Consider the following 56,330-nt stretch of genomic DNA (forward strand, 5'->3'; position numbering starts at 1 on the left):
TTTTCCAAATAAGCTGGCCCTTGGTGGGCTAGGACAGAGGGCGCCCAGCGATAATCTTTCCGCGCGGTCAACACCAACCGACTGCCAAGGTCTTCCTCACTAATCACGAAAGGCCCAGACCCAATGACTTTGGTGGCGCTGCCTGGAGCGAAGTCCGTGTCGCTTCCGTCGAGCGTGGAGTTTGCGACGAGGCCCGCATTGTAGCTACTGGTGGCCTGTGCAAACCCAGGTGCGGGTGCAGAGAAGTGAAACTTCACCGTTAAGGGGTCAATAACTTCGCCACCACGGTAGTTAGAGATCTGCTCTGAACTCGTTAAATGCCGTGACTTATCCCCTTTGGCATAGAGCTCAATATTGCGCAGAACATTCTCGGCATCAACGGGGGTACCGTCGGAATAACTTACTCCTGGACGCAACCGAAAAGTGTATTCAGTGGCATCCTCATTAACCTCCGGAAGTTCTTTGGCTATCCATGGATGCAGCTCTAAGGTGTCCGGGTCCTGGTAGAGCAGCCGGTCACAAATGTTGTTTATCACCGCACCATTGGGATAAAACCCAGCGCTTGGGGGATAGAGGGAGTTGAAGAACTGAGGTTCCAGGTAGGTTAGTTCCTGCTTATTTAGGTCCGACGCTGACTTCGCTGCTGGCTGTCCCAGGTGTCCCCCATAGCCACATCCTGTGAGAAGACATAAGACGCACAGCATCATCACCCCAGTTATGCGGCGCGATGATAGGGGTCTTAGCTTCTCACAGATGCGCAAACCAGCGTTCATCTTCTTCTCCTTTGGGTGCCTGGGATAGCTTCCCGATAGATTAACAGACAGCTTAGTTTAACTATAATAGACATACCGGTCTATTTAGCTTGTAGGTGGGGCGCTACACTGATACACCATGACCGAACAAATCCACAGCATCGCCCTCATCGGACTAGGCCCCCGCGGAGTTAGCCTGTGCGAACGATTAGCACAATTAAGCCAAGAAACTGCTGAACACAATCCCCCCGGTTCCCCATCGAAGCAGATTAAACTTCATCTCATTGATGATGCCCCTGCCGGGGCCGGAAGAATCTGGGATCCGGAGCAAACTCCGACGTTATGCATGAATACCCTCGCCCATGCAGTGACATTGTTCCCGGAAGAAAATAGCGGGATCAAGGGGGGAATTCTGCCTGGTCCCACGTTGCATGAATGGATTCGTTTAATCATTGCCCCAGATGACGGCGTCGATGATATTGCTAGTGAAAAACGAGAAACCTTCTTTTCTTTCCCTCCGGATAAGAATAAATATCAGCGATTCTGGTCGGAAATGGAGAACACTCAGCCAGAGTCCCATCCGTCGAGGGCACTCTATGGGGCCTATATTCGCTGGTGCCTCGATGTCGCACTCGCCCGGTTAGACAAGTCAGTCCACGTGATATTCCACCAAGCCCGTGCACAAGAAATCCAGCGTTGCGGTAGCCGCGATACGATTCATCTCGATAATGGCGTAAAGATTCAGGCCGATAGTACGGTGCTCGCCCCTGGATGGCTGCGCCCTGGACTAAACATCGCCGAACAAGAATTAGCTCAAGCCGTAAAAACCCACCCTTCATTGGTGTGGATTCGCCCAGATAATCCCGTCGAACAACCCTTAGATGCCGTACCTGATTCCGCCCCGGTGCTCGTCCGCGGTCTAGGGATGGGATTTTTCGATGTGATGGCACTATTAACTCTCGATCGCGGCGGAGAGTTCATTCCCGACGCCCATTCTCGCTCCGGATTGCGATATCTCCCCAGTTCTCGCGAGCCGCATTTTCTTATTAGCAGTCACCGCGGATACCCCTACTTACCCAAATCCGAGTACCACTCTCTTCCTCCACGAGCGGCGATTCCCCGGCTGAGGAAATTAGGCCGACGTCTTCGACCACAGTATCCCGGTCACGAGACCCCTACCCCGGCAAGCATAGATTTCCGTCGAACTATTTGGCCAGCAATTATTCGCGACAGCTACGAGGCTTATTATCAGACTCTAGCTCGGGTTAGACCTGAGGCGTTTAAGGGATCCGACCACACCAGTCTCATTCACGCTCTTGATCATGCTCCTGATGAAGATCTTCTGGAGCAAGCCGCTGAGCTTGCCCAAGAGTTCCTCGCTCAGCCTGAGGATCGGTTTGATCTGCGGGAATTCTTAGATCCTTTGCCCGGCACTTTTAGTAGCCCAGAAGCGTTGGGGGAGCACATCGCCCACCGCATGAGTTGCGATATTCACGAAGCGGTATTGGCCCGAGATTCTGCGCTGAAAGCTGGGCTGTGGTCTATTAGCGCCTCGCGAAAGCCAGCCAGTATCATCGGGGCCGAAGGTGCCTATACCCTGGATTCTCGGCCTACTCTTAGCGCTTTTATGTCCTTGGGACAAATGGTGGGATCCGGCCCCCCGTTATTTCGAACCCGTCAGCTTTTAGCTCTATATGATGCGGGTTTTGTCACCTTCTTGGGAGCTGAGCCACAACTAAGCGTGGTTGATGATGATCGCGAACCTCGCTGGCGGATAAAAACCAGATCCCTTCCCCATGATCACGCCGAGGCCACCACGCTTATTGACGCCTGGATGCATCAACCCACTATTGCGCGTCCCCATGACCAGGACCCGTTATTGCCGAGCCTGGAACACCAAGGGCGGCTTCGCCCTTTTCACTACCACACCGCCGCGGGAGAACACCTGACTACCGGGTCTCCGGAAGTAGACCGCTATACCCGACGGCTGATTCATCCCGATGGGAATATTGATCCCAGCGTCCACCTGGTTGGGATACCCACCTACGCCCAAATGCCTGACACCACTATCTCCCCTATCCCGAATTCCCGGTCCCTCATGCTCCAAGAAACCTCCGCCGCAGCATGGAGTGTGTGGCAACAGATCCACCCCTAGGCTTGTTGCTTAGGCATCGGGTTCCCCAGTAGCGTGGAACGTTCCTCCTTGGGAACCGGGGTGATTCTCCCGTCCCGAACCCCCTCCCGATAATTCTTAATTTCTGCGCGAATAGCGGGTCCCAACAGGTAAAGACCTACCAAGTTGGGGACAGCGACAAGGAAGAATAAGGCGTCGGAAAACCGAGTGACGGTTTCCAAGGACACCGCCGCGCCGACTACCACCATGATGAGGTAAAACGCATCATAAATGTGTTCGGCTACTCGGTTATTGCCGAACACAAATCCAGCGGCTTTCTTGCCATAGTAGGAATAAGACAGCACCGTGGAGAATCCGAATAACAAAATACAGATGGACAACACAATGGGGAACAAGGAGTGAACGGTAGCGAAGGCTTCAGTGGTGAGAGTGATTCCATCGCTATCAGAGTTGCGGTAGGTTCCGGTCACGATGATGGCCAAGGCAGTAAGAGTACACACCACCACCGAGTCGATAAAAGGCTCCCACGCCGCCACTAACCCCTCTTCTGCTGGTTTGTGGTTTTTTGTGGTGGAGTGGGCAAAACCTGCGGTACCGACCCCGGCGACGTTAGAAAACACCGCTCGTTGAATACCGATGATGGCTACCCCGATGACCCCGCCGGTGACTCCTTTGCCGGTAAAGGCGCTGGTGAAGATGGTCGAGAAAGCAGCAGGTAATTCCGTGACATGGATAACGAGGATCACTAGAACGGCGACGGCGTAGAGCACCGACATCACTGGAACAAGACGCGACGTCCAGTTAGCGATGGACTGTAAACCACCCAGCACGACGACGGCGGTAACTGCCGCCAATACCAAGCCGATGAGCCAACCGTTGTGTCCTAGCCAGCCATTTTTGGTGCCGGTGACGTCAATAATGTGCATGGCAATTTGGTTGGATTGGAAGATGTTTCCGGCGCCCATCGCCGCGAACATGAAGCAGAAGCCGTAGAAAAACCCGAGGAATTTTCCGGTCTTTGGTTTTCCGATGAATGCTAAACCATCGGTGAGGTAATACATGGGCCCGCCAGAGATACTGTTGTCGCTGTTGACTCGACGAAACATCTGGGAGGCAGTAGCTTCTACCAGCTTGAGACTCATTCCTAGAATGCCGGCGATGATAATCCACATGGAGGCGCCGGGACCACCGATGCTGATGGCTACTGCTACGCCGGCGATGTTACCGAGACCGATGGTTCCGGCGAGTTCGGTGGCCATTGCTTGGAAACTGGTGACTTCTCCGGCATCGTGGTGCCGGCTCATATGTCCGCGGACAATGCGGACTGTTTGCATTGCGTCGCGGATGGGGCGAACTTTCATCCACAGCGTCATGATTATGCCCGCTAAAAAGAGCCAGAGCACCACGACGGGAAGTTGTGCGTTTCCGATGGGGATTGAGAAGAACACCACCTTTTCGAGGACGTCAACGAAGGGTCCAAAAACTCCTTGGATTGCTTTGTCGACTGCTCCGGATTGGGCAGCAAGTATGTAGGTATCTGACATAGGATTCTCCTAACGGTGTGTGAGAATTCACAAAAGAAGCCACGCTCACACATCTAGCAGTGATCTACAACACATATTACGTTATCGATTACTGACAAGTGGGCTTTTTGAAGAAAATTTTCCAAGTCAGAGCACAGCAGTTAGAATAGAGTGTGGAAAATGTGGCAACTACCGGGGAAAACACAAAAGTGTATCGGTAATACATAGGCCTAGAATCATGAAAGTAGTTGAGGACGTCACGGTGGAACCGAGGAAATGGGCAACACCCATTAGTATTAACCCCTCTCGTCGTCCCTCCCTCAAGGAGGACAGCGAACAGCTTATTAGGCGACTGCTCGTCAGCGGGGATATGCGTCCGGGACAACTCTATTCCGCCAATAGTCTTGCTTCTCAACTGGGAATTTCCAATAGCCCAGTACGCGAGGCCATGCTGTCACTCAGCGCCGAGGGACTATTAGAACCGGTGCGCAATCGTGGGTTCCGGGTAGTGGAAATGACCCCTAAAGATCGTCAGGAAGTCTACGATTTGCGTCGCCTCATTGAGGTAGAGGCGGTGCGACGTGCAGCATCTCGCCACCTCACCAAAGATGAGGCCAACACCCTCACCGAGTTGGCGCATCATGCTCTTGATCTTCTCCCCGATACCCCTGGGGGTGATTTAATCCCCTACCTTGATGCAGATAATGATTTCCACTGTTATCTGGTTGGTCTCATCGGAAATACGCGCTGGTCAGATATGGTTCGTATCCTTCGAGACCAGTCTCGGATTAACGGCGCCTACCGACATTTAGGACACCAAGAACGAGACCGGGCGAGCGCTGAGGAGCATATTGACATTGCCCACGCTGTCATTCGGGGCGATGCAGTTTTGGCTGCAGATTTGATGGTCCGGCACCTAGATTATGCTCGCCCGCAAAGTTAAATATTCCTTCTCCCACAAAAAACTTGGCTTTTTTAGTGACACGGAACACTTTTCTGTTTAGAGTAATCGATAACTGATAACTCGTTATGGGAAAGGAGCCGGTCGTGTTTGAACTTCCTCCTACCTGTGGCACCACAGTAAGTCTGGACATGAGCACCGCTGACCATCTTCCTCAGTCAGCTGAGGTGGTCATCATCGGCGGTGGTGTCATGGGGTTAAGCGTGGCCCACTACCTTGCAGAACGCGGCGTTGGCCAAGACCATCAAGGAAACTACAGCGGCATTGTCCTGCTCGAAAGAGACACCTTGGGCAGCGGTTCTTCCGCTAAACCACTGGGCGGAGTGAGAGCTAATTTCTCTGACCCAGCCAACATTATCTTGGGGCAGCGGTCACTCAAGGTTTATGAAAACTTTCACCGTGATTTTGGCGTCGATATCCACCTGAACAAAGTAGGTTATCTCTTCTTGGCTCGTACCGAGGAAGAGCGACAGGCGCTAGATCAATCTGCTGAATCCCAGCGCCTATTAGGAATTGATGCTCGATCTCTGGACCCGCATGAGGCTCAAAAAGTTAACCCCTTTCTCAAGGCGGAGGCTTTAACTGGAGCGTGCTATACCCCCAATGATGGACATGCGGCTCCAGCAGCAGTTGTGGAGGGTTTACGTCGAGCACTCGATGAGCGCGGCGTGTGTATGTGTGACCGCACCGAAGTTCTCGATATTGAACGCACCGCTCAAGGGATAACGTCAGTAACAACTAGCCGCGGGGAGATTCGCACCGAAACAGTCGTGTGCGCCGCGGGGGCGTGGAGTAAAAGAATTGGAGAGATGGCTGGAGTAGATCTCCCCGTCGAACCTACCCGACGCATGATCGGGTTGACTCCTCAACAATCCACACCTCCGCCGCGGATTCCTTTTACCTTGGATCTCTCCACCACCTTCTATTTCCACAACTATGGCCGGGGCTTGCTATTGGGAATTTCTCACGCCGCTGAACCTGGCTTTTGCCGGGAATACTCCAATGAGTGGCTCAAAGAATTCAATGCGGCAGCCTCAATCATCGCACCTGAGCTGGAAAATCCCTCTCTCGCAGGTGGCTGGGCCGGATTCTATGAAAACACCCCGGATCACAACGCTCTCATTGGTGCATCATTAACAGTTCCTGGGTTCTTCTACATCACCGGTTTTTCTGGACATGGTTTCCTCCAAGCTCCAGCCGCTGGTGAATTGCTTGCTGACATCATCACCAACCGCACTCCTTTTATGGATCCCACTCCCTTTTCTGCCACTCGATTTTCCGGGCTTGGCAGCCCCTGGAATGAACTCAACATTATCTAAGAGGTCCTCATCATGACGAGTACACAACGCCTTGCCCGCTGGGAACTGCGCGCCGCCTTTGCTCAGCGACTATCCCAGATGTATGGGGAAGAAGTCCCGGCTTATACCACCTTGGTAGAAGTCTCTGAGGCGGTCAACCGGGATTACCAACAAACCCACCCAGAACTAGCGGAACACCTTGGCAGCATCTCTCGTGTCACGGCGGAACGCCACGGAGCTATCCGCGTAGGAACACCCCAGGAGCTCACTGACGTTGCACGAGTTTTTGCTGCTTTCGGTATGTATCCAGTCGGATTTTATGATTTACGGGACGCGGCAGCCAGCTCAGTCCCGGTGGTTTCGACGGCATTTCGCCCCATCGACGCCGAGGAGCTAGCCCGAAATCCATTCCGAGTCTTTACTTCCATGCTCACCGTAGATGATCCTCGGTTCTTCTCCCCGGATCTCCAGCAAAGGCTAGAGGCGTTCTTAGCCCAACGGACACTCTTCCCCGAAGAACTCCTTCTTCTCGCCGATAAGGCTGACCGAGAAGATGGTCTGGGAGAACCTGAGGCTAGCCGTCTCCTTGAGTTAGCTACGGCCTCCTTTAAGCTCTCAGATGATCCGGTAGATGAATCCTGGTATCGAGAGCTGGAACAGATCTCTGCGGTAGCTGCCGATATTGGAGGTGTTACCACCACCCATATCAACCACCTCACCCCACGCGTCCTTGACATTGATGACCTCTACGCACGGATGGAACAACGTGGGATCACCATGATTGATGAAGTCCAGGGGCCACCCGGCTGGGACGGCCCAGATATTTTACTTCGGCAAACATCCTTCCGCGCCCTGGATGAACAACGAGTCTTCCGCTTTCCTGATGGTAGTACCGGCCCAGGTACGCTGCGGGTTCGGTTCGGCGAGGTAGAGCAACGCGGGATAGCTCTCACCCCGGCAGGTCGTGATATCTATGACCGGATGGTTGCTGAAACTGATCAGCTGCTTCATGAAGAACCCGGTGCACCAAGGGCTGAGATTGCCCGGCGCGTTTGGCAAAAACACATTCCGACAACGGAGAAAGAGCTCGACGAACAGGGGTTGGGATATTTCACCTATGAGCTCGCTGCTAGTCCGGAGGACATCCGGCACCAGCTAAGCGGCGGTCCGGAAGGCGTCGAACTTCAAGAGTTGATTGACCGCGGATTGCTGCGGGCAACCCCTATTGTTTATGAGGACTTTCTGCCTCGATCCGCGGCCGGGATTTTCCAATCAAACCTCACCGGGGAAGGAACTAGGGATAACAGCCATGAAGCGGCACGGTACGACGCTGCCGCTTTGTCCACCATGATCGGTCGTGAACTTGCTGAACCAACCGAACTCTATGCAGCGCAGCGAGCCCAGTCTTTAGCTGACTGCGCCGAGGCGCTGGGCCAACCCATTATTGATTACCCCTCACACTTGAAAGGATAAGACTGTGACTACTTCTCTTCGCGATTCTGTGCTATCTGCTCTCCAGGCTTGCGGCGTGGATACCACAATCCTGGATCACGGTGATCTGCGCACGCGCACCCCGATTACCGGTGAAGAACTCTTCACCCTGCCGGCAGATTCCACAGAGAGCGTGGATCAGGCTATTAGCAAGGCTCACGAGGCATTTCTTCACTGGCGAGAGGTTCCGGCGCCGGAGCGCGGCAACGTGGTGCGCCGCTGGGGAGAGTTACTCCGTGAACACAAACGCGATTTAGCCATTTTAGTGCAGTCCGATGCTGCAAAAACCCTGTCCGAAGCCGAGGGTGAAGTCCAAGAGATGGTGGACATTTGCGAATTCGCGGTAGGGCAATCACGGATGTTGTACGGCAAGACCATGCCTTCCGAACGGCCCGGACACCGGCTCATGGAAACCTGGCACCCGCTCGGCGTGATCGGGGTAATCTCCGCCTTCAATTTCCCGGTAGCAGTGTTTTCCTGGAATACCGCCCTGGCTCTTGTCTGCGGCAACACCGTGGTGTGGAAACCGTCCGAGCTGAGTTTACTTTCCGCTCTTGGCGCCCATGCTCTTCTTGCCCAGGCGGTAACTGATTGCGGACAGCCAGCAGATATTCACCACATTGTCCTTGGCGAACGAGCAGTAGGTGAACAAATCGTCGATGACCCACGGGTGGCTCTCATTTCAGCTACTGGCTCTACCCGGATGGGACACGAAGTAGCTCCTCGAGTCGCTGCCCGTTTTGGCCGCTACCTCTTAGAACTAGGGGGGAATAACGCTGCCATCGTAAGCCCCAGCGCAGATCAAGATTTAGCGTTGCGCGGGGTTGTTTTTGCCGCTGCTGGTACTGCTGGTCAGCGCTGTACTACGATGCGTCGGCTCATCATCCATGAATCCATTGCCGAGGAGTTCACCGAGAAGCTAGTCAAGGCCTACCGCACATTGACGATCGGTGACCCGCGAGACGAGGGTGTCTTGGTGGGACCTCTCGTCCACCACACCGCGTTTGAGAATATGCAAGAAGCACTCCGCCAAGCTGAAGCCGAAGGTGGTGAGATTCTATGCGGGGGTAAGCGAGTGATGGCAGAAGAGATGCCCGAGGCCTTCTATGTTGAACCTGCCATTGTGCGGATGCCGAGCCAAAGCGCCACGGTGCACCAAGAAACATTTGCCCCGATCCTCTACATCCTCACCTACCGAGATTTCGGGGATGCTCTCGACCTTCATAATGACGTTCCTCAAGGACTATCTTCTGCTATTTTCACTGCTGATCAAACAGAAGCAGAGATTTTCCTCTCCGCTCGCGGTTCTGACTGCGGAATTGCCAATGTCAATATCGGTACCTCCGGCGCAGAGATTGGTGGAGCTTTTGGTGGAGAAAAGGAAACTGGTGGGGGCCGGGAGTCAGGATCTGACGCCTGGAAGGCTTATATGCGTCGGGCTACCAACACCGTGAACTACTCTGGTGAGCTGCCGCTAGCGCAAGGAGTCAAGTTCCTTTAAGCCGTTGAGGGATGAGGCAGTCCGGCTAGCGCGTGGACAAGGTCTGCTCGAAGGTCTTCCTCATCCTCAAGACCGATAGAAAGACGCACCAAGTCCGCTGGAATCTCCAAAGGAGAACCCGAGGCTGACTGGTGCGTCATTGTCGCTGGGTGTTCTACGAGAGACTCCACTCCCCCCAGGGATTCCGCAAGAGAAATCAGTTGGGTCCGGGTGCAGAACTCCTCAGCTGCTGTGGAGGAGTAAAACCGCACCGATATGACCGCACCAAAGGCCCGCATTTGACGTCGCGCAATCTCATGGCCCGGATGCTGCGCTAGACCGGGGTAGAGGACCTCTTTAACCTGTGGTTGATGAGACAGAAATTCAGCAAGGGCATGGGCGTTGTGACAGTGTTGCCGCATCCGAACAGCGAGAGTTTTAATTCCTCGATAAGCCAAATAGGCATCAAAAGGACCGGGCACTGCTCCCACCCCGCCTTGGAGAAATAGCAACTCGTTGTCAATATCTTTATCATTGGTCACCACCACTCCGCCCACGACATCGGAATGGCCTCCTAAGTATTTTGTGGTGGAATGAACAACGACATCAGCGCCTAGGTTAAGCGGCTGTTGAAGGTAAGGGCTGGCAAAGGTATTGTCCACAATGAGTTTGGCCGGATGGTTTTTAATTAGTTGCGCTATAGCGGAGATGTCGCTGATCCCCAACAAGGGATTTGTGGGGCTTTCTAGCCAGATCAATCGAGTATTATCGACCAACGCTGCCGACACCTGTGATAAATCACTCGTATCAACAATGCTGTAATCGACACCCCATTCTTTGAAGGTGGTATCGATGAGTCGGAAGGTTCCGCCATACGCGTCCGAACCTAAAATGAGATGGTCTCCAGGCTTAAGCAAAACCCGCAGAATTGTGTCTGTGGCGGCCATCCCCGAAGAAAAGGCGCGGCCAAAATTTCCGCCCTCTAAAGACGCCACCGCGTTTTCCAGTGCACTCACCGTAGGGTTTCCACAACGTGAATACTCATAACCACCCCTGAGCTGGGCCAAACCATCTTGTTGATAGGTGGTAGAAGCATAGATCGGAACGTTGATAGCACCGGTTAACGCGTCGGGCTGATACCCCGCGTGAATACTCCGGGTCGCAAACCCTAAAGGGGATGTGGTTGCCGATAGTCGGTGAGCCCGACGTGCGGCCGTTCCAGCATCAGCGCGACAGTCATGGGAATCAGTCATGATGGCAGCATACTAGACAAAGCTGTTCATAACAAGTGAACTGGTTTGACACCAACTTTCGAGAACTTCACAGCCGAAAGTTAGGGATTATTCCGGGAAAACAGCTACACTCTGGCCCCGTATGACTAACTCACTACAAACAACGACAAGTAATACGGTAGAAACAGTAACCAACTGGTGGCAAGACCCCACCGTCCAAGAATGGCTGATTAACCGGCCCATTCGACTTGCCGTGGGATTCTGCGCCGCCGTGGTGATCCACGTCATCCTGCGTCGGCTAATTGACAAAGCCGCGCAGCACAATATCGAGTCCAAAGACAAACAGTCGAAATTCTCCCGGAAACGACGCAATAAAAATGAGCTTCCCGCAGAAGCTAGGGCACTAGATCGCACCCAGCTACAGCGCCGCAAATCCCGAATCCGCACTCTCGCCAACGTCGGGAAATCAGCCGTCGCTATCGTGGTGTGGACCTGGTTTGTGCTGCACGTCCTCGACCTCATCGGCATTAATATCGCTCCGCTTATTGCCTCAGCCGGAGTAGTTGGCGTTGCTCTGGGTTTCGGTGCTCAATCTCTCGTCAAAGACTTCATCAGCGGTATTTTCATGTTGATCGAAGATCAATACGGAGTAGGTGACACCATCGACGTCGGCGATGGAATTATCGGTGATGTTGAAGAGGTCTCCCTCAGGCTGACCACTATCCGAGACATTGATGGAACCCTCTGGTATGTCCGCAACGGCGAAATCATGCGGGTGGGTAACTTCTCCGATGAGTACTCTATTGCTCGCCTCCAAATTCCCGTAGGCCTGTCTAATGATCCCGAACAGGCCTGGGAGGTCATCCAAGACTCGGTACGCCGCTGGGTCAACGATAAAAAGATCAGAGAAAGCATCATTGGCGAACCAGAGATGAAAGGTGTCTCTGATTTCGAGATAGATCACCTGTCTTACCGGATCCAACTTCGTACCCTGCCCGGACACCAGTGGGATGTTCAACGATTCCTCCAAGGCAAAGTCCTTAACGATATGACTGCCGCCGGAGTAAGCACCCCCTATCCCCACGGAATTGGGGCCTGGCACCCCACGATGGCGAAGAAAGAAGAAATTGAAAGCTAAAATCTGAGGGCATGGATTCCCTCTACCACCGACTCGGCGACGAGGCTTTTGAACGCCTGGTCGCCGGTTTTTATGCTCGGGTAAAAAACGACGACATCCTCTCCCCGATGTACCCCCATGATGATTGGGAGGGTGCGCAATGGCGTCTCCGCGCCTTTTTAACGCAATATTGGGGTGGCCCCAAGGATTATTCCCTGCAACGAGGACACCCTCGACTCAGAATGCGTCACGCTCAATTCCCTATCGATCACGCAGCTGCGTCCCGATGGTTAGAGCTCATGGAAGCCTCCTTGAGTGATATTGAGGAAGCTATCATTTCTGACGCGGATCGAGCTGCTCTCCGTGACCACTGGCAGCGAGCTGCAGCAATGCTCATTAACAAATTTTAAAGAATCCCTAAAGCCGTCGAGTGATACACCGTCCCGTAGGGGGCATCTACCCGAACCCACCGACCGGCAGTAGAGATCCGCAAGTGACGAGGGATGGTTGAGGGTGCCTCAAAACCGGGGACTAAGCCTAGGTTGGTGCAGGCAAAAATCATGCGCATTGGGACGTGAACTTGGCTATCTCCGTAATCAATGCTTAAGACTGATTGACGAAGGAGACTATCCGGGGGACCTAATGGGCCAGAGAATTGGCGGGCCAAGGATTTCCCCTCATCGGATAGTTTTCTAACCACCTTGACCGGCACCTCCTCGACGAGCTCAAAATCACTCTTGGGGGGCAACGCTCCTGGCCAGAAGGGGTCCTGAGCTGGACCAGCATTAAGACGCTGCGGAGCAAGTGGCACCGGGTGGCTAGGGTCATGACCGACCACATCGTCGAGAGCTGCTAAGAGGTTCCGAGCTGTCACTACTGCCCCATCGCGTTGACACGTACCCTCAGCGCGTCGAGAGGCGAAAACCTGAAACGGGGTGCTGAGGAAAACTTCCACCGTGTGTGGATCAAATTGTCTTACTCGCGCCAAAGCGGTGGCATCGAGCCCGCAAGCGCGTCCCACCAGGGTACGCAACCCACGAATTCCGTTACCTACCTCGAGTTCTTCGGTGAGCACCTCAGCCTACTCATCATCCTTAGTGGCGTCGTCGGAGTCCTCCTCGGTGTCTTCGTCGGCGCGCCGTTCCAAGACTTTGAGCTCTTGAGCTGTGATGGCACGAGGACGGGAGGTGTCAATGTCTACCGCTACTTGCACGCACTCTACGACGCATCCCACTCGCCCCTGGCGATCTTTGACCTCTTGACGAGTAGTAAAGGATGTGCGCCCAATTTCTACTACTGATGTTTCTACGGTGGCTACCACGGTATCGGGAAGAATAGGACGTAAATAGTCGACGTCGAGGTGCCGGACAAAAACTGCTGGGATTTCCAAACCACGTCCGACAAATTCCTGTTGGGCAAATTCCAGACGTGCTTCCTGAGCGATCTCAATGTATTGAGCATTATTCAGGTGTCCGAACCGATCAAAGTCAGTCCAGCGCAGCGGCACCGTGGTGCTGTGCATTACCGACTGCGGTTGCGTCATTCTGGGGATCCTCCTGCGACTTCGTGTAATTCGGACCGATATGAGGTATTTATAGGACCGGCATAGGACCGGATATTAGCACCCCATGGTAAACCCAAGCGGATGTTATAGCCCGGAAAATTATACCAGCCCAGCGAACCTACTAAGAATTCTATGGCGATAGAATCCAGAGTCTTCATCGGATAAGCGGGATTATTTATTAACTTACGGGAGTGCACTGATCAATGCACCGACTCTGAGGAACAAGGACAACTTCGGGAGAAAGGCCACGTATCCTCGACTAACTCATTGTGCTCCGAGCAGAAAATTTTCCCGGATTAGGAAAGAAAATACCCCGTCAGGGGGTGACGGGGTAGGTGGTGAAGGCTAGACCACGCTAGCGGGTCAGCTTCCGATGTGTACTCGACGCAGGCCGATTGGCGTCCGGGCCGAGACGCTCTTCTTTGTTCTTCTCATAGTCTTCAAAGTTGCCTTCAAACCAGAACCACTGGCCTTCCGCAACATTGCCTTCCCACGCCAGGATATGGGTACATGTCCGGTCGAGGAACCACCGATCGTGAGAAATCACCACAGCGCAACCTGGGAATTTCTCCAAGGCGTTTTCCAAGGACCCGAGGGTTTCAACATCTAGGTCATTGGTGGGCTCGTCCAAGAGAATGAGGTTGCCACCGATTTTCAGCGTCAACGCCAGGTTCAGCCGGTTCCGCTCTCCACCAGATAACACTTTGGATGGTTTTTGCTGATCTGCCCCTTTAAATCCGAAAGCAGACAAGTACGCGCGGGAAGGCATTTCATTTTGCCCAACATGGATGTAATCCAACCCGTCGGATACTACCTGCCACACGGTTTGTTCGGGATCGATGTTTTCTCGGTTCTGGTCCACGTAGGACAACTTGACGGTATCGCCGACCTCTACGGAACCAGAGTCTGGTTGCTCAAGCCCAACAATGGTCTTAAATAGCGTGGATTTCCCCACTCCGTTTGGGCCGATTACACCGACAATTCCGTTGCGCGGCAGCGTAAACGACAAATCCTTAATCAGCGTGCGACCATCAAAACCCTTGGTGAGGTTTTTCACCTCAACTACTTTGTTACCGAGACGCGGCGGAGTAGGGATTTGAATCTCTTCAAAATCAAGCTTCTTATACTTTTCCGCCTCAGCCGCCATTTCCTCATAGCGCTGCAAACGAGCTCGGTTCTTAGCCTGCCGTGCTTTTTGTCCTGACCGAACCCACGCTAACTCATCCTTGAGACGTTTCTGCAGCTTCTGATCCTTCCGGCCAGCAACCTCCAGACGCGCCGCTTTCTTCTCCAGGTAATCCGAGTAATTTCCCTCATATCCGTAGAGTTTCCCTCGGTCTACCTCACAGATCCACTGCGCTACATGGTCCAAGAAGTAGCGATCGTGAGTCACTGCTAGGACCGCGCCCGGATAATCAGCCAAGTGCTTTTCTAACCACAGCACACTTTCTGCGTCAAGGTGGTTGGTTGGCTCATCAAGCAGCAACAAGTCTGGTTGGCTCAACAGTAGTTTCGCCAAAGCCACCCGGCGTCGTTCACCCCCAGACAGGTGAGTAACTGGCTCATCGGCTGGAGGGCAGCGCAAAGCCTCGAGCGCCTGATCAATCTTGGAATCAACTTCCCACGCATCGGCTGCATCAAGCTCTTCTTGCAGCTTGCCCATCTCAGCCATGAGCTCGTCGGTGTAATTCGTCGCCATTTCTTCAGCGATTTCTTCAAAACGCTGCTTCTTCTCAAAAATCCCGCCGAGACCTTCTTCTACATTGCCTCGAACAGTTTTTTCGTCATTAAGCGGCGGTTCCTGCAACAAAATGCCGACCGTAGCACCTGGATCAAGGAAAGCTTCCCCATTTGACGGCTGATCTAAACCAGCCATGATTTTCAAAATGGAGGATTTACCTGCACCATTTGGCCCGACCACACCAATTTTGGCACCTGGGTAGAAAGCCATCGTGACATCGTCGAGAATGACTTTGTCACCAATTGCTTTCCGTACCTGCTTCATCGTGTAGATGAATTCGCCCATTGTTCCCCTTCATTACAGATCTTTCTTGTCAGTAGAAGAGGGTACCCCATTAGGTGAAGAGGTTCAGAACGGCGTTGCTTGCTTTTCGTGCGATTCTGAGGCGGTATTGGCCGGACTATCAAAGAACTCGTCCACCAGATGATCAACGTCGCTATCTTTGATGAAGGTTTCTGGGGCGCTTACTCCATCAGCCCCACCGCTAGGTTGAGCACCGGTGCGCTGCCACCCTACCAGGTACTTTGCCAGATCAATCCCGACCGAATTAGCCCGCAGAATCGTGCGCGACTGCGGGTTTCCTTGGGCATCCACCCACTCATGGGTAGTGAGAATTCCCGATACGATAACCGTCACCCCCTGTTCCTGCTTAATGCTGCTTTTGATGTTGCGAGCTAGCTGTCCCCATGCTTCTACGCTGATAAAAAGCTGATCTGTTTGCCTCCACTCGCCCCCGTCTAGGTACGAACGGCTAGCAGCAAGACGAAATTCACAACAGTAGCGATTTTCTCCGAATTTCTTCAGCCGTGGAGCTTTGGTGAGATTACCGATAATAGTGACTGGAAGTTGTGGCATGATCCTGAATCCTTACTCTTGTTGTTCTGTTCCTCTCCCCCGAGCGAGGAAGTTACTCAACAGGATCTCGCAACCTTTCTCATTAAAGGTATTCCTATAACTGTAATCTGTGGAAAAATTTTCTTGTCCACAGCTCTGGTCCCGCATCTGCCTGGGGACTTAATGAGCGCTCGGGCGCTGCGCTCATCTCCGCCAGCGCTACTGGAACTCTTCCCGCTCACGCTGCTGCCGCTCTCGACGTCGCTCCAACCATGAAGAACGACACTTTTCTTGAAGCGGCATCTCCTCTTGGTAGTAATAGTGCGCCTGCATATTCCCCTCCCCGGCGTTCATCCGGGCTAGCAATTCGTTATACGCTGCCAGGGACTGTTCAGTCGTTTCTTCCTCAGGCTCCTGTTCGGTATCTCTCGGCTCAACAACCACGGCTTTACCCTGGTCTCTGAGGCTTTCTTCACGATCTAATCGAGCATCTTCCTTAGCTTCTTTTTCCTTATCTTCTCGTAGAAGATTCCGGAACAAAACCGCAAAAACAAGAGTCAATGGGAACGATCCCGACGCCCAGGCAACGCCTCCGCCTACCTTTTGGTCGTGCATTAGATCAACATCCCAGGGGATTTGAAGGCCCAGATAGAAGTCCTCGGCAAGCACGGAATTGAGCATCATGAGGTAAACACCGAAATAGAGGTGGAAAGGCATAGAGAAAACCAGCCACCCCAATTTAGACATGGTGCTGCGGTGCTGGGGTTTAGGATCTGTTCCGATCATTTCCCAAAAGTACAAATACCCGGAAATAATAAACACCCAGTTCATCCCCAAATGACCTGCGTGTTCGGAGATCAAGACGGCGTAAAAAGGCGTGGCGTAAAGAATATAGAAAAAGACGATGAATTGGACGGTATTAATCCCTGGGTGCATGAGAAAACGCAAAATCGGGTTATTTATCGCTACCAAGGTCCATTCCCGAAGTCCCGGTTGTCCTGGTTTTCCTGCTGGAACAGAATCCAAAACCAGTTGCAGCGGGGATCCTAGCACCAGGAACACCGGTACGACCATGGACAAAGTCATGTGCCCGATCATGTGCATGGAAAAGGAGGCCGGCATATAGAGGCCGATCCCCGAACACATAGTGATTAATAAGCTGGCGCATCCGAGCATCCACCAGAATGTTCGCACCCCAGACCATTTTTTCCCTTGTTGACGAAGACGATACAAACCCCAGAGGTACCCGGCAGCTAAGCCAAGAGCCAAGGTGCCGAACATGATATCGAATCGCCAAATTGTCCATATGTTGGTGATGGTTGGCTTCACGTAGAGGTCATAGCCAATTTGGATAGCCATGGAGCTAAAACTGAAGTTTCTTTGCACCGGCGGCGGGGTGCGGCCCATCGTAATTGCCAGGCCGGTAATTGCCGCCATAACTGCGACTTCGACGATGGATACTCGAATAAAAGCAGAGGTGTTCCCCCTGCTCGAAGACAGCAATTTCGGAATAGTGATTTGGCGATGAATATATCCGAAGAACGCTAAAACAATGACCCCAATTGTTTTCCCGATGATTATCCAGCCATAGGCTGTCGTCGTTAAGTCTCCCCAGGTCACTCGGATAACAGCGTTAATGAGACCCGACGCCGCCATGACCATGATTGACATGAGCGCCAACCAGGAATAGCGGCGCACAGCGATCCCCATTCCTGGCCCCAGTCGGCGCCCATGAGCAATGAGCCCCATGAGCCCGCCAACCCAGATCATTAGGAAGATGAGGTGCCAGAGATAAGAGTTCGTTCCATAATCATGGTTACCGCCCGTGGCATTGTGCCCCTGTAACCCAAGGGGAATGATGGAGAATAGCGCTCCGCCAAAAAGAAGCGGTTGGCTTATCCACTTTCGGCAAAATAACCCGCAAATCCCGGTGATCATGGCAATGACGGCTACCCAAAAATAGGCGAGAGACGCTGCGACTTGATCTATAGCTATGGGCCAATTAGCTGGGCGTATGGCTGTTGCTAGAGGCTGGCCGGAAACGTCAGATAAAGCCAGGGGGATCATGAATAAGGCAATAAACCCAAAACACAATTGGCTCAGCGCTCCGGTTCGGCAGGCCAAGTGGCCGTCGACCGTCAACAGCGAGTGACTTAAGCGAGTGGTATCACGCTGCGTGTCCGTTCCGAAGGTTTCAGTTTTCGCTCCAGGTAACCGCGGCGAGATCAAGAAGCTGGAGGCCAGGAAAGAGCCCACGGACAACGCCGCCACCATCCACCCGATGGCACGGAATAAGGGATATCCGATGGTGGTGAGTGGACCAGGATCTGGAATACCTAAGGCTGCAAGGGAATCAGTGAGCAGTCCGAAGGAAATCCAGGCCCCTACTATTCCAGCGAACCCGAAGAAGACAAGATACAACGGCCAGGTTGTGGTGGGACGAGAATTCGGTTCCGTAGGGGTGTCCGGTTGAGTGCGGGTTAAGGCCATGTTCTGCACCATACCCCGCTGCCTGAAAGGGATAAGCGGGGGTAGCCGCTTTTCGCTGAATGGAATAGGTTAAAATCCTGTTTCGAAAGCTCGACGCAAAACTTGGTGCTGACACACCTTACTTGAACGTTTTAGCTTTCTTAGCCTCCATAGCTCAGTGGATTAGAGCATCCGGTTTCTACCCGGCTGGTCGCGGGTTCGAATCCTGCTGGGGGCGCGCTGCCCCGCCAGAATCATTATCATCAATGAACCGGCGGGGCCTTTTGTCTTGATACCGGGCCCAACAAAAGTGTCCGCATGATGTATCACCTACCCGAAAAGCCGCCCCACACCGAAAATTAATAGAGATTAGCTAACTTTCCGGTAGGCTGATGGTGGTTTCTCCAGATCAGTCCGATAGGTCTTTTTTCCTGCCCACGGAAAGGACAATCATGCGCTTAGCTCAGCGCTTCCTTATCCCAATGTTCACTGGCGCCGGCGTTCTTCATTTTCTTACGCCTGAGCCTTTTGACACCATTGTCCCCCAAACGCTCCCGGGTTCTGCCCGCTGCTATACCGTCGCCAGCGGGGTAGCCGAGTTAGGAATAGCTGCGGGGTTAGCCTATCCCCCTACCCGAACAAACGCCCGAATCTGCGCCATCGCTTTACTCTTCGCGGTGTGGCCAGCCAATATCAAGATGGCTTGGGACTGGCAGAAGTCGGCACGCCCTGGTTGACTCAAGGCGCTAGCGTGGATCCGCATCCCGCTTCAGATTCCCCTCATTTACTTATGCCGATAACCTACTTACTAGAAAAACCTCCTGGTCACCAGGTAAAACTAGTGATGTCTCTAGCATTCGTTAGGATAAAGGCGTCAGTATTCCCATCCACACCAGCAAGTAAAGGAATATTCCATGATCCTCAACATCATCAAACTGCCTTTTAAAGTCATCGGTTTCTTGATCAAGGCTGTTCTTAGCCTGATCACCGCCGTGGTTCTGCCGATCGCCGCCGTTGGTGGCGCCGGCTTCTTGGGCTTCAAATATCTCCAAAGCAACCCAGAAAAGGCTGAGCAGCTCAAAAACAACACCATCGAAAAGATCAAGGGCCTGCTCTAAGTCCTCGTACCTATCTGGAGAACTAACCTATGGCTTTGCCACAACCTCGTAGCGGTTCCTATGCCCTGATTACCGGCGCAAGCCAGGGCATAGGAGCAGCTATTGCCAGAGATCTCGCTAAATTCGGTCATAACCTGGTTTTAGTGGCCCGACGTCAACATGTCCTTGAGACTCTTGCTGAAGAGCTCAGGACCAAACACGGTATTGACATCATTGTTCATGCTGCGGATCTCTCTGACGACCAGCAAGTCAGCGAGCTTATCGAAGCAATGGGCCAGTGGACCATTTCCATCCTCGTTAATTCCGCAGGGATCGCCAGTTTCGGCCCTTTCTTAGAACAAGATTGGGACTATGAGACTCGTCAATTCTCTCTCAACGCCACTGCAGTTTTCCGACTCACCCATGCTGTTGTCGGCACAATGGTGAAACGCGGCGAAGGCGCTATCTGCAATGTTGGTTCGGCCGCCGGGAATCTACCAATCCCTAATAACGCGACGTATGTGTTCACCAAGGCCGGTGTCAACGCCTTTACCGAAGCATTGCATTATGAGCTCCGAGGAACCGGGGTCCATTGCACTCTTCTGGCCCCCGGACCTGTGCGAGAAGCTAAGATAGCAGAATCAGATAAGAGCATCGTCGACAAAGTTGTCCCTGATTTTTTGTGGACAACCTACGAGTCCTGTGCTCAAGAAACCATTGAGGCGCTGGCTAATAATCGTCGCCGAGTGGTTCCTGGCCCACTAAGCAAGGCCATGAATAGCATTTCCCAAATAGCGCCAACCGCGGTTTTGTCGCCCCTTATGGGTTGGTTCTATCGAAAAATGGGTTAAGGGTAGGAGTGGAAAGGAATTACTGTGTCATCATCACTACAGCCTGACCCCACACCGGCGAAATATGACCGCCTAGTGTGGATTGATCTTGAGATGACCGGACTAGATATTCACCGCCACACCATTGTGGAAATAGCCGCTCTCGTAACGGATTCCCAGCTCAATATTCTTGGTGAGGGCTTAGATATTGTGATCCATGCCTCGGAGGAGGAGCTCGCGGCTATGGATGAAGTCGTCCAAAAAATGCATGGCTCCTCTGGGTTGACCGAAGAGATTCGTCACTCCACAGTTGCGCTGCACGAAGCTGAGGATGCAGTTTTGGAGCTCATCACCCAGCATTGTGATCCTAAACATCCGGCTCCCTTGGCGGGTAATTCCATAGCTACTGACCGCAGCTTTATTCGGGAATACATGCCTCGACTCGATGCGGCATTGCATTATCGAATGGTTGATGTGTCTAGCATTAAGGAACTAACTCGTCGCTGGTATCCGCAGGTGTATTACCACCAGCCGGACAAGGGCATGACTCATAGAGCATTAACAGACATCATCGAATCTGTCCGAGAATTGGACTACTACCGCAGAGCAGTGTTCGTTGATTCACCGGGACCTGATGCGGAGGAATCTACCGCAGCAGCCACCCACTCCCAGGCCGCCTACCAGCCGTTTTTGTGATTTTGCGATCATCGGTTAAGCTATCACCCGTTGCTAAAAAGCAGCGATGGTGGCTGTAGTTCAGTTGGTAGAGCACCAGGTTGTGATCCTGGGTGTCGCGGGTTCGAGCCCCGTCAGCCACCCCGAAGTACCCCTTAACTCCCTCCGGAGTTAAGGGGTTTTTTGAATCTGTTTCTCCGTGTAGCCCAAGACCTCAAAACTCGATGGAGAAACGGGAAAGCCACCGCTGGGCTTTGATTTCTTAAACCCCAGCAGTGGCTTTAAGCAGAAAGAGTAGAGAGAGTTACTCAGCTACTCGTCGGCGTTTCCGGCTTTCCAGGTTTCCCACGGAATATTCCAGTCACCTAGACCGTCATAGCCTGAGAGAGTGCCGCCCTGCGTATTACGGACCCAGACAAGGTCACCGCGCTTAGAGATCTGTTGGAACCACCGGGCAGCGTCATCAGTGACATTGACACAACCATGAGATGTATTGGTATTACCTTGAGCCCATACGGACCAGGGTGCCCCGTGAACATAGATGCCCGAATAAGACATTTGGGTAGCCCAGTTCACCTTGGTTCGATAACCACCATGGTCATGAGAAAGACCATACGTTTCAGAATCCATCACCATGGAGGGATTTAAATCACCGATGATGTAGGTACCATTTGGTGTCGGCCAACGACTAGATCCCAAAGACACCGGGATTGTGCGCAGCAATTCCCCATTGCGATACACCTCCATGGTTTTAGTGTTGTCATCGACAATGGAAATGACGCGGTCTCCGATAGTGAAATCGGTACTGACGTCGGATGAACCGTAGTAATCGTTACCCAAATTCACGCCGTATAACTTGGCTTCAACCTTCACATGGGTTCCAGGCGCCCAGTAGTCCTTGGGGCGCCAGCGAAGCTCGACGTCACTAAGCCAATAGAAGGCGCCTTCAACCCCAGGATCAGTGGTGACTTTGATAGCATCCTGCGCTGCTTTGCGGTCATTGACCGGGGCGGAAAAACGAATCCCGATGGTCTGCCCGACACCAACGGTGGATCCTTCAATAGGGCTCAGCGAGGCATCAACAGTTGCCGCAGGTTGCATGGTTTGAAAAGTTGAGGTGGTTTTCTCACCATTTTTATCCGTAGCCGTAACTGTATAGGTGCGGTAATACCCCAGAACCTCATCCGTTGTCCAGGACATGCCATCATCGGAGAGTTTTGATTTCACCTCATAGCCATTTTCATTGACCATGGTTACTTTGGAAAGCCCCTCGTCCTGGGACTTCACTGTCACTGGCTCCGTGGGATTGACATCAGTAGCGTTGTTATTCACCGAAATTTTCGGTGGCTGCGGTGCGGCTTCTTGCTGCGAGGCATCACCAGAGGAACCTGACCCATTGATGGTGCATCCGGTCAACACCAAAGCTGAAGCACACACTAACGCCCCGCAGATTCGACGCCATTGCGTGCCTACGTCGCCACGCCTCATTGATTACCTCTCCCTCATTTCTAGACAGCTCCTCTAGGGTACCGCTGACAATGGACAGACAAACAACCAGAATCGCCTTAAATCCAGGTTGTTGCTGAACCGTTACCGAACCTTCAACTTCTCCACAGAAAAATTCAGTTTTTATCATCTGCCAGGCAATTTTGCTCTAGCAGAGTCTCAGTGCTATATTCTTTTTCGTTGCAGAGCAGCCGGGGCAACCATCATGCCTGGCGTGCCCCGCTTCGCGCCATTAGCTCAATTGGTAGAGCAACTGACTCTTAATCAGTGGGTTCGGGGTTCGAGTCCCTGATGGCGCACTCACTACCCCCGTCGGGACTATTCCCCGCGGGGGTTTCGCCTGTCTCCAACCAATGCAAATCGACCCCCGTAGCAAAAGCAAGCGCGATGAGGGAGGCACGCCGCGGGGTTCCCTTGCCGTACTCAATACGAGCTATTGTTGCACGCCCAACGCCGGACCGCTCACTCAGTTCGTCTTGGGTCAAACCCGCTACTTCCCGAGCTTTTCGCATACGGTCCGATAGCTCAAATTTGGGGATTAATCCGGCAATTTGAATCGCGTTAGTCATGCCATCAATTGTGACCATATCCTGCACTTTGAGTCAAGTAGCTCATTCTAAATGATGTAATAGACTCAAATAAAACTTGCATGTCGAGAACTGTTGGTATTAAATGATGTACATGAATCATTTGGACCTCATAGGAACAAAGGATGTTGCCCGGATAATCGGACGTTCACGCGCAACAGTCCTCCGAATGGTGCAAGCCGGAGAATTAACTCCCGCTGGCTTTATAGGAAATAGAAAAATCCGCGTCTTCAGTCGGGCTGAGATTGAAGCTCTCGCAAGAAATGAGGGGGCGAAGTGATGTCATCCCCGGAAAACGACACCGCAAAGCGCCTACTCGAAACCGACGAAATTCTTTTCGAGTACACGCTCACAATCGCCCATACATACCTGAGAGCCGCTTACATCCAAGCAGGTAAGGGCCAACGGGCAGAACACATTAGACAAATCGCTGAGACTATCCGCGACGCGCTCGACATTCCGCCCGAGGGCTACGGCAATGACTAGTCCTTGTTCTCATACCGGCGAACGAATTCCTCTAAATCTTCGTCGGTCTTCCGTAGGTCCTCTTTCGCTCGACGGTTACGTTCCGACGCGGCCGCGCGCGAAATCTTGCCTAATTCTCGGACCTCTTTCAAGAATTCCTGCTCCATCTTTTCACCTCCCTTCGGTTTCTTAAAAGAAAGGCTACATTCTCATGACTATCACCTATGACGTCATCGATAAAGCAACTAAAGAACTTCCTGTCGTGAAAAAGTATTCCTGCTTAGACGCCTATAAAAGTCTATTCGAGTGGCTGCTTAGCGCTCACGCTCAGGAGAATGACGACTTTGCGGTCATTTGGAAAAAAGCGGTGGACGCCTTACCGGACACCCACCGCGAACTACTCGGCGTTACTGATGAACTTCCGAAGCCGGTAGGAGATGAGTCGCTGTGATGGGTTCCGCTATTGATGTGAACACCGCTGCTCAGTTGCTCGTTACGACCCCGAACCGGGTTATCCGTATGGCCAGAAGCGGCGAGCTACGAAGTGTTGCTAAGCACCCGACGATGATCGCTCGCCGCGACGTGGTGAATCATCCGCGCTACGTGTACAAGGCTCAGGGGGCGACAAAATGACCGACACTAAGCTGCTCACTAAGTCGAATCTCGACATGCTGCTCAGGGTGGTCGATCTTCGCCGCGAGGACGCTTTGCAATACAAGCAAACAGTTCTCGCCGCCCAATGGGGGAAAGTACGTAAGTTCCTCGAAGCGTATTACGACGCGGACGGGTGGAACCGCTGCCGAGCACTGGCATTAGCTCAGCGGTGCAACGAAATAGGAATGGACCTAGACCTTGATCCGCTGCGCGACCAAGACGAGATAAGGCCGTGGTTCGACGCTTATGACCTCATCCTGGACCTGGTGAGTATCGCTGAGAAAATCCATTCCCCGACCATGCGAGCTTTGCTCGATCACTACGCGGAAGTCATGGACCGTGATTAGCCGGTTACGGAGCGGCCCGCGTAGCGCAAACATTCCTCAGTTCATATCTATCCCTTGTTTGTGCTCTTTGTGGCCGATGCTAGCGACACGAACGCGGGTCGCGCCGTATCCGTTATAAGGCCTAATCCGAATCAATAAACCCACTTGACCACGGTGGTTGAACGTGGTTTCCGATTAATCCTCGGAGACGTCCCCGGTTAGAGCGGGATTACTTTCCGATGTCAGATCGCTACCCGGTTAAGGCAGACCCGGACGGGAGTGGTTGATGACCACAAGCGGTCTGACAGTTCCCCGGTCCTGACGCGTGCGAGTAATTCCCGTGGCGTGACATTGAGGCGGGCGACGGCATGGCTCCAGCGACGGGCAAAGTGTCAAGGCTCCAGTGTGTTCCTTATATCAAAGGGGGACACCTCCGCAAGCTCAAACATCCACCACAACAAACAAAGTGCCACGCGGGTAGCCGTTCCCGAATGGTGGGACGTTAACCCGCTCAACGATCAATAGATAGGAACTGACTATGAAACTTACTGATAAACGACCGAATGATAATCACGCCTGGCTCGAACACGCGCGGTGTGCTGGCATGGACCCTAAGGTATTTGACATGCCTGGATATGCCCGGTCCCGTGACACCTTGCTAGGTCCGTGGCTCGTCGCTGCTCGGGTATGCGCACAGTGCCCAGCGTGTAAGGAATGCGCCCGTGATGTGCTGGACCGGTGCCCGTGGCCGGGAACGGTTCGGTGCCTACCACTTCACCATGACTCACGCTCGTCCCGATGGATACTACGCACCCGGCGTAAATCGTTGAAGCTGATCGCTGAGGGACAAACCACGGTCCAGGACGAGCTAACCCGCTACGTGCCACCGTGGGGTAGGACAAAGCTAGCTAGCGTGCTAGACGAGCCTGACAGCCCGGTAGCCGCCCTACCCGGTGGGGTGGGGTGATGGGGCCTAGGTGGGGTGGTACACGGGCCACCCGGCTAACCGCCCTGACCCTAGCCACCTACGGGGACCGGTGCCACCTCTGTGGAAAGCATGGCGCAACAACAGCTGATCATCTCGTGCCACGGTCCCGGGGTGGGGACGATGCGATAGAGAACCTGCGACCGGCTCATGTTGCGTGCAATTCCATGCGAGGTTCCATGCCTATCGAAGAATGGAGACGAAAACATCCAATCTATGAACAAAAATGTTCAGCAAGTCGAAAATGGTAGAAAATTGTGGGAAAATCGCCGTGTCGGTCGTTTTTTAAAAACGCCTGGTCGCGGAAGCCCCGCGCCAGCCCTCTTTTCCCCCCCATTTTCGACCCGGCGGGGGGTATCCCCCACCCCCTACCCCCCTCTACTTTCCGGAAAGGAACCAAGATGAATCAGAACACTACCCCTCTTTTCGAGCTACCCGCTGACCCTCCCGGTCGGCATGAAAAACTATTGACCCGCGCTATCGAAGCGGCAGAAGAAACCGGCGTTATTGAAGAAATTGATAGCGCGATGATCTCGCTAGCCCTGGCTAACGCTCACGCGTTGGATAAGGCCGAGAAAATGAAGAACGGCCCCTATGCGATTAGCTCTATTACCGGCCCTTACCGCGAAGTCTTGACCTCTTTGCGGATGACCCCTGAGACGAGGAACAACGAAGCTAATGACGAACTCGCCCAAGCCCTCGCCGCTTTGGACACCGCCGCGCCTATCAACACCGAAGCCTAAACGCTCCAAAGGCCCAGCTATCGGGAAAGTAATGGCCTCGCTCGGGACCCCGCCGATGCCGTGGCAACAACACTGCCTCGACATCATCGGCGAAGTCGACGAGACCGGGGTGTATAGGTGGCCTATCGTGATTATCTCGGTGCCGAGGCAATCCGGGAAAACCACGATGACGATGGCCGTGGCTTTACACCGAATCCTGACCGGCCGTGGTCGGAAGGTCTGGCATACTGCACAAACCGGGCAAGACGCGCGGAGTAAATGGCTAGAGCTGGTCGATGTTGCGATGGCATCGTCATGGCGAAGCCTGCTCAAATCCAGGAAAACCAATGGGGCTGAAAGCCTGGAAATCCCCCGGCTGTTATCGAAGTTCTCACCTCACCCGCCGACGGAGGAATCACTGCATGGTGAGCAATCCGACTTGAACATCATCGATGAGGCATGGGCGTTTGATGACGCTCAGGGCGAGGCGCTCATGCAAGCTATTGTTCCTACCCAAAGCACGCGGGACGGTGCTCAAACGATCCTCGTCTCAACGATGGGTACAGCGAAGTCCACGTGGTTTCATGGGTTGGTTGATAAAGCCAGGGCCGGGGTAGAAGATATGGCCATCATTGAATGGGGAATCGGGCCAGACGATGACCCCACAGACCTAGACACTGTGGCCGCGTGCCATCCTGCTTATGGGCATACCGTGACCATGCGCGCGCTGCAACGCGCGGCTGCTCAGCTCGGGCCGGCTCAGTTCGCCCGCGCCTATGGCAACCGGCCTACCGGTTCCACAGAACGATTGATACCGACCGAGGCCTGGCAAACCGCCGCGTCAACGGACCCGATACCGGAAAACGAGCCGGTAGCGTTCGCCGCTGCTGTGGACTGGAACCGATCAGAAACCGCTATAGCCGCCGCTGCCGTGGTCGACGATATCCCGATGATTGAAATTGTCGATGTTCGCCCCGGTACGTCCTGGGCCGCGCCCCGGCTACGTCAACTCGCTGCTACGCATAAAGCCACCGCGATATGCGTGGATAACTTTGGTCCCTCGACCGCCCTGCATGATGAGCTCACCCGGGGTGGAACCGACGTGCTCCCCTTGAAAACCCGGGATGTGACCGGGGCGTGTGCCGAGTTCTACGACCGGGTGCTTGGTGATATTGATACCGACGGTATTAGGCACCCGAGAATTAAAATCCGCCCGAACCCGAACCTGGATATCGCCGCGGAAATCGTCACTCGCCGGAGAACCGGGGACGCCTGGGCATGGTCCAGGAGAGAAACTACCGGGTCAGCTGGGACTATTGCCCCGCTGGAAGCTGCCACCCTAGCGATGTTCGCTAGCCTCCACCAACCACCGCCGCCGGTAGAACCGGGGGTGTTCTAATGGTCAACGTCTCTATTGATACCGGTGATCTCGCTCATGTCGCCGTGTGCGAGTGCGGGTGGAGGGCTGTTGATACCACAAAAGCCGGCCTCTGGAAGCAAGTCGCTTACCACCTCAAACACTGCCACGGGGACTATACCGCCGCGTGGAATGCTCGGACTTTGTTTAGGAGGTACCAATGATGTCTGAGTATTGAGGAATCATCATGATCTATGAGCGCAATCGACAGACTACGCAAAACCCTACTCCGGACAGCACCCACACCCTCACACATGTCGGTTGCGCTCGCATCCCCGTGGGCACCACGCCCGAACCACCTTATCCCGGCTGATAGCTGGATCAGTGCCGACATTCTCGGACTCGACGCCCGGCCTGTGACCCGTGACCTAGCGATGAGCGTCCCTGCTCTCGCCCGCGCTAGGTCGTTGATCGTGACCACCATCGCCCGGCTACCGATCTACGCAACCAAAAACGGTGAACGCCTTGACGAGCAACCCCGCTGGATCGACCGGACCGACGGGCCGGTAAGCCCTTACCACAGGATGGTCACAACCTGCGACGATCTACTTTTCTACGGGTGGTCGTTGTGGGTTGTGAAACGTGATACCGATGGGTATGTTATCGCCGCTGACCGGGTTCCCATCAACTACTGGACCGTTGATAACGATGACAACCGAATCCTCATCAACGATCAACCCATCGATCAGCGAGAAGCCTGCCTCATCCAAGGCCCGAACGAGGGAATCCTCGCATTCGGTGCTGACACCATCTCGCACGCTCGCAGTGTGCTCGACGCGGTCAAGCGCGCGGCCGATACCCCCGCCGCTCAAATCGAGCTACACCAAACCAACGACGTCCCGATTACCGAAGAACGCGCCGCCGCGATTAGAGACCAATGGATCGCGGCCCGTAAAGGGAAAAACGGTGGTGTCGCGTTCACAACCGCCGGGCTGGAAGTGAAATCGCATGGGCAACCCGCAACCGATCTACTCATCGACGGGCGAAACGCCGCCGCTATCGACATCGCCCGGTTATGCGGAATCCCGGCCACCATGGTCGACGCCGTGCTATCCGGTAGCTCGCTGAGCTATTCCAACCCGTCAACCCGGCTGGCTGAGTTGGTCGCCTTTGGCCTCTCGCCGTTTATGGCCGCTATCGCCGGCCGGCTCGGTATGGACGACATCGTGTCGCGTGGTGTCCGAATCGAGTTCGACACCGCGGAAACCCTCGCCCCGACCGGAACATTCAACGTCCCCGACGATCAAACCCCGCAACCAACACCTGAGGAAACCAATGGCTACTGAGAAAGTTTTGACCTATTCCCGAGACCAAGTAACCCAAGACACGTTCTATAACTGTGGGCCGGCATCCGCGCAAACCGTGATCCGCGCGGCAACCGGTCGGGTCATCCCCGAATCGACCCTAGCTAGTGCTATGGGGACCACGGTCAACGGAACGAATGATATTGCCAACATCCAACCCGTGCTGAACACCTATGTTCCTGAGGGCAAATGGGAGCGTCAGTACATCAAAGGCGACGACGCTTCGAATAAGGAACGTGAAACTCTTTGGCAACGGGTGAGAATCTCTATTGACGCCGGATACGGGTGTATCGCTAATATCATCGCACCACCGTCGAACTATCCACGCCCCACCTACACATCTAGCGTCCAACCACGCTATTCAGGTGGAACCGTGTACCACTACATCGCCCTCATGGGATACGCCCTTGACGGATCAGGAAACCGTCACATCTGGGTAGCTGACTCCGGTTTCTACCCCTATGGCTACTGGTGCTCACTAGAACAAATGGCGTCTCTTATCGCTGGTAAAGGCTACATTTACTCAACCGCGCCCACTGTTTATACCGAACCATCCGAGGAGGAAGCAATGTCTCAAATGTCAGAACAAATCGGCCGTATCTACCACGAGCTAACCCATACTTTCCAGACCCGGTACAAGATCGGCGACAAGCTCGCCGAGTACCGCGACACCATGATCGGCTACGTCCTCAACAACGACGAAAAGCTCACCCGGCTTATGGACGACCGGCTCCCAAACATTGAAAAGAAACTCGACGACATTCTCAAGGCCCTCAAGGAGAAATAACCATGACATTCCTTGGAGCCCTAGGGATCGTGCTGATGATAGCGGTAACGGTAATCATCTCCGTGATTATCGGAGGCCTTATCACCGTGAGACTGATAACGGAACTCTTCGACTATGGAAGAAAGACCTAGAAAAGAATCAACCCAAGAACGACACCCCCGCCGAGCGATGGCCCGCTCCCTGATCGCGGCCATCGTCGGTTTCATCCCCTTAATCCCTGAAATAGTCCGAGCTTACGGCCTGGACTCAATTCCCTGGATCGCTACCGCCGCCGCCCTCTGCGCCACCACAGCCCGAATCATGGTCATGCCCCCAGTCGTGAAATGGTGCGAAACCTATGTTCCCTGGATCGCTCCAAGTGGCTACGACGGTCTACACAGAAAGGACCTTGGTCAAGATGGAAACCTTGACGATCAAGACTAACCCGCAATTAACCGCCGCGGACACCCATGAACCCGAACGACGCCGGATTAAAGGCCTGGTCTTACCGTGGGGCAAAATCGGTAACTCGTCAAGCGGTCGCGTCGTCGCATCCCGAGGAAAAATCACGATCCCCGCCGATCTCGGCCGAGTAAAGCTCTTGCGCGACCACTCCGACAACCCTCACGGGTTCCAGCCGGTCGGCTACGCAGTCAAAGCCGAAGAACGAGACGACGGGTTGTACATGGAGTTCTCGGTCGGCGAAGGACCGGACGGTGACCAAGCATTGAAAGATGTGCAAGGCCGGGTCCGTGACGCACTCTCCGTGGAACTTATCGACGTGCACATGGAGGGCCAAAACATCACCGCCGCTCAACTCACCGCCGTTGCTTTGGTCCCAATCCCCGCGTTCGAAGACGCTAGGGTCAGCGAAGTTAAAGCGTCACTTGACGTTAATAATGGCATGTCCGCTATTGCTAACCGGCTAAAAGCCGCCGCCGGAACAGTAAGCGAATGCGCTGACCAACTCAACCCCGCTATTGAAAAGGACAACCCTGCTATGGATACCAAACCATCCCCGGCAACTGATAAGACCAACGCTGCCCGTGTCAGCGAGCTATTAACCTGCAACCGTTCCAAGCCAGAACCCCTGACCTTTGCTAAAGCGATGGATGTTATGCGTATGGTTCGCAACCACGAGCCACTAGACGATAGTCTTACCGCCGCGTTGCAAGACATCACCCGGTCGGCTAACCCGGCTATCTCTGCACCACAATGGCTCGGTGAGCTGTGGAGCGGTGTCGGGTTCCAGCGTGAAATTGTCCCGTTGATGACTCAAGGCACCCTAACGAGGATGAAAGCGGTAGGGTTCCGGTGGACTAAGAAACCGAAGGTCCAGGACTACGCCGGTGACAAGGCTGAGATACCGAGTTCCCCGGTCGCTACCGAAGCGGTCGAAACCGTCGCGAAGCGTCTAGCAACCGGTAACGATATCGACCGCGCCTATTATGACTTCAACGAATCCGAGTTCATCGAGGCGTATATGCGCGCTTGTGCTGAGTCGTACGCCATGGTTACTGATGAAAAAGCCGCCGCGTTCATTAAGACCTCTGCTGCTGGTAATAAGAAGCCAGCAGAACCAAACCTGCTCCATGCTGCGGGTAAGGCCCGCCAAGTTATCAAGGCTGGCACCCGCGTCGAGCCGTCCGCGTTCCTCGTCCATAGTGACGACATGTTCGAGCTGCTCAAGATCACCACAATGGACAACCCGGCTTATCTTGACCTGATCGGCGTTGATCCTAAGAAGTTCATCGCAAGCGACCAAGCTAAGAAAGGCTCAGTCATCGCCTGGGCGAAACCGGCCGTGACGTTCTACGAGCTCCCCGGCTCCCCAATCCGGGTTATTGCTGAAGATATCGCCCGTGGTGGCCGTGACTCCGCCGTGTTCGGATACTGGGCAACCTTGCTCAATAACCAAGCCGGAGTCGTCGAGGTACCGATCACCCCCGCCCCTGGGCCTGCCGCGTAAGGAATCATCATGGCTGAAAACGGTGTAACCCCGGACATGGTGGCACAACAACTCAACCTCGATACCCGGGATATTGACTACGGGCTACGAAGCTGCGTTTCCGCCGTGAACGCGCTGATTAACCGGTGGGTCGATCCGGATATTAGGAACGATCCGGCAACGATCCACGGGGGAACCATGCTCGCCGCCCGCCTCTACCGGCGACGGAATTCCCCCGCCGGTGTCGAATCCTTCGGTGAGCTAGGCCCGGTCTACGTCAGTAGAAACGACCCCGACCTGGCAATGACCCTTGGCCTGGGGAACTATCGGAAGATCGTCGTCGCATGATTACACCACGCCTCAATGATCTCGTCGCTTTACTCCGGGAAACCGGCATACGGGCCGATATCGACCCGAGGAATCTTCAACCCCCGTGTGCGTGGGTAGCTGCGAAAAGAATCCCAGACTGGACCATGTGCCAACCCGAGATCACCGCCGACATTGTACTCATCGCGCCCGACAACGGTGTACCTCATGCGCTCGACGCCCTCGAAAACATGCTGACAAGCGTCGTGGACACGCTTGCGACCGAGGGCCACCCGATTAGTGACGTGTCGTTATCTGACACGGTGACTCTCTCGGGAATCGGGTCCCCTCTACCCGCGTTCACTATCGAAACCACAATATAGGAGACATCATGCCCGCTAAGTACTACTCGCTAGGCCCTGGAACCTTAAAACTCGGAGAAACCGGGACCGGCCTAGACCTATCCTGTCAGGTCAAATCCGCTAAGGTCACCTGGGACAACGACAAAGACGACGATATCTACACCCTCTGTGGCGATACCGTCCCCGGTGAAACCACCTACTCGGCGAAACTCGAACTCACCGCGCTACAAGACCTCTCCACGGGTGGAATCATCGAATACACCTGGAAAAACAAGGGAACCAAAGTCAAAGTCGTCTATGTGCCGAACACCGCCCAAGGCGCCAAGGTGGAAGGAGAAGTCATCATACAGCCCTGCGATGTTGGTGGTGATGTCCGCTCCAAACCGGAAACCGACCTCGAACTACCCTTTGTCGGTGAACCGTCGTTCACCCCGCAATCCGCCGGGTAAACGATGTACACGGGCCTAAAGCTAGACGGGGGTAGAGAACTACGCTCTACCCTGCGTAAAGCCGGATACGATCTCAAAGACCTGAAAGCAACCCATAGACAAGCTGCTGCTGTCGTCGTCAGCCGGGCTAAAGGGTGGGTTCCCCGCGTCAGTGGGAACCTTGCCGCAACGATTAGGCCCGGTGCAACACAACGCGCCGCTGTGGTCCGTGCTGGTAATAACCGCACATCGAAAAGCGGTGTACCCTACGCCGCCCCGATCCACTGGGGGTGGAAAGCACGCAATATCAAAGCTAACCCGTTTTTGTCGTACTCAGCTCAAGCCACCGAACCGACCTGGGTTCGACTCTATGAACAAGCCGTCGATAAAGCCCTCGACCAAGTAAAAGGAATTTAACAATGGAAGTTAACGTCACCTGGAAAGACGGAAAGCAAGAAACCCTCAACATCATTAACCCGGACCGGGTGAGGTTCGATCTGACCCGCCCTCGGCAAGGTTGGCCGAAGTTCGACGAAGCGCCGTTTATCGGTCTTACGTTCCTAGCGTGGAGTGCCGCTAAACGTGGTGGCTATGAGGGAACCTGGGAACAATTCTCCGAGGTCGATGCGCTGGATATCGAGGCAGTGAAAGAAGATGGTGATGACATTATCGCCCCTTAGAACGCGGGACCACGGCCCGCATGGTCCTCGAAATCGCTGCCGCGTGGCCGTGCGACCCGCTAACCCTACTCGAAGCCGATGACATCATCATCGCCACCATGATCGACATTCTCGAAGAGCGTGCAAGGGAAATGAAAAAATGAGTAAAACCGCTATTCTAGCCGTCCGTATCATCGGCGACTCTAAGGCCGCTGTCGCCGAGTTCGATAAGTTCAATCGAAAAATAGCGTCTATGCACGACTCGGTGAAGTCCGCTGCGACGAAAATGTCGATCATATCCGCCGGGGTGATCGCGTTCGGGAAATCCGCTATCGACGCCGCCTCCGATCTTGAACAATCAGTCGGCGCGGTGCACTCGGTATTTAAAGACTCCGCTGACCAAATGCTGCAATGGTCGAATAACGCGGCCACCGCCGTCGGGTTATCCAAGAATCAATACAACGAGTTCGCAACCGTTATCGGCTCCCAGCTGAAAAACCTCGGAATACCTATGGCCGAGGTAGGAACTAAAACGAACGACCTCATTAAGTTAGGGGCCGATCTTGCGTCTATGTACGGAGGCACCACCGCTGACGCGGTGCAAGCCCTATCCGCTGTATTCCGTGGAGAAACAGACCCTATCGAACGCTACGGTATCTCGATTAAACAATCAGACGTCAATGCCCGGATGGCCGCTGAGGGGCTGGACCAACTCGAAGGTGAAGCGAAAAAGCAAGCCGAGACCCAAACCCGCATGAAAATGGTCATGGAACAAGCCGCCGACGCTATCGGCAACTTTTCCAGAGAGACCGACACCGTCGCGCATAAACAGCAAGTCGCCCGTGCTGAGTTCGAAAACGCTAAAGCCGCTATCGGTGAGGGCCTGCTACCCGTGGTCGCTGAAATCACCGACAAGTTCGCCGGGTTAGCGCAATGGCTAGGACAACACCCCCAACTAGCCACCGCTTTTGCTTTCGCAATCCTGTTTGTGACCGGTGTTCTGTGGACATTATCCGGTGCTCTTAGAGCTGTGGAATTAGCCACCGCCGCGTGGGCCGGTGCTCAATGGCTGCTCAACTCCGCCCTGCTACCCGTAATCGGAACAATCGGACTCATTATCCTCGTTATCGGCCTGGTCGCCGCCGCTTTCATCTGGGCATACAACAATTGCGCCTGGTTTAGGGCCGGTGTTGACGAAGCCGCGTCGTTCGCCGTTGAAAAATTCCAAGAGTTCAAAGACAAGATCAACGAGGTTATCGTTGATATCGCCCGGCTTATCCAAAAATCAGGAGGTATCGGCCCCGCTATCTCCCAAGCCGCCGGGGAGGCTATCCTCTGGTTTATCAAAATGGCTAACCCGGTCTACAACCTCATCAGGGCTATAGGCGCTCTGATCGGGAAAATAGCGGGTATAAGGTTCCCGTCGCCGCCGGCGTGGATGGCTAAATTCTTATCGGCCGCGCCACCCGCCCTCACCGGTGTCCCCGATAGCGGGACGGTGTTCCGTTTCTACCCGCCGGACGTGCTCACCGCCGCATATAACCCACTAGCAACCCTGTTCAACGGGTTCACCGCACATAACGCTACCCCGGTGATGAACGTTGATAACAGTGTGCATATCAACGTCGACGGTTCCGGTGTCGTCGACGAACGCGCGGTTGCTGAGCGGATACGCCGGGTCATGGTGTCTGATAGTCGTGTCCGAGGGCTTAGCGTCGCGTCGACCGGGGGTCGTGCATCATGGCAATAGAACCCCGGCCCGTGTTCTTTATCGACGGGAAACAGATCGACTGCTCGACCAAGCAAATCAACGACGCCCCGGTTTCGATACGCGGCTTTACCGTGAAATGGGGCCGCTCGGAATATGCGAGCTCAGCACAATCGCCAGCGAGTGTTGATGTCCATATGATCGACTCGACCGGTGAATGGTCCCGCCGTATCCGTGAAAACCGGGCAATCGGTTCCAAAGTGATGGTCCGGTGGATCATCCTGAAGTCGCCCGACGTGCCGGAGCAAATTGAGCGGGTTCTTTTCCGTGGACGGGTCCAAAAAGCAACCGCTAAGCCCCTAAAGTCATTTTCGCCCGAGGGTGTGCGCCGCTGGGAAATCATTCTTACCTGCGCGGATCGCACCGCCGAAATGGGCAACGCGACCGCCGGCCCGGCTGACTGGCCGAGAGAAACCATGCTCGATAGAGCCGTTCGGGTCCGTGATCTCGGCACGGTCGCCGGATCAGACATTAAAGAAGTCTACTTCGCCCCGGAATGGGCCCGCTATCAATGTGCCCCGCTGAAAGTCGAGAATAAGACCGCCCTATCGCTCATGGCCGATCTGTACACCTCAATAGCCGCTGACACCTACACCTACGACCCGCACTCGAACGTTGTTCGGCAAGCTATCCGGTTCAGTCAGCCTATGACAATCCATCTCGGAAGCTTCGATAACGATAGAGGCGGGGTCTACCCCGTCCCGTCCGACATCGTCTACGACGGAAAAACATACCCCGGTGTATCGTTAGGCGCCTGCGAATTAATCGGCGAGCCGGAAGTCGTCGCCGACCCGGCAACCGATATTAACCGGCTGGAATGTACCTGGGACGATCAATCAACCGGGCACCAAACCTACACAACGGTCAAGGAGAACATAAACCCCGGTGACTCACGCCGCGTCCTCTCGTGGAACTCATGGTATGACGACGGGTACATTATCGACCCGCTAATAGACGCCGTATGGAACCGGCAACGCGAAGAAGGTCGCCGGCCGAGACACCCCGATATTAAAACGTTCTGGTCGAAAACGTTCCCAACCTTGCGCATGGCCGAGTGGGTACTACAAGCCTGGGAAAATACCCGACCGGCCTATATAGCTGGATCAATGGCCTATGAATGGCTACTAGGCGACCAACCCGGCTACGCGCCTATCGTCGCACCCCTAGGTGGAGAAACTACCTATAACCCTAAGAAAGGGTGGCAAGTCGTTTTCCATGTGCACTGGATACACAACACCACCCCGACCCCGCCGCCGGTCACCTGGCAAGGCATCCGGCAAAAGAAAACCACGACCACCACACCAACCGCGCCGTGGTGGTGGGCTTTAATCGGGAAACAACCCACGCCGGTCACCGTCGGAGAATACACCCCGGATCGTGACCTGACATGGGGGCATGTTGCCGAGAAAGCCGGCTACCGGTTCGGGAACTCCGTCACCTGGGGAGACATGAAGCATGTACCCAATGATGACGGGGCTCAAATCCAAGACCACCTCACATAGGAGAAAACCATGCCGCTTTATACACCGAACTATAAAATCCCTTACCCCACCACGGGAGACCCGATCTGGCAAGGTGCTATCCAAATGGAGGCTCTAGCCAAGAAGGTCGATGAGACCATGAAAACCGTGAACGGGACCCCTGGTTCACCCGGTCCGCGTGGTGAGCAAGGCCCGCCCGGTGACCCGGGTCCACGGGGCGAACCCGGACCTAAAGGTGATCCCGGAAAAGACGGGACCGGGTTTACTTTAAAGGGAACCCAACCCGATGCCGCGTCGATCAAGAAACTGTCCGGGAAACCCGGGGACGCCTATATGGCATTAGACACCAAAGACGTTTACGTGTATTCCGGTACTGAGTGGATATCGGTCGGGCAAATAACCGGCCCCGCCGGGCCACCCGGTGAGCCCGGTAAACAAGGCGACCCCGGGCCACGGGGTGAGCAAGGCCTCCAAGGACCGCAAGGGCCTAAAGGTGAGCAAGGCCCCCAAGGACCGCAAGGGCCTAAAGGTCTTGACGCTGATCCTGTCCCGGGGTGGAAAACCACGGGTATCACATTCTCAGACAACGGGACAATTAACCTTGGGACCGGGAGTAGTAGCTATTACAAATGGCGCATAGACCGGGGAGTTTTCCAGCTGTACTTCACTATCCGGTTCGGCCGGAACGCTAGCTCGGCCGGTGGGCCGCTTAAGCTCACGCTACCTACTCGACCGGCTACCGGTATCGAAGCGGTAGGCGCCGGATCGTACTGGTCAACCGGGGGCAACTTCGGTATGGTCATCAGCCCTATCGTCACCCCCGGCTCTAACATATGTAATTTCCTCGTCCATAAATCCGGTGGTGACGATACCCAAGACCTGTTCCGAATCTGGGACGGTCGATCCGGTATCGGCTCGGGTATCCCCGCTAATCCCGGCTACACCCTGGACCAAGACGGATCAAGCATTAAAGGCTATCTCTCGTTCCCCGTCTAGGCTGAGACTTTCCATGCAGCACACGCGGCGGCACGAACGTCCCGGTCGCATGTCGCCGTGTAAATCTGGGTAGTAGCGATACTGGCATGACCTAATAGTGCTTGCACCGCTCTAAGGTCGTGCCCGCCCTCCATATAAGCGATACTCGCGAACCGGTGCCTCAGCATATGCGGGGTTACTCCCTCGGGTAACACCCGGCCTACAAGCTTTCCCAACCATCCGGGGCTAATATGCCCGTCATCGTAGCCAGGGAATAAATACCCACCCGTCGCACTAATCCGTCTCGCTAGCCCTGGTAGGCACGGAACCCGGCGAACATGCCCTCCCTTACCCTTAACCCGGATCATCCAACCCCGCCCTACCGGCTCAACATCACTCGCTTTAACCCGCGCGACTTCGGCCCGCCGTAACCCCGTGGTAGCCATAAGCTCTATCGCTAACCTTATCTTCGGGTCAGCCGCCGCTAAAGCGTCCGATATCACCGCGTCCGCTGCTGGTCTAGGAACCGCTCGCGGCCTGGAAATCCTAGGAAGGTTCGTAGCCGGGTTATCCGCTATCACCCTCGTGTCCACTAAGAACGTGAAAAAGCCTTTCACTGACGCCGCCGCGCACGCCCGCGCGTCTGGGCCCCAACCACCGCTCGCAAGCCACCTGATGACATCGGCCCGCTCGATAAGCTCTACCGGCTTACCAATCGACACGAGACACCGCCGGGCATAAGACATCCTCATCGCTATAGTCCCCGGAGAACGGCCCGCTGCTACTAGCTCGTCTTTCCATTGATCTAAGAGAACTGAAAATGTGCTCATGATCATAAATTTAAGCGGCGTGTCTACCCCTGTTTTAATCCCATGTATGTTATTAGCATCCATCGAAACGGCCTGCCTATGCGACTAATAAAAGTAAATCAGTGGGTTCGGGGTTCGAGTCCCTGATGGCGCACTCACTACCCCGTCGGGACTATTCCCCGCGGGGGTTTCGCCTGTTTATTGGCCTCAGTGTAGCAAGGGAAACCACGTGGATATGTATTTCCGTTACTGACCACTCTCGAAAACATCTATCGCAAGGCGCCCCGCGGGATAACAAAAACTAGATACAGTGTCCGCTCACCGTTGTTCCTGCCACCCATGTTGCTGTGACGTCACTCTTTTCAAGACGCGGTTAGAATTTATATCGTGTCTTTTTTAGGAGGTTGGACCACGTCATGCATGCCGTCGTAATGGGGGTTTCAAGTTGCGGAAAGTCCACGGTCGGAGCGCTTCTAGCCCACGAGCTAGGGGTTCCCTTCAAAGATGGGGATGAACTTCACCCGGCGTCGAACATTTCTAAAATGTCCTCTGGAGTGCCGCTCACAGATGAGGACCGCTGGCCCTGGTTGGGGCTTATCGGCCAGTGGCTCGCCGAACACCACGAGGGTGGGGTCATTGCTTGTTCGGCTCTCAAACGCAGCTATCGGGACCGGATTCGAGAAGCCGCCCCGGATACAGTTTTCATCCACCTCCATGGTTCTAAGGAACTCATGGCAAAGCGCATGGCTGCGCGACCCGGACATTTCATGCCGGAAAGTCTTTTAAACTCCCAATTTGAGACTTTAGAACCCCTGTCTCATGAAGAGCGGGGACGAGTTTTTGATGTCGCTGATCCGCCAATTCAGATTGCTCACGACGCAGCTTCCTGGTTGGAATCTTCCACGAAAGAATAGATAGTAAGGCTACAACACCATGGCACAAGCACTGATCATTGTGGATGTTCAACATGATTTCTGCCCGGGAGGGGCGTTAGCTACCGATCAAGGCGATGAGGTCGCCCACCGAATCGGAGAACTCCAACTTTCTCCAGCAGTTGCCGACTATGACTACGTGGTCACTACCCAGGATTGGCACATTGATCCAGACGATCATTTTGATACCTGGCCGGTGCACTGCGAAGCTGATTCTCCCGGCGCGCAACTCCACCCAGCTATTCAGCAGGATAAGATCAGCGCGCGCTTTTATAAGGGACAGCACTCGGCTGCCTATTCAGGTTTCGAGGGCAGCAATGAGGCTGGCCAGCTCCTCGCAGAGTGGCTACGCGACCGTGGGGTCTCCCACTTAGATATTTGCGGGATTGCTACCCATTACTGTGTTCGCGCCACAGTGCTGGATGCTCTCAAGGAGGGTTTCCAGGTTCGGGTGCTGCGAGATCTATGTTCTGCGGTGAACGAGGACACCGGTAAGACAGCTCTCCAGGAAATGCAGAAAGCCGGCGCTAGTCTTGGCTAGTCGCCGGACTCTGAGGAGCTAAGTTACGCTCATTTCTCAACTTCTTAGCGCTGCGAGAGCAGCCGCTGGATTTCCTTGAGATCTTTGTTCTTCTTCCGGGAACGAACCACAGCCAGAACAATTCCCCCGATCACAACGGCACCAATTCCGGCCAGAATCTTTTGTACGGTGGGGTCTTGTAGTTTCTCGCTAGCTCCACGCTTGGCGTCATCTACGAGGTTCTGGGGGCGGCTCCGGTCAGCTAGTTCATCGAGGGTGCTAGCTAGCTGACGGCGGGTGCGCTCAATATCGCGCTGAATATCATCGATGCTGCGTGCCACGAAATCTTCTCCCTGATTTTTCTTCTATTTTCGGGCGACGGTGCGTACCGCCATATTTCAGTTCCTTTATCTTAACGCAGATCCTCTCCGTCCCGGCTATCCTGGGGCGTATGACTGAGCACAAGCGACTAAACGTCGGCGATCCAGCGCCCGATTTCACGCTGCCCAACCACGAGGGTAAGAACGTTTCACTGGGCGAGTTATTGGCAGGACATGCCCGATTGGTGCTGTATTTTTACCCACGAGCTAATACCCCTGGGTGCACCAAAGAAGCATGTGATTTCCGCGATAATTTAGCCGAGCTCAGTGATGCTGGTGTCGCAGTCGTCGGGATTTCTCCTGATCAACCCGAGAAATTAGCTGCTTTTCGTGACAAGTTCTCCCTTCCCTTCCCGTTGCTTTCTGATCCCGAGCATCGCACGCTGAGCGACTATGGCGCCTGGGGAGAGAAGAAAAACTATGGTCGGGTCACCGAAGGGGTAATCCGCTCAACATTTGTTATTGGGTCCGACGCCCACCTTGAATTAGCGCAATACAATGTGCGGGCTACAGGGCATGTCGCGCGATTGATCCGGAATTTACCTCAGGGATGAGCCAGATCGAACCTCGAATCCTCCAGCCGCGGCGACGCCCTGTCCAGCAGCGCAGCCGAGAGAAGTACTCTCGGCTCCTCAGTGCCGCCAGAGAAGTGCTGGTAGAACAAGGATTTGAGTCTTTCACATTTGATGAAGTAGCGCGACGCGCTGAAGTTCCGATTGGGACTCTCTATCAATATTTCGCCAATAAATACGTCCTCATTTGTGAATTGGAACGAGAAGACACCGGAGCCATTATCGCGGAACTGCAGAAATTCTCTGCTCGGATCCCGGCCCCTCAGTGGCCCGAGCTTCTAGCGAATTTTATTGATCACCTCGCTTCAGTATGGCAAGCTGACCGGTCTCGCCGCGCAGTCTGGCACGCCATGCAATCGACCCCCACTACTCGCGCCACCGCTACTGCAATCGAAAAGCCTCTATTAGAGATTATCGCCAACGTCCTGCGCCCGCTCCTGGTCGGAAATACCCGCATTGACCGCCAAGAACTAGCAGGTTTCCTCGTTCATACGGTGACTTCGTTACTGAATTATGCCGTCGGAGATCACCGTGATGTACAGCACACCGTGGAGGAAACCAAGCGCATGTTGGTTTCCTACCTGTTTGCCGTAGCGACCGCCTCATAGTGCCATTGGCAATAAGCCATCGCGTAATCCCCATCGTGGCTAATGGACAAGGCAAACTGGGGATCTCCCAGGGAGCGCCTTATCGCCGTCGCTACATCCCCGATGGGGGAAATCTGAACCCTTCCCCATCGATCCGGACGCACCTCTATCTGTCGGAACGGAATATCGGCTTCACTCATCAATGGGGCTAATCCGTAGCGAGCTTGGGACCAGGCTTTGATAAAAGCTTCTTTCGCAGCCCAGCGACCGGCCAGGTGCTCAGTCCGTGCCTCGGGGGTCCGGTAGCCTCGAGCTATTCGCCGTTCGAGGGGGGTAAAAACCTGCAGAAAAGTAGAACCTGGTTGTTCTAGTTGTTCCCGGAAAGCCGGGATGAAAACCAGGTCTACTCCCACGCTCACGTGGTTAGGCATCCGCTACCCCAGGTCGTAGCACTCCATCAACGAGACGGGCCTGCTCATCTAAGAGCACGGCAGCTTCGCGTTCCTTGGCGGCATCACCGGAGGCACCGAGATTACGGTCTACGGGTCGTCGATACAGCGTCGCACCGTACATACCCTCTTCAATAATCCGGGTTCCAGCGATGGTCCGACGCTCTGATTCCTGTTGCCAAGCACGGGCCGCTTCCGCCCCTACCTGGTTTTCCACAGCTACTCGGAAAGCCTCAGGGTGGACCAAGGCAATCAAGGCTGAGACGTGGCCGAAGCCGAGGGAGGTCACTAAACCAGCTTTGGGGGGTTGCTGGCTTAAGTTGAGCGGGGTCCGAAGCCACACGAGGTGAGGATTCTTGCGGAGTACCGGGTCAACACAGTCCAGCGATCTATTCGCCGGCACGACTCCGCTGCGGAGCACTTGGCTAAGCCCGATCATCTGGAATGCCGCGGCGCCACCTTTAGCGTGACCGGTCAGAGTCTTCTGGGAAATGACATACAAAGGATTGCCAGCACTGCGTCCCATAGCCGCTGCGATCCGCTCATGAAGATCCGACTCATTTGGATCATTCGCATTAGTGGACGTGTCATGCTTCGACACGATAGAGATGTCGTCGGGTGTCACACCCACGGCTTCAAGGGAGCTAGCCAAGCGTGATTGTTGTCCTCCGCGGGCAGCCGATAGCGCACCTAAGCCAGGAGCTGGGATGGATGTGTGTGCCCCATCGGCGAAGGATTCAGCGAAGGCCACCACGCCCAGGACCGGTAGTCCGAGCTCGAGGGCAGTGCTTCCGCGGGCTAACAAGATGGTGCCGCCACCCTCGGATTCCACGAAACCAGCACGACGACGGTCATTAGCTCGAGAGAAATGACGGTGATCTATTCCCTTTGCTTCCAGCTCACCAGAATCAGCCGTCGCAGCCATGTCTCCGAAGCCGGTGATTCCTTCGATGGAAAGATCATCCAAACCGCCGGTGACAACAACATCAGCCTTACCTAGTCGGACCTTATCGACGCCTTCTTCCACCGAGACTGCCGCCGTGGCGCAGGCTGCGACGGGGTGAATCATCTGCCCATAACCGCCGACGTAGGACTGCATCACGTGGGCAGCAACCACATTGGGCAGAGCCTCTTGGAGGATGTCATTGGGACGAGGTTGAGCCAAAAGGCCGTCGATATACAGGGATCGCATGGATTCTACCCCGCCCATACCGGTGCCTTGGGTCGAAGATACTCGGGCCGGGTGAACTTTCGCCAACAGCTCAGCTGGGGAGAACCCAGAGGCTAAGAAAGCCTCAACCGTACACACGATATTCCACAACGCCAACCGATCCAGATTGTCAATCATATCTGCTGGGATGCCATAGACTGCCGGGTCAAAGCCCTCCGGAATTTGTCCACCCACAAACCGGGACATCCGCACCCGACGGGGAACCTGGATAGCAGCACCAGATTGGCGCACCACCTGCCATTCACCATCATCACCAACAGGATAGATAAGGGTATGGTCCGGATCCGCAGTCACGTAGCTTTGTGCGGTTTCTCTATCGGGGACCATAAACGACAGATCCTCATCCAGATAAATGGTAGACAGCTCCGGAGCAAGATTATCCACCATGTGGAAATCATCATGGTAACGGCGAACACCACAGCGAGCTAGAACTTCATCATGGAAGCGCTCGTGGATATCAGATTCTTCTATCTCATTTCCATCGGAATCAACCCAGCCGTTATCCCACTGGATAAGCCCCATGGACCAGGCCAATTCTACGACGCCGGCGGCGGACAGCTCCTCGGATAGTTCTGCTTCCCATCGGGTCCGGGAAGAACCCCACGGACCTAACTCGCCAGCACCAACAATGACCACCATGTCTTCTAGCGGTTGGGTGATGTGTCCGAAAGTCGGAACCGGTGCGGTGAAAGCACGACGTGGGCTGGGTAGCGCTTTGATGCGTCGCTCATTATCCTCGGCCGGCTCAGAAGTTTCTGAGGCTTGTTGCACCTCTCTAGCAAGTTCAGCCAGGTTGATATCTGCCTGGTCTAAACCTCCGGTGAAATTAACCACCTGCGGCTCAGCAGCCGCCGCAGTCTTCACCTCAGGCGATGCTTGAGCAATGAGACGCTCAGCAATCTCCGTCGGACTATAAGTCTCTACCCCACGGTTTTCTACCAACGCCACAAGACGATCATTTTGGGCCATTAGACCCGTGCCACGAACCCAACCAATAAGAGCATGAACCAAGGTGGTGCGCTGACCCCATGGCTCGGCGTGCCACCGGGTGATCAAAGCATCAAGGGCGGCCTTTGATTCGCCATAAGCACCGTCACCACCAAAACGCCCTCGGTTCGGGGAACCTGGCAGCACCACGTGCAGCCGGTGTCCGACGTGGGTGTCCTGCCCGAGCCGGGACAGCCCCGCCACAAGACGCTCCACCGACCACAACAGTAACCGCATCTGGGTTTCCGCAGCAGAACCAGCATCATCAACAGTTCCTGATACCCGCGGCGCAGCGAAGGGGAACAAAATAGTAGGAACTAAGGCTGGCTTGATGACTTGGCTAGCGCCCCCAACGGTGGCAGTCTGCTCAGATCCCACCCAGTCACACAACGCATCCAGATCACTATAAGAACTAAGATTAGCCGGAACCACCCACAATTTCGCCTGGGCTCGGGCATGATCAGCATAAAGCTGCTTATAGAAAGCCAAGCGCGCAGGAGACAAGTTAGATGTGGTAGCTACGACCGTCGCACCACCATGGAGCAATTCCGCAACAATAGCAGCAGCAATAGAATCCGGGGAGGCGCCGGTAACTACCGCAACTTCCCCAGCATGAGCTAAAGGCTCAGTGCGTCGAGCACGTTCCGCTGCGGACTCAAATCCAAAGAACTCAGCTTGTTGGGCAACTTCCTCACCCGCACCGTACAGGTCGAGACTGTCCGGATCGATTTCTCCGATGAAAGCACGCGAGAGCTTTTCTCGGGCTACTGCCCAGAAATCATCCAGCAAAACTGCACGCTGGGGATCGAAACTCGGGGCCACCAAGCGCAACCAGTCAGAGCCCAGCTCCCGGCTGACGAGTTCTAGAGCTTGGGCATCACTGTCATCGTTATCCTCGATGGAGGGCGGTGTATCCAGACCCAACTTACCGAGGATGGTGCGAGCCGTTGCCGCCAAGACACCGGTTTCCCCTGTCACGTGCTCAGCGAAATCACCCAAAGCTGCTGCGTCAACGACACCGCCGCCGGTACCCCCAGCAGCAGGAAGCTCCACCGCGATGCCATGACGCTGGCCCACTGCTTTGACAGCCTCGTCAATGAGCGATTCAAGGTCACTTGCCGACCCAGGACTTACCGTACTCAACGTGGCAAGATCTCCACCCCGAATACTGGCGCCCTCCCGGGCACCGAGCACAATTTCGGCAGTGGTGTGATGCACCCAGCCCTCACCGAGTTGCCATGCATCTCTCACCCGATCCCCAATGGCGGAGGCTTTCTTACCTGTCGGGCCAGTAATCCTCCGTAGGGCATCAGCAACAGAATCCGAAAGAACGGGGCCGAAGGGCTGGTAACCGCGGGCCATTCCGCCAACTGTCTGATAGAGATCAGATAATTCAGCGTCAGCGGCACCATCAATGGCACCCAAACCGAATTCCACGCCCAGATCCAAAAGCAACTGATTACGTCGAGAAGAAACACCCTCAACCAACGTTTCGATGGAATCCGCTGCACCCATTTGATCCGGCCGTACCTTTGTCCACAGCGCAATCAACATGGCGGTGGCATCGGCTGGAGTAAAGGGAAGATCTGCGGGGCGCTCGGTCGAGGCCGACGAGGAAGCAACAGGCTCGACGGTCGCTGCCGGGGCGGAAGCGGTGCTCTCCGTTGTCTCCTCCACCGCTGGAGCAGTCTCCGCTGGTTCATCCTCGATGGAGGAATTCCGCTCGCGGATGTCTTCATCCTCGGCAAAGACCACGGCCCGATCCCGCTCCACGTTGAGCACCTCTATCGACGTTCCTTGGTGCTGTGGCAGCACAACCGTCTGAGCCATCAAGTTGGCCAACGTTGGGGCGGAGCCGACACCAACCTCAACAAAGCGTTGGATCTGAAGCTCATCACACATGATGTCTTGGGTTTCAATCCAGCGCACTGGGGAAGCAAACTGCCAGGCCAGCAACTCAATCAGCAGAGTGCGAGCTAATTCTGTATCGGTGGCGGGGGTGAGTTTGCCGGCGAGCAGATCCGAAATAATCGGAGAATCAATAACCTCGTCCATAGCTTCGATGAAGCTGCGCTCCAAACTGAACGGGCGAGCCACCAGATTAGGAATATAGCGGCCGAGAAGGACGTCGGCCTCAAAATCATGAGGGATCAACGCATCAAGATGGGCCCGGAAATCATCAACCCCATCACGCAAATGCGAGGAGTGGAACGGAACATCAATTCCCGGAATCATGATTAACGCCCGGTTACCCGGAGCCCGCTTCTCAACATCCTCCGCCAGAGCTTTCAAACCTGCTAAGGTCCCAGCAACCGCGTATTGGCGACCGGCCAAATTATGATTCACGATCTCCAAGAACTCGCCGCTGCTGTGAGCGATGTTCTCCACATACCCAAACACTTCATCGGCGCTGACACCCATCTTGTGCGGACGCAAGGCAGCCAACCCATAATTGGAATGACCATTCTCGTCTCTCTCGACAAGGCGGTGCATCGTTAGACCACGCCGATACACAATCTCCACCACGTTTTCTAAGGACAGAACCCCAGAATATGCAGCGAGGGCATTGTATTCACCGACCGAATGGCCAGCAAACCACGCCTGCGTATCGAGAACCCCAGCTTCTTTCATCTCAGCGATTTGCGCCACACCCAAAGTGGCCATAGCGACCTGAGTGAATTGAGTGAGGAATAGCACCCCGTCAGGATGGAAGAATCTCTCTCCATCGACGACAACCTCACGGGGATTATTCTGCACGATGTCCAGGACCGAGAACCCAAGCCGAGAGCGCGTATGGGAATCTGCGCGATCCCATACTTGACGCGCCGCAGCAGAAGACTGACGCGAGGCCATCCCCATCCCCTGGGACTGGATCCCCTGGCCTGGGAAAGCATAGAACGTACGCGGAGCAGCCATCACCGCCGTCGCACTCAGGACAGTTTCTCCATCGACGATGGCACTGACGCTACGCACTTCACCACGACCAGGGCGATTATCAATACCTGTGCGTTCTACCACGAACTCAACCTCAGCTCCTGGAGCAACCGGGGCCAGCATCGTGGCAGTGTATTCACATAGTTTCGCCCCATCGTAAGTAGCAGCGAGCTCCCCGAGAGCGGAGGTCCACATGCCATGCACAATGACATCTTCAAGACCAGCTAGGCGAGCAGCGGCTTGAGAAACATGCAAGGGGTTTCGATCTCCAGAGGCAATAGCAAAAGGCCTCATGGACAGAGGAGCTGACACCGTGAGCTCATTGCGGAAACTACGGGGCGTATCAATAACGCTAGGAAGCGCGGAAGTGTTAGTACGCGCCGTCTTATTCCCATTCCGTCCGCGGATCGCAAAACGCTCGGAAAGTTGAGCCACCGGCTGATTATCGGCGGTAATGTGGGCGCGCACCACCACAATCCGACCGATATCGGTATCAGTGACCTCGTCGCAAGTTGCTGTGATGTCAAGTTCGGTATCAGGACTTGGCAAACTATCTGCCTGCATCTTCAGGTGATGCTCAAGATGCACCAAAGACAACATGCCTTCTACGACAAGATCACTATCGTGGTCAGGAACCCGCGCATCTGCAACAGCAGCGAAAACAGCCGGCCACGCCGCACCAACCAAAACATCGGGCACCAAAGTGTGAGAAGTTCCAGTAACTCCCGCGGTGGCTTGGACATAGTCTTTCACCCTGCTTGTACCAAGAGTGGTTGACCAAGTTGCTTTCCCATCGTGGATAGGAGCTAACTGCCCGCCCGCCGCGATTTCAGTAAGCTGAGTCATCGCCTGCTCTGCGTCAGCAGCAGTGACCTGCGGGCTAAGCGCATTGTCGCGCTCCGGCAGAGTGATGCGCACGACCAATTGCGCTTGATCCGCCAGCGGAACTGAAAGCTGGACATGCCGGTTATCCTGCGTCACCAACTCTGCGCCGAAGGGAAGACTGGCCCGGTGACCATCCGAGCTAAGTTCCCATTGGTCGCGTGGCGCAATTCGCTCGACCAAGGATGTCTGATAACGACCAGCCCACACCGTGCCATGGGCGTTGAGGACACGGACCACTGGTGTTCGCTCCTCAACTCGTCCTTCACCACCAACGCGACGCACAGCTGCCGCCTCATAACGCCCCAGCAAATCTGCTACTGGTTCATTAGCTTTTTCAATGGCATCGACCGCAGCGATCCCTGGGATAATACACACCTGGTCTGCGTCATAGCGATCATCGTGGGCCTGCCACAAAGAGTCCTGCCGGAACCAACGTCGTACTTCCCCATCGATGATGGGGACGAAGGGAGCAGGTTTACCCGGGCGATCAAGCAAGGCAAGGAACCAGGACCGATCAGCCGGATGCAAAGTCGTATCAGCTGCATCCGGGTAATGCTGCAGTAGCTGAGAAATATATTCAGAAGGCTCGACGTCACTACTGGCCTCAATGAGGGCGGTTATCTCCCCTCTGTCTGTAGTAGACAGACGTGCCTCAGCCCGAGATAGCATCTCTTCGAACCGTTGGAACCAGGTGACATCCACCCAGGGGAAGCACAACTCAACATAACGTTCCAACCATTGTTGATAGGTCATGTCGCGAAGTTCGCCAAAAAATGGTTTCGCAGTATGAGATAGAGCTTCAATGATTTCGTCTCGCCGAGCAGCTACAGCTTCGACATCACCGGCCACCGAATCCAAGAGGCGACCAGCGCGAGCAAAGGAGTTGTTGATCTCGTAGAGGTCCGCACCCAATTGAGACAAACCGGAGGCCATATCTCCTTCGCCGCTTCCAGATGCGACCCATCCACTCAGCCCTTTGGTCTTTACTAAGGCCTCTTTCACCGATGGAGAAGCAGTAGACTCTGCGGTCGCCATTGCGGCTGTTCCCACGAGAATGCCATCCACAGGCATGTGAGGATATCCGTGGCGATTGGACCACTCGCCACTTAGATATTCAGCTGCGTGCTCTGGACCCCGCAATCCACCGCCAACAGCCAAAATAATGTTATCCCGTCGGCGAGTCTCGCCATAGGTCGCTAACAGAAGTTCATCCAAATCTTCCCACGAATGGTGCCCACCTGCTTTCCCACCTTCAACTTGCATTAACAGGGGAATTGATGGCACTTCATCGGCGATGGAGAGCACCTGACGGATTTGCTGAACAGTACCCGGCTTAAACGATATCCACGAAAAACCAGCATCACGAAGGTTATTAATTAACTCTACTGCCTCAGTTAATGGAGGCACTCCCGCAGAAACCACTACGCCATTAAACGGCACACCATTTGCGCGAGCACGTGGGACCATCCTTCGGCCTTCAATGTGCATACGCCATTGGGCCGGATTGAGGTACATTGCGTTGAACTGCGCGGTAGCTCCCGGCACCAAGAGTTCTTTGAGCCGCTCCACATTCTCGTCGAGAATTTCCGGAGTCACTTGCCCACCGCCAGCTAATTCTGCCCAATAACCAGCGTTTGCCGCAGCCGCAACAATAGCAGGATCCACCGTTGATGGGGTCATACCTGGCAGCATGACCGGAGAGAACCCAGTCAACTTAGTAAACCGTGTTTCCAGCACTGCCTTCCCATCGCGAATCACTACTTCCGGCAGATAGTCGGAATATTTCTGAGGCAGCTCAGGTGCTTTTCCAGCATCAAAGAGTGCTTCTTGTCCCTCATCAGTACCAAGAGCAAGCGTGCCTACCCCTAATCCTGCAACTAAATCACGCGTTAGTTTATTGACGCCAGTTCCCGGCCCTAGGTCTAGAATCCATTCAGCCTTTTTCGCGAGTTCTGCCACATCAGCTGGCCAATCAACCGGTGTCACCATAATCGCACGTGCGAGCTTCTCGGCGATATCCACGTTGACGCCACACTCACGTGCCCACTTAATAACCTCGACAACTGCATCTTCATGGCTAGGAACATGGAAGCCTACCGAAATAGGCAAATCAGCAATTTTCGGAGAAAACGGAGCTCCTCCCTTAAGTTTTTGCTGCGCTAATTTCTGCTCTCTGGTAGCCCGTTTTTCTAAAGCAGACCGTATTTTGCTTAATTGTTCCGGCTGGCCTGTCAACACCCAAGAATCCCGACCATTCTTGAGCGAAATAGCTACTGGCACGGACCGTTCAATATCAAGACCCGAGATTAGGTTTTCCAAATCGTCACGGTTAGCCCCAGACACACTGAGCATCGGGGAATTTTCACCATCGTCGATTAACCCTAACCATTGAGAATTTCGGGTTACTGCAGCTCCAATCAGAATCGCGACTACCAGAGAATCCGTAGCATCAAGTTTTCCTTCTGCATAAGCAGCACCAATCACTCCCTGGGAATGTCCTGCTACCGCCACTGGCTCAGGGACACCCTGTTGGCGAAGAGAATCAACCACTGCAATATTTGCCAAAGTAATACCGGGTACTGAAACTGCAGCTGCCTTTAGCCAATCGGCATTCTCATCTACAGATTCATCATTCATCCATTTGATCGGGAAGAATCCACGGGGCTGAGTTAGCTCAACCTCGTCAGCAATTAGCGAAAGCTTTCTTTCTGCTTCCTTTATCGCCGATGCCAAGGCTGGAGTGATCCCGGCATTGCGGAGTGTACTTAGCCAGTTCACCCCTTGACCAGCAAATACCCATGCAGTATCCCCGATGGTATCTACCAGGCGGTCTCCCTGGATGACCCGTGTTTCGCTCATTATGCAGTCGCTCCTGTCGATCCATGACAAACGGCAGGCTGGTGCCCGCCGTCTCGTGAGTGAACACTATGCCACACAATATGAGGATTCCATCATGTTTTAGACGTGTTTTATCCCTTCCAAAAGGAAGTTAATCGCAAAGCGAAACAAAATAAGACGCGCGAATCCACCCTGAGCAGCGACTTCTTTGACTTGATCGACGATAGAGAAAAGTTCTGTTATTTTTGTCACAGATAATGCTTTTTAGTATCTATTAACCCCGTTAAGGCTACTTCCCCCGAGAGGGTTGCCCCTCATCTTCACCCACAGCCAAAGCTATCCCATTGCAGGAATCGACAGGCATGGCACTTCTATGACGCGTTCCGTCGGGAGATATCCATTCGAACCTACCGTCGGGCGTTTTATTTAAGCGGTCATTACGTGAACCTGAATGCTCTCCCACCCGGGCATGACAGGAGGAACATAATAGAGCCAAATTAGACATTGTGGTTTTACCGCCCTGGGACCATGGGTGAATATGATGGCCTTCGCAACCGATCGCGGGCCGGTGGCAATCAGAACCCGCGCAGGTTAATTGCATCAATGCTTGGGCAGCTTTTTGCGCGGGAGAAAACCGGCGCTCAATCTGGCGAAGACTCAGTGGTTGGTTGTTCTGACCAATGACCACCGCCCAGCCGTGATCAGCTAAGCGAAGCGAGATGTAATCTTCTGCGGTCAACATCGCACCGTCCGTGGTGGCAAACCATTCGCGTCCGTGTTCATCAAGCACAACTCTGTCTTGATTCAATTCCGGCGCTCGAATAACCACTGCTGGCTGATGTATTAGAGAGGTCAACGGATTATTGGGCGCAGTTGCATAAGGGAAACGCCCTAAAATGAGTTCTTCTAAAGCATCAAATTTGGCCTGCTCAAAACGCACTTCATCGGATGGTCTCCAACGGCGACGGGCAGCGCTTTCTATGTGCGTTATCAATCGTGCTACTTTCAGCTCTGGGCCACGAATCATCATGTGCATTAACCCGTCTGCATCCGAAGTTCGGGAATTACGCACCGCACGTTTATGGTGGGCCCCAGATTGAGGATCAGGATGCATTTCAGACACCAACCTATTCCCCCAATTTTTTAATTCCTTTATCGAGTGGTTCATCGCCTGATCAACCATCCGACGAAATAATTGCTCTCGAACCATGCGGTATTGCTGAGGAATTTTCCCGGCAGCCACATTAATAACCACTAACCGATTTATGTCCACCCCAAGACGTCGAGCATGTTCCACTGTTTCTCGACGAAAAGCTAACACTTCACGCGGTGCCGGGCCGAACATTTGGTGTGCTAAGCGCCGAAAACGGCCCACGTCATGAAGGCTCATTGGCAAAACTCGGGAAAGATGCTTCTCCGCATCTCCATGTTGAGCAAATTGATGGATCTCCCACACTAACTCAATCCCCCGGTTGAGCACCTCGGCCCATTGAGTTAATAAAGTCATGCACTCACTATGCCTGCTCCAGAGACAATTGGGGGCAATGGTGAATGATAGAGAGAAAAATCTGTGGAAAACCAAGAATTTCCACAGATAATAGTAATAGGGTTAGCTTGTGCGCCCGGGGAGACTCGAACTCCCACGCCCGAAGGCACTGGAACCTAAATCCAGCGCGTCTGCCAGTTCCGCCACGGGCGCATGAGAGACAGTGTAATGCACCGCCCTGGATGAACAAACTTCAGGGTGATGGGTATTCTATCTATGTGAGTAAAACCGAGGAAAACGCCAATACCCAGCGGGCCCATAAACGTGCCCGGCTAGGACCCGTTATCTTCCTCACGCTCGCAGTGATCGCCACCTTCGGTCTAGCATGGTGGCAATGGACTCGATTCCAATCCGGTAGCGGGACCTTCCAAAACCTTGGATACGCACTCCAATGGCCCCTATTCGGAGCTTTCTTCGTCTATGCCTATAGAAAGTATCTGCACTATGAAAACGAGCTAATTGATGCTCAAAACGACGAAGAACGGCTTCAACAACTTTTTGAAGCCGACGAAAAGCGCTACGGCAAGGAAATCACTGAGATAGATGAGGAATTCTTGCCACCACGCCCACACCTTGACGTCGAGACATTCAATAACCTGAACAAGCAACACCGATCCCAGTACCCAAAGGAAACCGAGAACTAGGACATGAGCACCACTCCGCCCCGAATCCATCCTCAACGGAAACAACGAGTGCGCACTGCACTAACTATCTTCTCCATCTCCGCATGGGTGACCGGTATCTGCCTGCTATCACTCGTCGGCCGGATGATCGCCCAATATGGACTCGGATACCAGCACATTCCCACCTGGGCTACTTATATCGGCGCAATCCACGGCATCGCATTTATGTTTTACCTTGTCAGTTCCCTCATTCTTGGAATAAGAGCCCGGTGGAAACCATTAACCTGGTTAACCACCGCAGCTGCCGGAGTGGTGCCCTTCCTTTCCTTCTTCGTCGAGGCTAATCGCCGTAAAGAGGTCAGCGAAAAGTTTCAGCTCAACAGCTAACCAGCTAACAGACGAAGATGAGGTAACAACCCTGCTAACGCCTGCGCCCGATGGGAACAGGCGTCCTTTTCATCTGCGCTCATCTCCGCGGCGGTCCGGCCATCGCCTCCATCGGGGACAAAGAGCGGATCATATCCAAACCCGTTCTCACCACGCGGGGCACGGAGCAAACGCCCTTCCCATTCCCCTTCCGAAACGACGTTTTCCCCATCGGGGATAACCAAGACGCACGCCGAGACAAAAGCCGCACGCCGACGCTCATCAGGAAGGTCTGCTAACTGAGCAAGCAGGAGCTCGTTGTTTGCCGCATCATCCCCGTGCTGTCCCGACCATCGCGCGGAAAAGATCCCCGGCATCCCATTAAGCGCTTGGACCGTCAACCCTGAATCATCCGCGATGGTAGGAAGCCCGGTGGCTGCGGCACCTGCCCGCGCCTTGATGAGCGCGTTATCGGCGAAGCTTTCTCCATCTTCTATTGGTTCCGGATAAGACGGCACCTCCGACAACGGGAGGATTTCCACCCCCTCGATGCCGGCAGCCACCAAAATTCGGTCCAGCTCCTGAAGCTTCTTCTTATTGTTTGAGGCCAAGTGAATTCGGCATGTCACTGCTCCAACACCGCTTTCTGCTTGACAAACAACTCTTGGCAGCCCTTCGCCGCGACATCAAGCATTTCATCAAGTTGCTGACGATCAAAGGTTGCATGTTCGCCCGTACCTTGGATTTCCACAAACCGCCCCTCTGCTGTCATCACAACATTGAGGTCTACATCCGCGCGCGAGTCTTCTTCATAGGGAAGATCTAAACACACGCGCCCATCTATCAGTCCGACGGATACAGCAGCGACCGGCGGTAGCAAAGGATTTTTCCCATCGGGGATGACACCACGGGCATGAAGGGCCGCAACAGCGTCTGCCAGAGCAACATAGGCGCCAGTTATCGACGCAGTTCGAGTCCCCCCATCTGCCTGTAGTACATCGCAATCTAGCTGAATAGTGTTTTCCCCTAATTGGCTCAGATCAATGGCGGCTCGGAGGGATCGGCCGACTAGTCGAGAAATTTCGTGAGTTCGCCCTTTTACTTTCCCACGGGTGGATTCTCGCGGCATCCGGTCGTGAGTAGCAGCCGGCAGCATGGCGTATTCGGCGCTAAGCCAACCTTCACCAGTATCCCGTCGAAAGCGGGGAACTCCCTCTTCGATGGAAGCGGTGCACATGACCCTGGTGCGGCCAAATTCCACTAGAACGCTTCCTGCCGGGTTGCTGGTAAAACCTCGTGTGATCTTGACCGGTCGCATCTCGTCAACAGCGCGACCGTCTAAACGTAGAAAATCAACCATATACCTTAGACTAAAGGTCCCACGTGTCCCCAGCTAATCCAAGTGAGATCGGCCCATCAAATTCGGCCCGTGCGGCGTCGAAAGCTGCCTGTGGATCCCCCCACGGTGGTATGTGGATAAGAACTAGATGTTTCACTCCGGCCTGGGTCGCTAACCGTCCAGCTTCCGCTCCACTCATATGCATACCTGGTGCTTTATCTTTACTGCTGGCCCCCCAGGTGGCCTCGCACAAAAACAGGTCTGCGCCCATCGCGCAGGGAATAAGCTCCTCCGTGTGTGCGGAATCTCCTGAGTAAGCAACTACTTTTCCGGTGGCTTGATTTTCTACTCGCAGGGCATAAGCCTGGATCGGGTGTACCGCAGGGTAGGGGGTGATTGTGCAGCCAGAGAGGGTTTCCGTCTTGCCTACTCGCCAGGGGTGGAAGTGGAAAGTGTCAGCAAAGCTCTCGATGTCATCTGGCTCATCGGAAGATAATCGACCAAGATGAGTTGGGGTAGCGTCGGGCCCAAAGCACTGATGAATATCGGATGAGGGGGATATCGGATGAAAACGCCGCCATACTAACAACGATGGGAAATCTAGGCAGTGGTCCGGATGAAGATGGCTAAACAGCATATGAGTATTTGCCGGATCGGCGTGTTGCTGTAGCTGGGACAGGACACCGGGGCCACAGTCAATGAGAATGGGCACCTCATTTTCCGGGCGCAGCAAATAGCCACTTGTAGGATTATGAGCCCCGCTCACCGATCCAGAGCTGCCGAGAATCCGAACCTCCATGGCTTTAACTGTGCCACTTTTTAATCGTGGAATCGAACTGAACTATATCCAGCCTGTGTAACCTGGGTCAGCGTCGGACCTAAGAAGCGGCGCGAAAGCGAAGCAAAAAGCAAGGGGTCGCCGGTGGACTCGAATACTCGGGTGACTTCTGCCTCGGGCGAAGCCAATAATTCCATGCTGCTGAGTTGTCGAACGACATCTTTGGCAGACTCTTCCGAACTCGACACCAGCGTTACCTCATCCCCGATGGCCAACTGGATGACACCGCTTAAGAGTGGATAGTGGGTGCACCCCAACACCAAGGTGTCGACCCCGGCGGCTTTCAGCGGAGCCACATACTCCTGGGCGATTCCTAAAATCTCGGGCCCAGTGGTGATGCCGCGTTCCACGAATTCTACAAATCGAGGGCAGGCTTGGGTAAAAACCTCCACTCCGGGACTCGCAGCAAACAAATCCTGGTAAGCCCCAGCGGTCATCGAGCCTACGGTGCCAATAACACCAACTTTGCCATTGCGGGTGGTAGCTACCGCCCGTTTGACGGCTGGCAAAATAACTTCGACGACCGGAACCTTATAGCGCTGACGAGCATCGCGAAGAAAAGCCGAAGACGCAGTATTGCACGCAATCACAATCATTTTGCAGCCGCGGGCTACTAATTCATCAGCAATCTCCGTTG

The 56,330-nt window shown here is 54.4% G+C and carries 58 protein-coding genes and 4 tRNA genes (2 of these 62 only partly in view); 41 read left to right on the forward strand and 21 right to left on the reverse strand.

Going from position 1 to position 56,330, the window contains the following annotated elements:
• Positions 1-773 carry the 5' end (the start) of a TIGR04028 family ABC transporter substrate-binding protein gene (locus GP475_RS09505; RefSeq protein ID WP_224400645.1) on the reverse strand. 1,003 nt of this gene lie to the left of the window's left edge, so 773 of the gene's 1,776 nt are visible here — the first part of the coding sequence; the start codon lies at positions 771-773; its stop codon lies off the left edge, out of view.
• A gap of 118 nt (positions 774-891) precedes the next feature.
• Between GP475_RS09505 and GP475_RS09510 the strand changes: the two genes are divergently transcribed.
• The gene (locus GP475_RS09510) at positions 892-2,907 is read left to right on the forward strand and encodes an FAD/NAD(P)-binding protein (RefSeq protein ID WP_187974158.1); all 2,016 of its coding nucleotides are present in this window, start codon (positions 892-894) and stop codon (positions 2,905-2,907) included.
• Here the strand turns inward: GP475_RS09510 and GP475_RS09515 are convergent.
• Positions 2,904-4,430 (reverse strand): alanine/glycine:cation symporter family protein, encoded by a 1,527-nt coding sequence (locus GP475_RS09515; protein WP_187974159.1) that lies wholly within the window; start codon positions 4,428-4,430, stop codon positions 2,904-2,906. The two genes, GP475_RS09510 and GP475_RS09515, sit on opposite strands and share 4 nt — an antisense overlap.
• Positions 4,431-4,647: 217 nt before the next feature.
• Here GP475_RS09515 and GP475_RS09520 point away from each other — a divergent pair, with 217 nt between their 5' ends.
• The 4 genes from GP475_RS09520 to amaB all read left to right on the forward strand — a co-directional run bounded on the left by GP475_RS09520 (position 4,648) and on the right by amaB (position 9,660).
• On the forward strand, positions 4,648-5,352 hold the full coding sequence (locus GP475_RS09520; RefSeq protein WP_187974160.1) for a GntR family transcriptional regulator: 705 nt from the start codon (positions 4,648-4,650) through the stop codon (positions 5,350-5,352).
• 104 nt (positions 5,353-5,456) lie between these two features.
• Positions 5,457-6,689 carry an NAD(P)/FAD-dependent oxidoreductase gene (locus GP475_RS09525; protein ID WP_224400643.1) on the forward strand — a complete coding sequence of 411 codons (1,233 nt, stop codon included), beginning with the start codon at positions 5,457-5,459 and terminating at the stop codon, positions 6,687-6,689.
• Between the two features lie 12 nt (positions 6,690-6,701).
• Positions 6,702-8,141 (forward strand): 2-oxoadipate dioxygenase/decarboxylase, encoded by a 1,440-nt coding sequence (hglS, locus tag GP475_RS09530; protein WP_187974162.1) that lies wholly within the window; start codon positions 6,702-6,704, stop codon positions 8,139-8,141.
• Between the two features lie 4 nt (positions 8,142-8,145).
• Positions 8,146-9,660 carry an L-piperidine-6-carboxylate dehydrogenase gene (gene amaB, locus GP475_RS09535; protein ID WP_187974163.1) on the forward strand — a complete coding sequence of 505 codons (1,515 nt, stop codon included), beginning with the start codon at positions 8,146-8,148 and terminating at the stop codon, positions 9,658-9,660.
• On the opposite strand, the gene GP475_RS09540 is transcribed toward amaB, so the two are convergent.
• Positions 9,657-10,892 (reverse strand): cystathionine gamma-synthase, encoded by a 1,236-nt coding sequence (locus GP475_RS09540; protein ID WP_187974164.1) that lies wholly within the window; start codon positions 10,890-10,892, stop codon positions 9,657-9,659. The genes amaB and GP475_RS09540 overlap by 4 nt on opposite strands.
• Positions 10,893-11,013: 121 nt before the next feature.
• Here GP475_RS09540 and GP475_RS09545 point away from each other — a divergent pair, with 121 nt between their 5' ends.
• Together GP475_RS09545 and GP475_RS09550 are read left to right on the forward strand one after the other, a co-directional pair.
• On the forward strand, positions 11,014-12,009 hold the full coding sequence (locus GP475_RS09545) for a mechanosensitive ion channel family protein (protein WP_187974165.1): 996 nt from the start codon (positions 11,014-11,016) through the stop codon (positions 12,007-12,009).
• Positions 12,010-12,020: 11 nt separating this feature from the next.
• Entirely contained in the window at positions 12,021-12,398 is a 378-nt protein-coding gene (locus GP475_RS09550; protein ID WP_187974166.1) for a globin domain-containing protein, read from the forward strand.
• Here GP475_RS09550 and GP475_RS09555 read toward each other — a convergent pair.
• From GP475_RS09555 to GP475_RS09575, 5 genes are all read right to left on the reverse strand, one after another.
• Entirely contained in the window at positions 12,395-13,063 is a 669-nt protein-coding gene (locus GP475_RS09555) for a hypothetical protein (protein ID WP_187974167.1), read from the reverse strand. The two genes, GP475_RS09550 and GP475_RS09555, sit on opposite strands and share 4 nt — an antisense overlap.
• 6 nt (positions 13,064-13,069) lie before the next feature.
• Positions 13,070-13,531 (reverse strand): acyl-CoA thioesterase, encoded by a 462-nt coding sequence (locus GP475_RS09560; protein ID WP_187974168.1) that lies wholly within the window; start codon positions 13,529-13,531, stop codon positions 13,070-13,072.
• Between the two features lie 376 nt (positions 13,532-13,907).
• Positions 13,908-15,578 (reverse strand): energy-dependent translational throttle protein EttA, encoded by a 1,671-nt coding sequence (gene ettA / locus GP475_RS09565; RefSeq protein ID WP_187974169.1) that lies wholly within the window; start codon positions 15,576-15,578, stop codon positions 13,908-13,910.
• A gap of 63 nt (positions 15,579-15,641) precedes the next feature.
• Positions 15,642-16,148 carry a single-stranded DNA-binding protein gene (locus GP475_RS09570; RefSeq protein ID WP_187974170.1) on the reverse strand — a complete coding sequence of 169 codons (507 nt, stop codon included), beginning with the start codon at positions 16,146-16,148 and terminating at the stop codon, positions 15,642-15,644.
• 198 nt (positions 16,149-16,346) lie between these two features.
• Positions 16,347-18,617, reverse strand: coding sequence for a cytochrome c oxidase assembly protein (locus tag GP475_RS09575; protein ID WP_187974171.1), 2,271 nt, complete (start codon positions 18,615-18,617; stop codon positions 16,347-16,349).
• Between the two features lie 143 nt (positions 18,618-18,760).
• Here GP475_RS09575 and GP475_RS09580 point away from each other — a divergent pair.
• From GP475_RS09580 to GP475_RS09605, 6 genes are all read left to right on the forward strand, one after another.
• Positions 18,761-18,834: transfer RNA gene (locus GP475_RS09580), tRNA-Arg, on the forward strand.
• A 214-nt stretch (positions 18,835-19,048) separates the two neighbouring features.
• The gene (locus GP475_RS09585; protein WP_187974172.1) at positions 19,049-19,333 is read left to right on the forward strand and encodes a DoxX family protein; all 285 of its coding nucleotides are present in this window, start codon (positions 19,049-19,051) and stop codon (positions 19,331-19,333) included.
• Positions 19,334-19,510: 177 nt separating this feature from the next.
• Positions 19,511-19,714, forward strand: coding sequence for a hypothetical protein (locus tag GP475_RS09590; RefSeq protein ID WP_187974173.1), 204 nt, complete (start codon positions 19,511-19,513; stop codon positions 19,712-19,714).
• Positions 19,715-19,743: 29 nt separating this feature from the next.
• Positions 19,744-20,544, forward strand: a complete 801-nt coding sequence (gene cmrA / locus GP475_RS09595; RefSeq protein WP_187974174.1) for a mycolate reductase — start codon at positions 19,744-19,746, stop codon at positions 20,542-20,544.
• Between the two features lie 24 nt (positions 20,545-20,568).
• Entirely contained in the window at positions 20,569-21,219 is a 651-nt protein-coding gene (orn, locus tag GP475_RS09600; RefSeq protein ID WP_394367385.1) for an oligoribonuclease, read from the forward strand.
• Between the two features lie 49 nt (positions 21,220-21,268).
• A tRNA-His gene (locus tag GP475_RS09605) sits at positions 21,269-21,341 on the forward strand.
• A gap of 169 nt (positions 21,342-21,510) precedes the next feature.
• On the opposite strand, the gene GP475_RS09610 is transcribed toward GP475_RS09605, so the two are convergent.
• Complete coding sequence (locus GP475_RS09610) at positions 21,511-22,686, reverse strand: L,D-transpeptidase (protein ID WP_187974175.1); 1,176 nt, start codon at positions 22,684-22,686, stop codon at positions 21,511-21,513.
• 244 nt (positions 22,687-22,930) lie between these two features.
• Between GP475_RS09610 and GP475_RS09615 the strand changes: the two genes are divergently transcribed.
• Positions 22,931-23,003 (forward strand) — tRNA-Lys (locus GP475_RS09615).
• Here the strand turns inward: GP475_RS09615 and GP475_RS09620 are convergent.
• A complete protein-coding gene (locus GP475_RS09620) occupies positions 22,965-23,291 on the reverse strand; it encodes a helix-turn-helix domain-containing protein (protein WP_316932489.1) in 327 nt (108 codons plus the stop codon). The genes GP475_RS09615 and GP475_RS09620 overlap by 39 nt on opposite strands.
• Positions 23,292-23,385: 94 nt before the next feature.
• Between GP475_RS09620 and GP475_RS09625 the strand changes: the two genes are divergently transcribed.
• The gene (locus tag GP475_RS09625) at positions 23,386-23,571 is read left to right on the forward strand and encodes a helix-turn-helix transcriptional regulator (protein ID WP_187974176.1); all 186 of its coding nucleotides are present in this window, start codon (positions 23,386-23,388) and stop codon (positions 23,569-23,571) included.
• A 202-nt stretch (positions 23,572-23,773) separates the two neighbouring features.
• Here the strand turns inward: GP475_RS09625 and GP475_RS09630 are convergent, their stop codons facing one another.
• The gene (locus tag GP475_RS09630; RefSeq protein ID WP_187974177.1) at positions 23,774-23,923 is read right to left on the reverse strand and encodes a hypothetical protein; all 150 of its coding nucleotides are present in this window, start codon (positions 23,921-23,923) and stop codon (positions 23,774-23,776) included.
• A 44-nt stretch (positions 23,924-23,967) separates the two neighbouring features.
• Between GP475_RS09630 and GP475_RS09635 the strand changes: the two genes are divergently transcribed.
• The 20 genes from GP475_RS09635 to GP475_RS09725 all read left to right on the forward strand — a co-directional run bounded on the left by GP475_RS09635 (position 23,968) and on the right by GP475_RS09725 (position 37,878).
• Positions 23,968-24,207: a hypothetical protein gene (locus tag GP475_RS09635; protein WP_187974178.1), complete on the forward strand. Its 240-nt coding sequence runs from the start codon at positions 23,968-23,970 to the stop codon at positions 24,205-24,207.
• Positions 24,208-24,385: 178 nt separating this feature from the next.
• Positions 24,386-24,757, forward strand: a complete 372-nt coding sequence (locus GP475_RS09640; protein ID WP_187974179.1) for a hypothetical protein — start codon at positions 24,386-24,388, stop codon at positions 24,755-24,757.
• Positions 24,758-25,274: 517 nt separating this feature from the next.
• Complete coding sequence (locus GP475_RS09645; protein ID WP_187974180.1) at positions 25,275-25,703, forward strand: WhiB family transcriptional regulator; 429 nt, start codon at positions 25,275-25,277, stop codon at positions 25,701-25,703.
• On the forward strand, positions 25,703-25,972 hold the full coding sequence (locus GP475_RS09650) for an HNH endonuclease (RefSeq protein ID WP_187974181.1): 270 nt from the start codon (positions 25,703-25,705) through the stop codon (positions 25,970-25,972). The genes GP475_RS09645 and GP475_RS09650 overlap by 1 nt, the downstream gene beginning before the upstream one ends.
• A gap of 150 nt (positions 25,973-26,122) precedes the next feature.
• Entirely contained in the window at positions 26,123-26,464 is a 342-nt protein-coding gene (locus GP475_RS09655) for a hypothetical protein (protein ID WP_187974182.1), read from the forward strand.
• A complete protein-coding gene (locus GP475_RS09660) occupies positions 26,400-27,842 on the forward strand; it encodes a terminase large subunit domain-containing protein (protein WP_262485174.1) in 1,443 nt (480 codons plus the stop codon). The genes GP475_RS09655 and GP475_RS09660 overlap by 65 nt, the downstream gene beginning before the upstream one ends.
• A 272-nt stretch (positions 27,843-28,114) precedes the next feature.
• Positions 28,115-29,146, forward strand: a complete 1,032-nt coding sequence (locus GP475_RS09670; protein WP_223144652.1) for a phage portal protein — start codon at positions 28,115-28,117, stop codon at positions 29,144-29,146.
• Complete coding sequence (locus GP475_RS09675) at positions 29,136-29,951, forward strand: C39 family peptidase (RefSeq protein WP_187974185.1); 816 nt, start codon at positions 29,136-29,138, stop codon at positions 29,949-29,951. The genes GP475_RS09670 and GP475_RS09675 overlap by 11 nt, the downstream gene beginning before the upstream one ends.
• A 2-nt stretch (positions 29,952-29,953) precedes the next feature.
• A complete protein-coding gene (locus GP475_RS12540) occupies positions 29,954-30,082 on the forward strand; it encodes a hypothetical protein (RefSeq protein WP_262485175.1) in 129 nt (42 codons plus the stop codon).
• Positions 30,066-30,374, forward strand: a complete 309-nt coding sequence (locus GP475_RS09680) for a hypothetical protein (protein ID WP_187974186.1) — start codon at positions 30,066-30,068, stop codon at positions 30,372-30,374. Before GP475_RS12540 ends, GP475_RS09680 begins: the two co-directional genes overlap by 17 nt.
• On the forward strand, positions 30,349-31,899 hold the full coding sequence (locus tag GP475_RS09685; protein ID WP_187974187.1) for an HK97 family phage prohead protease: 1,551 nt from the start codon (positions 30,349-30,351) through the stop codon (positions 31,897-31,899). Before GP475_RS09680 ends, GP475_RS09685 begins: the two co-directional genes overlap by 26 nt.
• 9 nt (positions 31,900-31,908) lie before the next feature.
• On the forward strand, positions 31,909-32,226 hold the full coding sequence (locus GP475_RS09690; RefSeq protein WP_187974188.1) for a hypothetical protein: 318 nt from the start codon (positions 31,909-31,911) through the stop codon (positions 32,224-32,226).
• The gene (locus GP475_RS09695) at positions 32,223-32,567 is read left to right on the forward strand and encodes a hypothetical protein (RefSeq protein ID WP_187974189.1); all 345 of its coding nucleotides are present in this window, start codon (positions 32,223-32,225) and stop codon (positions 32,565-32,567) included. The genes GP475_RS09690 and GP475_RS09695 overlap by 4 nt, the downstream gene beginning before the upstream one ends.
• 8 nt (positions 32,568-32,575) lie before the next feature.
• A complete protein-coding gene (locus GP475_RS09700) occupies positions 32,576-32,995 on the forward strand; it encodes a hypothetical protein (protein WP_187974190.1) in 420 nt (139 codons plus the stop codon).
• Between the two features lie 3 nt (positions 32,996-32,998).
• A complete protein-coding gene (locus tag GP475_RS09705; protein WP_187974191.1) occupies positions 32,999-33,391 on the forward strand; it encodes a hypothetical protein in 393 nt (130 codons plus the stop codon).
• A gap of 2 nt (positions 33,392-33,393) precedes the next feature.
• Positions 33,394-33,654: a hypothetical protein gene (locus GP475_RS09710; protein WP_187974192.1), complete on the forward strand. Its 261-nt coding sequence runs from the start codon at positions 33,394-33,396 to the stop codon at positions 33,652-33,654.
• A 20-nt stretch (positions 33,655-33,674) separates the two neighbouring features.
• Entirely contained in the window at positions 33,675-33,797 is a 123-nt protein-coding gene (locus GP475_RS12545; protein WP_262485176.1) for a hypothetical protein, read from the forward strand.
• A complete protein-coding gene (locus GP475_RS09715) occupies positions 33,794-35,383 on the forward strand; it encodes a phage tail tape measure protein (RefSeq protein ID WP_187974193.1) in 1,590 nt (529 codons plus the stop codon). The genes GP475_RS12545 and GP475_RS09715 overlap by 4 nt, the downstream gene beginning before the upstream one ends.
• Positions 35,374-36,903, forward strand: a complete 1,530-nt coding sequence (locus GP475_RS09720; protein WP_187974194.1) for a hypothetical protein — start codon at positions 35,374-35,376, stop codon at positions 36,901-36,903. Before GP475_RS09715 ends, GP475_RS09720 begins: the two co-directional genes overlap by 10 nt.
• A gap of 9 nt (positions 36,904-36,912) precedes the next feature.
• On the forward strand, positions 36,913-37,878 hold the full coding sequence (locus GP475_RS09725; protein WP_187974195.1) for a collagen-like domain-containing protein: 966 nt from the start codon (positions 36,913-36,915) through the stop codon (positions 37,876-37,878).
• Here the strand turns inward: GP475_RS09725 and GP475_RS09730 are convergent.
• Positions 37,875-38,687: a tyrosine-type recombinase/integrase gene (locus GP475_RS09730; RefSeq protein ID WP_262485177.1), complete on the reverse strand. Its 813-nt coding sequence runs from the start codon at positions 38,685-38,687 to the stop codon at positions 37,875-37,877. The two genes, GP475_RS09725 and GP475_RS09730, sit on opposite strands and share 4 nt — an antisense overlap.
• Before the next feature lie 395 nt (positions 38,688-39,082).
• On the opposite strand from GP475_RS09730, the gene GP475_RS09735 reads away from it, so the two are divergent.
• Both GP475_RS09735 and GP475_RS09740 read left to right on the forward strand, forming a co-directional pair.
• Positions 39,083-39,580: a gluconokinase gene (locus GP475_RS09735; RefSeq protein WP_187974196.1), complete on the forward strand. Its 498-nt coding sequence runs from the start codon at positions 39,083-39,085 to the stop codon at positions 39,578-39,580.
• A gap of 19 nt (positions 39,581-39,599) precedes the next feature.
• Positions 39,600-40,139 carry an isochorismatase family protein gene (locus GP475_RS09740; protein ID WP_187974197.1) on the forward strand — a complete coding sequence of 180 codons (540 nt, stop codon included), beginning with the start codon at positions 39,600-39,602 and terminating at the stop codon, positions 40,137-40,139.
• 44 nt (positions 40,140-40,183) lie between these two features.
• Here the strand turns inward: GP475_RS09740 and GP475_RS09745 are convergent, their stop codons facing one another.
• On the reverse strand, positions 40,184-40,459 hold the full coding sequence (locus GP475_RS09745; RefSeq protein ID WP_187974198.1) for a DUF3618 domain-containing protein: 276 nt from the start codon (positions 40,457-40,459) through the stop codon (positions 40,184-40,186).
• Between the two features lie 110 nt (positions 40,460-40,569).
• On the opposite strand from GP475_RS09745, the gene bcp reads away from it, so the two are divergent.
• Complete coding sequence (gene bcp, locus GP475_RS09750; RefSeq protein WP_187974199.1) at positions 40,570-41,052, forward strand: thioredoxin-dependent thiol peroxidase; 483 nt, start codon at positions 40,570-40,572, stop codon at positions 41,050-41,052.
• Positions 41,049-41,678 carry a TetR/AcrR family transcriptional regulator gene (locus GP475_RS09755; protein WP_187974200.1) on the forward strand — a complete coding sequence of 210 codons (630 nt, stop codon included), beginning with the start codon at positions 41,049-41,051 and terminating at the stop codon, positions 41,676-41,678. Before bcp ends, GP475_RS09755 begins: the two co-directional genes overlap by 4 nt.
• Here GP475_RS09755 and acpS read toward each other — a convergent pair.
• From acpS to GP475_RS09775, 4 genes are all read right to left on the reverse strand, one after another.
• Positions 41,648-42,088, reverse strand: a complete 441-nt coding sequence (gene acpS / locus GP475_RS09760; RefSeq protein ID WP_187974201.1) for a holo-ACP synthase AcpS — start codon at positions 42,086-42,088, stop codon at positions 41,648-41,650. The two genes, GP475_RS09755 and acpS, sit on opposite strands and share 31 nt — an antisense overlap.
• Entirely contained in the window at positions 42,081-51,002 is an 8,922-nt protein-coding gene (locus GP475_RS09765) for a type I polyketide synthase (RefSeq protein ID WP_187974202.1), read from the reverse strand. Before GP475_RS09765 ends, acpS begins: the two co-directional genes overlap by 8 nt.
• Positions 51,003-51,270: 268 nt before the next feature.
• Positions 51,271-52,488 (reverse strand): HNH endonuclease signature motif containing protein, encoded by a 1,218-nt coding sequence (locus GP475_RS09770; protein ID WP_187974203.1) that lies wholly within the window; start codon positions 52,486-52,488, stop codon positions 51,271-51,273.
• 110 nt (positions 52,489-52,598) lie between these two features.
• Positions 52,599-52,680: transfer RNA gene (locus GP475_RS09775), tRNA-Leu, on the reverse strand.
• Between the two features lie 65 nt (positions 52,681-52,745).
• Here GP475_RS09775 and GP475_RS09780 point away from each other — a divergent pair.
• A complete protein-coding gene (locus tag GP475_RS09780; RefSeq protein ID WP_394367386.1) occupies positions 52,746-53,171 on the forward strand; it encodes a hypothetical protein in 426 nt (141 codons plus the stop codon).
• Between the two features lie 3 nt (positions 53,172-53,174).
• Complete coding sequence (locus GP475_RS09785; protein ID WP_187974204.1) at positions 53,175-53,537, forward strand: DUF3817 domain-containing protein; 363 nt, start codon at positions 53,175-53,177, stop codon at positions 53,535-53,537.
• On the opposite strand, the gene rdgB is transcribed toward GP475_RS09785, so the two are convergent.
• The 4 genes in view from rdgB to murI are tightly spaced (at most 20 nt apart) and all read right to left on the reverse strand, a layout consistent with a single transcriptional unit that may run on beyond the window.
• Positions 53,534-54,145 (reverse strand): RdgB/HAM1 family non-canonical purine NTP pyrophosphatase, encoded by a 612-nt coding sequence (gene rdgB / locus GP475_RS09790; RefSeq protein WP_187974205.1) that lies wholly within the window; start codon positions 54,143-54,145, stop codon positions 53,534-53,536. The two genes, GP475_RS09785 and rdgB, sit on opposite strands and share 4 nt — an antisense overlap.
• Positions 54,142-54,876 carry a ribonuclease PH gene (gene rph / locus GP475_RS09795; protein ID WP_187974206.1) on the reverse strand — a complete coding sequence of 245 codons (735 nt, stop codon included), beginning with the start codon at positions 54,874-54,876 and terminating at the stop codon, positions 54,142-54,144. Before rph ends, rdgB begins: the two co-directional genes overlap by 4 nt.
• Before the next feature lie 10 nt (positions 54,877-54,886).
• A complete protein-coding gene (locus tag GP475_RS09800; RefSeq protein ID WP_187974207.1) occupies positions 54,887-55,654 on the reverse strand; it encodes an MBL fold metallo-hydrolase in 768 nt (255 codons plus the stop codon).
• Positions 55,655-55,674: 20 nt separating this feature from the next.
• Positions 55,675-56,330, reverse strand: partial view of a glutamate racemase gene (gene murI, locus GP475_RS09805; protein ID WP_224400627.1) — the 3' portion only. 214 nt of this gene lie beyond the right edge of the window; 656 of the gene's 870 nt are visible here — the last part of the coding sequence; its start codon lies beyond the right edge, outside the window; its stop codon occupies positions 55,675-55,677.

The organism is Corynebacterium poyangense, assembly GCF_014522205.1.
In the GTDB taxonomy this organism is placed as follows: domain Bacteria; phylum Actinomycetota; class Actinomycetes; order Mycobacteriales; family Mycobacteriaceae; genus Corynebacterium; species Corynebacterium poyangense.

What these genes read in the sequence shown, in the direction of transcription:
- GP475_RS09770 (WP_187974203.1), bottom strand. Translation starts at nt 52,488, where the DNA reads ATGACTTTATTAACTCAATGGGCCGAGGTGCTCAACCGGGGGATTGAG.
- GP475_RS12545 (WP_262485176.1), top strand. Translation starts at nt 33,675, where the DNA reads ATGGTCCTCGAAATCGCTGCCGCGTGGCCGTGCGACCCGCTAACCCTA.
- GP475_RS09560 (WP_187974168.1), bottom strand. Translation starts at nt 13,531, where the DNA reads ATGACGCAACCGCAGTCGGTAATGCACAGCACCACGGTGCCGCTGCGC.
- GP475_RS09725 (WP_187974195.1), top strand. Translation starts at nt 36,913, where the DNA reads ATGCCGCTTTATACACCGAACTATAAAATCCCTTACCCCACCACGGGA.
- hglS (WP_187974162.1), top strand. Translation starts at nt 6,702, where the DNA reads ATGACGAGTACACAACGCCTTGCCCGCTGGGAACTGCGCGCCGCCTTT.
- GP475_RS09635 (WP_187974178.1), top strand. Translation starts at nt 23,968, where the DNA reads ATGACTATCACCTATGACGTCATCGATAAAGCAACTAAAGAACTTCCT.
- GP475_RS09660 (WP_262485174.1), top strand. Translation starts at nt 26,400, where the DNA reads ATGACGAACTCGCCCAAGCCCTCGCCGCTTTGGACACCGCCGCGCCTA.
- GP475_RS09700 (WP_187974190.1), top strand. Translation starts at nt 32,576, where the DNA reads ATGCCCGCTAAGTACTACTCGCTAGGCCCTGGAACCTTAAAACTCGGA.
- GP475_RS09720 (WP_187974194.1), top strand. Translation starts at nt 35,374, where the DNA reads ATGGCAATAGAACCCCGGCCCGTGTTCTTTATCGACGGGAAACAGATC.
- GP475_RS09625 (WP_187974176.1), top strand. Translation starts at nt 23,386, where the DNA reads ATGAATCATTTGGACCTCATAGGAACAAAGGATGTTGCCCGGATAATC.
- GP475_RS09655 (WP_187974182.1), top strand. Translation starts at nt 26,123, where the DNA reads ATGAATCAGAACACTACCCCTCTTTTCGAGCTACCCGCTGACCCTCCC.
- GP475_RS09540 (WP_187974164.1), bottom strand. Translation starts at nt 10,892, where the DNA reads ATGACTGATTCCCATGACTGTCGCGCTGATGCTGGAACGGCCGCACGT.
- GP475_RS09585 (WP_187974172.1), top strand. Translation starts at nt 19,049, where the DNA reads ATGCGCTTAGCTCAGCGCTTCCTTATCCCAATGTTCACTGGCGCCGGC.
- GP475_RS09785 (WP_187974204.1), top strand. Translation starts at nt 53,175, where the DNA reads ATGAGCACCACTCCGCCCCGAATCCATCCTCAACGGAAACAACGAGTG.
- GP475_RS09685 (WP_187974187.1), top strand. Translation starts at nt 30,349, where the DNA reads ATGGAAACCTTGACGATCAAGACTAACCCGCAATTAACCGCCGCGGAC.
- GP475_RS09510 (WP_187974158.1), top strand. Translation starts at nt 892, where the DNA reads ATGACCGAACAAATCCACAGCATCGCCCTCATCGGACTAGGCCCCCGC.
- GP475_RS09670 (WP_223144652.1), top strand. Translation starts at nt 28,115, where the DNA reads ATGTCGGTTGCGCTCGCATCCCCGTGGGCACCACGCCCGAACCACCTT.
- GP475_RS09545 (WP_187974165.1), top strand. Translation starts at nt 11,014, where the DNA reads ATGACTAACTCACTACAAACAACGACAAGTAATACGGTAGAAACAGTA.
- GP475_RS09610 (WP_187974175.1), bottom strand. Translation starts at nt 22,686, where the DNA reads ATGAGGCGTGGCGACGTAGGCACGCAATGGCGTCGAATCTGCGGGGCG.
- GP475_RS09520 (WP_187974160.1), top strand. Translation starts at nt 4,648, where the DNA reads ATGAAAGTAGTTGAGGACGTCACGGTGGAACCGAGGAAATGGGCAACA.
- GP475_RS09765 (WP_187974202.1), bottom strand. Translation starts at nt 51,002, where the DNA reads ATGAGCGAAACACGGGTCATCCAGGGAGACCGCCTGGTAGATACCATC.
- GP475_RS09755 (WP_187974200.1), top strand. Translation starts at nt 41,049, where the DNA reads ATGAGCCAGATCGAACCTCGAATCCTCCAGCCGCGGCGACGCCCTGTC.
- GP475_RS09730 (WP_262485177.1), bottom strand. Translation starts at nt 38,687, where the DNA reads ATGAGCACATTTTCAGTTCTCTTAGATCAATGGAAAGACGAGCTAGTA.
- GP475_RS09620 (WP_316932489.1), bottom strand. Translation starts at nt 23,291, where the DNA reads ATGGTCACAATTGATGGCATGACTAACGCGATTCAAATTGCCGGATTA.
- GP475_RS09710 (WP_187974192.1), top strand. Translation starts at nt 33,394, where the DNA reads ATGGAAGTTAACGTCACCTGGAAAGACGGAAAGCAAGAAACCCTCAAC.
- cmrA (WP_187974174.1), top strand. Translation starts at nt 19,744, where the DNA reads ATGGCTTTGCCACAACCTCGTAGCGGTTCCTATGCCCTGATTACCGGC.
- GP475_RS12540 (WP_262485175.1), top strand. Translation starts at nt 29,954, where the DNA reads ATGACATTCCTTGGAGCCCTAGGGATCGTGCTGATGATAGCGGTAACG.
- bcp (WP_187974199.1), top strand. Translation starts at nt 40,570, where the DNA reads ATGACTGAGCACAAGCGACTAAACGTCGGCGATCCAGCGCCCGATTTC.
- GP475_RS09640 (WP_187974179.1), top strand. Translation starts at nt 24,386, where the DNA reads ATGACCGACACTAAGCTGCTCACTAAGTCGAATCTCGACATGCTGCTC.
- GP475_RS09645 (WP_187974180.1), top strand. Translation starts at nt 25,275, where the DNA reads ATGAAACTTACTGATAAACGACCGAATGATAATCACGCCTGGCTCGAA.
- GP475_RS09515 (WP_187974159.1), bottom strand. Translation starts at nt 4,430, where the DNA reads ATGTCAGATACCTACATACTTGCTGCCCAATCCGGAGCAGTCGACAAA.
- GP475_RS09735 (WP_187974196.1), top strand. Translation starts at nt 39,083, where the DNA reads ATGCATGCCGTCGTAATGGGGGTTTCAAGTTGCGGAAAGTCCACGGTC.
- GP475_RS09695 (WP_187974189.1), top strand. Translation starts at nt 32,223, where the DNA reads ATGATTACACCACGCCTCAATGATCTCGTCGCTTTACTCCGGGAAACC.
- GP475_RS09630 (WP_187974177.1), bottom strand. Translation starts at nt 23,923, where the DNA reads ATGGAGCAGGAATTCTTGAAAGAGGTCCGAGAATTAGGCAAGATTTCG.
- GP475_RS09690 (WP_187974188.1), top strand. Translation starts at nt 31,909, where the DNA reads ATGGCTGAAAACGGTGTAACCCCGGACATGGTGGCACAACAACTCAAC.
- GP475_RS09800 (WP_187974207.1), bottom strand. Translation starts at nt 55,654, where the DNA reads ATGGAGGTTCGGATTCTCGGCAGCTCTGGATCGGTGAGCGGGGCTCAT.
- acpS (WP_187974201.1), bottom strand. Translation starts at nt 42,088, where the DNA reads ATGCCTAACCACGTGAGCGTGGGAGTAGACCTGGTTTTCATCCCGGCT.
- GP475_RS09705 (WP_187974191.1), top strand. Translation starts at nt 32,999, where the DNA reads ATGTACACGGGCCTAAAGCTAGACGGGGGTAGAGAACTACGCTCTACC.
- GP475_RS09550 (WP_187974166.1), top strand. Translation starts at nt 12,021, where the DNA reads ATGGATTCCCTCTACCACCGACTCGGCGACGAGGCTTTTGAACGCCTG.
- rph (WP_187974206.1), bottom strand. Translation starts at nt 54,876, where the DNA reads ATGGTTGATTTTCTACGTTTAGACGGTCGCGCTGTTGACGAGATGCGA.
- GP475_RS09575 (WP_187974171.1), bottom strand. Translation starts at nt 18,617, where the DNA reads ATGGCCTTAACCCGCACTCAACCGGACACCCCTACGGAACCGAATTCT.
- GP475_RS09680 (WP_187974186.1), top strand. Translation starts at nt 30,066, where the DNA reads ATGGAAGAAAGACCTAGAAAAGAATCAACCCAAGAACGACACCCCCGC.
- ettA (WP_187974169.1), bottom strand. Translation starts at nt 15,578, where the DNA reads ATGGGCGAATTCATCTACACGATGAAGCAGGTACGGAAAGCAATTGGT.
- GP475_RS09715 (WP_187974193.1), top strand. Translation starts at nt 33,794, where the DNA reads ATGAGTAAAACCGCTATTCTAGCCGTCCGTATCATCGGCGACTCTAAG.
- GP475_RS09570 (WP_187974170.1), bottom strand. Translation starts at nt 16,148, where the DNA reads ATGCCACAACTTCCAGTCACTATTATCGGTAATCTCACCAAAGCTCCA.
- GP475_RS09675 (WP_187974185.1), top strand. Translation starts at nt 29,136, where the DNA reads ATGGCTACTGAGAAAGTTTTGACCTATTCCCGAGACCAAGTAACCCAA.
- GP475_RS09650 (WP_187974181.1), top strand. Translation starts at nt 25,703, where the DNA reads ATGGGGCCTAGGTGGGGTGGTACACGGGCCACCCGGCTAACCGCCCTG.
- GP475_RS09740 (WP_187974197.1), top strand. Translation starts at nt 39,600, where the DNA reads ATGGCACAAGCACTGATCATTGTGGATGTTCAACATGATTTCTGCCCG.
- GP475_RS09590 (WP_187974173.1), top strand. Translation starts at nt 19,511, where the DNA reads ATGATCCTCAACATCATCAAACTGCCTTTTAAAGTCATCGGTTTCTTG.